General features: G+C 45.5%; 62 protein-coding genes and 1 riboswitch (1 of these 63 running past the window's edge). Of the genes, 50 read left to right on the forward strand and 12 right to left on the reverse strand.

Annotated features, from left to right (window positions below; genetic code table 11):
• From HMPREF0083_RS29255 to HMPREF0083_RS03430, 16 genes are all read left to right on the forward strand, one after another.
• On the forward strand, positions 1–549 hold a 549-nt coding region (locus HMPREF0083_RS29255), incomplete at its 5' end, for a hypothetical protein (RefSeq protein WP_021619622.1).
• On the forward strand, positions 546–743 hold the full coding sequence (locus tag HMPREF0083_RS03370; protein ID WP_021619623.1) for a hypothetical protein: 198 nt from the start codon (positions 546–548) through the stop codon (positions 741–743). The genes HMPREF0083_RS29255 and HMPREF0083_RS03370, both read left to right, overlap by 4 nt.
• 2 nt (positions 744–745) lie before the next feature.
• Positions 746–898: an XkdX family protein gene (locus tag HMPREF0083_RS03375; protein WP_021619624.1), complete on the forward strand. Its 153-nt coding sequence runs from the start codon at positions 746–748 to the stop codon at positions 896–898.
• Between the two features lie 355 nt (positions 899–1,253).
• Positions 1,254–1,700, forward strand: coding sequence for a DUF2634 domain-containing protein (locus tag HMPREF0083_RS03380; protein WP_021619626.1), 447 nt, complete (start codon positions 1,254–1,256; stop codon positions 1,698–1,700).
• Complete coding sequence (locus HMPREF0083_RS03385) at positions 1,697–2,515, forward strand: baseplate J/gp47 family protein (RefSeq protein ID WP_021619627.1); 819 nt, start codon at positions 1,697–1,699, stop codon at positions 2,513–2,515. Before HMPREF0083_RS03380 ends, HMPREF0083_RS03385 begins: the two co-directional genes overlap by 4 nt.
• Positions 2,512–3,156: a DUF2313 domain-containing protein gene (locus HMPREF0083_RS03390; protein WP_021619628.1), complete on the forward strand. Its 645-nt coding sequence runs from the start codon at positions 2,512–2,514 to the stop codon at positions 3,154–3,156. The genes HMPREF0083_RS03385 and HMPREF0083_RS03390 overlap by 4 nt, the downstream gene beginning before the upstream one ends.
• Before the next feature lie 3 nt (positions 3,157–3,159).
• A complete protein-coding gene (locus HMPREF0083_RS03395) occupies positions 3,160–3,468 on the forward strand; it encodes a hypothetical protein (protein WP_021619629.1) in 309 nt (102 codons plus the stop codon).
• The gene (locus HMPREF0083_RS03400; RefSeq protein ID WP_021619630.1) at positions 3,469–4,035 is read left to right on the forward strand and encodes a hypothetical protein; all 567 of its coding nucleotides are present in this window, start codon (positions 3,469–3,471) and stop codon (positions 4,033–4,035) included.
• Positions 4,010–6,208: a S24/S26 family peptidase gene (locus HMPREF0083_RS03405; protein WP_021619631.1), complete on the forward strand. Its 2,199-nt coding sequence runs from the start codon at positions 4,010–4,012 to the stop codon at positions 6,206–6,208. Before HMPREF0083_RS03400 ends, HMPREF0083_RS03405 begins: the two co-directional genes overlap by 26 nt.
• Positions 6,208–6,414: a hypothetical protein gene (locus tag HMPREF0083_RS03410; protein ID WP_021619632.1), complete on the forward strand. Its 207-nt coding sequence runs from the start codon at positions 6,208–6,210 to the stop codon at positions 6,412–6,414. Before HMPREF0083_RS03405 ends, HMPREF0083_RS03410 begins: the two co-directional genes overlap by 1 nt.
• Complete coding sequence (locus HMPREF0083_RS29670; protein ID WP_262360593.1) at positions 6,414–6,530, forward strand: CD1375 family protein; 117 nt, start codon at positions 6,414–6,416, stop codon at positions 6,528–6,530. The genes HMPREF0083_RS03410 and HMPREF0083_RS29670 overlap by 1 nt, the downstream gene beginning before the upstream one ends.
• Before the next feature lie 67 nt (positions 6,531–6,597).
• Positions 6,598–6,726, forward strand: coding sequence for a hypothetical protein (locus tag HMPREF0083_RS29675; RefSeq protein WP_021619633.1), 129 nt, complete (start codon positions 6,598–6,600; stop codon positions 6,724–6,726).
• Positions 6,727–6,873: 147 nt separating this feature from the next.
• Positions 6,874–7,302: a cell wall hydrolase gene (locus tag HMPREF0083_RS03415; RefSeq protein ID WP_021619634.1), complete on the forward strand. Its 429-nt coding sequence runs from the start codon at positions 6,874–6,876 to the stop codon at positions 7,300–7,302.
• 117 nt (positions 7,303–7,419) lie between these two features.
• Positions 7,420–7,770, forward strand: coding sequence for a hypothetical protein (locus HMPREF0083_RS26110; RefSeq protein WP_021619635.1), 351 nt, complete (start codon positions 7,420–7,422; stop codon positions 7,768–7,770).
• Positions 7,767–8,540: an N-acetylmuramoyl-L-alanine amidase family protein gene (locus HMPREF0083_RS03425; RefSeq protein ID WP_021619636.1), complete on the forward strand. Its 774-nt coding sequence runs from the start codon at positions 7,767–7,769 to the stop codon at positions 8,538–8,540. The genes HMPREF0083_RS26110 and HMPREF0083_RS03425 overlap by 4 nt, the downstream gene beginning before the upstream one ends.
• Complete coding sequence (locus tag HMPREF0083_RS03430) at positions 8,540–8,725, forward strand: hypothetical protein (RefSeq protein WP_021619637.1); 186 nt, start codon at positions 8,540–8,542, stop codon at positions 8,723–8,725. The genes HMPREF0083_RS03425 and HMPREF0083_RS03430 overlap by 1 nt, the downstream gene beginning before the upstream one ends.
• A 55-nt stretch (positions 8,726–8,780) precedes the next feature.
• Here the strand turns inward: HMPREF0083_RS03430 and HMPREF0083_RS03435 are convergent, their stop codons facing one another.
• Positions 8,781–10,133 carry a glycosyltransferase family 2 protein gene (locus HMPREF0083_RS03435; protein ID WP_040301364.1) on the reverse strand — a complete coding sequence of 451 codons (1,353 nt, stop codon included), beginning with the start codon at positions 10,131–10,133 and terminating at the stop codon, positions 8,781–8,783.
• Positions 10,134–10,359: 226 nt separating this feature from the next.
• Between HMPREF0083_RS03435 and HMPREF0083_RS03440 the strand changes: the two genes are divergently transcribed.
• From HMPREF0083_RS03440 to HMPREF0083_RS03455, 4 genes are all read left to right on the forward strand, one after another.
• Positions 10,360–11,031 carry a response regulator transcription factor gene (locus tag HMPREF0083_RS03440; RefSeq protein WP_148315847.1) on the forward strand — a complete coding sequence of 224 codons (672 nt, stop codon included), beginning with the start codon at positions 10,360–10,362 and terminating at the stop codon, positions 11,029–11,031.
• Complete coding sequence (locus HMPREF0083_RS03445; protein WP_021619640.1) at positions 11,028–12,056, forward strand: sensor histidine kinase; 1,029 nt, start codon at positions 11,028–11,030, stop codon at positions 12,054–12,056. The genes HMPREF0083_RS03440 and HMPREF0083_RS03445 overlap by 4 nt, the downstream gene beginning before the upstream one ends.
• A 178-nt stretch (positions 12,057–12,234) precedes the next feature.
• Positions 12,235–13,002 carry an ABC transporter ATP-binding protein gene (locus HMPREF0083_RS03450; protein ID WP_021619641.1) on the forward strand — a complete coding sequence of 256 codons (768 nt, stop codon included), beginning with the start codon at positions 12,235–12,237 and terminating at the stop codon, positions 13,000–13,002.
• The gene (locus tag HMPREF0083_RS03455; RefSeq protein WP_021619642.1) at positions 12,989–14,929 is read left to right on the forward strand and encodes an FtsX-like permease family protein; all 1,941 of its coding nucleotides are present in this window, start codon (positions 12,989–12,991) and stop codon (positions 14,927–14,929) included. Before HMPREF0083_RS03450 ends, HMPREF0083_RS03455 begins: the two co-directional genes overlap by 14 nt.
• 66 nt (positions 14,930–14,995) lie before the next feature.
• Here the strand turns inward: HMPREF0083_RS03455 and HMPREF0083_RS03460 are convergent, their stop codons facing one another.
• Together HMPREF0083_RS03460 and HMPREF0083_RS03465 are read right to left on the reverse strand one after the other, a co-directional pair.
• Positions 14,996–16,057, reverse strand: a complete 1,062-nt coding sequence (locus HMPREF0083_RS03460) for a DUF418 domain-containing protein (protein WP_021619643.1) — start codon at positions 16,055–16,057, stop codon at positions 14,996–14,998.
• Between the two features lie 192 nt (positions 16,058–16,249).
• On the reverse strand, positions 16,250–17,305 hold the full coding sequence (locus HMPREF0083_RS03465) for a 2,3-butanediol dehydrogenase (protein WP_021619644.1): 1,056 nt from the start codon (positions 17,303–17,305) through the stop codon (positions 16,250–16,252).
• Between the two features lie 250 nt (positions 17,306–17,555).
• Between HMPREF0083_RS03465 and HMPREF0083_RS29680 the strand changes: the two genes are divergently transcribed.
• Positions 17,556–18,392 carry a methyl-accepting chemotaxis protein gene (locus tag HMPREF0083_RS29680; RefSeq protein ID WP_277355688.1) on the forward strand — a complete coding sequence of 279 codons (837 nt, stop codon included), beginning with the start codon at positions 17,556–17,558 and terminating at the stop codon, positions 18,390–18,392.
• Between the two features lie 110 nt (positions 18,393–18,502).
• On the opposite strand, the gene HMPREF0083_RS03475 is transcribed toward HMPREF0083_RS29680, so the two are convergent.
• The 5 genes from HMPREF0083_RS03475 to HMPREF0083_RS03495 all read right to left on the reverse strand — a co-directional run bounded on the left by HMPREF0083_RS03475 (position 18,503) and on the right by HMPREF0083_RS03495 (position 26,538).
• A complete protein-coding gene (locus HMPREF0083_RS03475) occupies positions 18,503–19,273 on the reverse strand; it encodes a M15 family metallopeptidase (RefSeq protein ID WP_021619646.1) in 771 nt (256 codons plus the stop codon).
• 184 nt (positions 19,274–19,457) lie between these two features.
• Positions 19,458–21,194 (reverse strand): right-handed parallel beta-helix repeat-containing protein, encoded by a 1,737-nt coding sequence (locus HMPREF0083_RS03480; protein ID WP_021619647.1) that lies wholly within the window; start codon positions 21,192–21,194, stop codon positions 19,458–19,460.
• 375 nt (positions 21,195–21,569) lie between these two features.
• The gene (locus HMPREF0083_RS03485) at positions 21,570–23,540 is read right to left on the reverse strand and encodes a methyl-accepting chemotaxis protein (RefSeq protein WP_021619648.1); all 1,971 of its coding nucleotides are present in this window, start codon (positions 23,538–23,540) and stop codon (positions 21,570–21,572) included.
• A gap of 327 nt (positions 23,541–23,867) precedes the next feature.
• Positions 23,868–25,829 (reverse strand): sensor histidine kinase, encoded by a 1,962-nt coding sequence (locus HMPREF0083_RS03490; RefSeq protein WP_021619649.1) that lies wholly within the window; start codon positions 25,827–25,829, stop codon positions 23,868–23,870.
• A 37-nt stretch (positions 25,830–25,866) separates the two neighbouring features.
• The gene (locus HMPREF0083_RS03495; protein ID WP_021619650.1) at positions 25,867–26,538 is read right to left on the reverse strand and encodes a response regulator transcription factor; all 672 of its coding nucleotides are present in this window, start codon (positions 26,536–26,538) and stop codon (positions 25,867–25,869) included.
• 237 nt (positions 26,539–26,775) lie between these two features.
• A riboswitch (cobalamin riboswitch) is annotated at positions 26,776–26,994 on the forward strand.
• A 268-nt stretch (positions 26,995–27,262) separates the two neighbouring features.
• Here HMPREF0083_RS03495 and HMPREF0083_RS03500 point away from each other — a divergent pair.
• Genes HMPREF0083_RS03500 through cobA form a run of 15 tightly spaced genes read left to right on the forward strand, consistent with a single transcriptional unit; the run spans position 27,263 to position 41,806 of the window.
• Entirely contained in the window at positions 27,263–28,018 is a 756-nt protein-coding gene (locus HMPREF0083_RS03500) for an energy-coupling factor ABC transporter permease (protein ID WP_021619651.1), read from the forward strand.
• Positions 28,019–28,020: 2 nt separating this feature from the next.
• Positions 28,021–28,332, forward strand: coding sequence for an energy-coupling factor ABC transporter substrate-binding protein (locus HMPREF0083_RS03505; protein ID WP_021619652.1), 312 nt, complete (start codon positions 28,021–28,023; stop codon positions 28,330–28,332).
• Positions 28,316–29,098, forward strand: a complete 783-nt coding sequence (gene cbiQ / locus HMPREF0083_RS03510; RefSeq protein ID WP_021619653.1) for a cobalt ECF transporter T component CbiQ — start codon at positions 28,316–28,318, stop codon at positions 29,096–29,098. Before HMPREF0083_RS03505 ends, cbiQ begins: the two co-directional genes overlap by 17 nt.
• A gap of 22 nt (positions 29,099–29,120) precedes the next feature.
• Complete coding sequence (locus tag HMPREF0083_RS03515; RefSeq protein WP_040301378.1) at positions 29,121–29,966, forward strand: energy-coupling factor ABC transporter ATP-binding protein; 846 nt, start codon at positions 29,121–29,123, stop codon at positions 29,964–29,966.
• A 5-nt stretch (positions 29,967–29,971) separates the two neighbouring features.
• Entirely contained in the window at positions 29,972–31,579 is a 1,608-nt protein-coding gene (gene cobJ, locus HMPREF0083_RS03520; protein ID WP_040301365.1) for a precorrin-3B C(17)-methyltransferase, read from the forward strand.
• Between the two features lie 36 nt (positions 31,580–31,615).
• On the forward strand, positions 31,616–32,542 hold the full coding sequence (locus HMPREF0083_RS03525; protein ID WP_021619656.1) for a sirohydrochlorin chelatase: 927 nt from the start codon (positions 31,616–31,618) through the stop codon (positions 32,540–32,542).
• Positions 32,543–32,544: 2 nt separating this feature from the next.
• Positions 32,545–33,339, forward strand: a complete 795-nt coding sequence (cobK, locus tag HMPREF0083_RS03530) for a precorrin-6A reductase (RefSeq protein ID WP_021619657.1) — start codon at positions 32,545–32,547, stop codon at positions 33,337–33,339.
• Positions 33,323–33,973: a precorrin-8X methylmutase gene (locus HMPREF0083_RS03535; RefSeq protein ID WP_021619658.1), complete on the forward strand. Its 651-nt coding sequence runs from the start codon at positions 33,323–33,325 to the stop codon at positions 33,971–33,973. The genes cobK and HMPREF0083_RS03535 overlap by 17 nt, the downstream gene beginning before the upstream one ends.
• A gap of 5 nt (positions 33,974–33,978) precedes the next feature.
• Entirely contained in the window at positions 33,979–35,085 is a 1,107-nt protein-coding gene (locus tag HMPREF0083_RS03540; RefSeq protein WP_021619659.1) for a cobalt-precorrin-5B (C(1))-methyltransferase, read from the forward strand.
• Positions 35,064–36,272, forward strand: coding sequence for a bifunctional cobalt-precorrin-7 (C(5))-methyltransferase/cobalt-precorrin-6B (C(15))-methyltransferase (locus tag HMPREF0083_RS03545; protein WP_021619660.1), 1,209 nt, complete (start codon positions 35,064–35,066; stop codon positions 36,270–36,272). Before HMPREF0083_RS03540 ends, HMPREF0083_RS03545 begins: the two co-directional genes overlap by 22 nt.
• Positions 36,273–36,980 carry a precorrin-2 C(20)-methyltransferase gene (gene cobI, locus HMPREF0083_RS03550; protein ID WP_021619661.1) on the forward strand — a complete coding sequence of 236 codons (708 nt, stop codon included), beginning with the start codon at positions 36,273–36,275 and terminating at the stop codon, positions 36,978–36,980. It abuts the gene before it with no gap.
• Positions 36,980–37,756 carry a precorrin-4 C(11)-methyltransferase gene (gene cobM / locus HMPREF0083_RS03555; RefSeq protein WP_021619662.1) on the forward strand — a complete coding sequence of 259 codons (777 nt, stop codon included), beginning with the start codon at positions 36,980–36,982 and terminating at the stop codon, positions 37,754–37,756. Before cobI ends, cobM begins: the two co-directional genes overlap by 1 nt.
• Positions 37,753–38,898 (forward strand): cobalt-precorrin 5A hydrolase, encoded by a 1,146-nt coding sequence (locus HMPREF0083_RS03560; RefSeq protein ID WP_021619663.1) that lies wholly within the window; start codon positions 37,753–37,755, stop codon positions 38,896–38,898. The genes cobM and HMPREF0083_RS03560 overlap by 4 nt, the downstream gene beginning before the upstream one ends.
• A gap of 20 nt (positions 38,899–38,918) precedes the next feature.
• Complete coding sequence (locus HMPREF0083_RS03565; protein WP_021619664.1) at positions 38,919–40,337, forward strand: cobyrinic acid a,c-diamide synthase CobB; 1,419 nt, start codon at positions 38,919–38,921, stop codon at positions 40,335–40,337.
• A complete protein-coding gene (gene cobA, locus HMPREF0083_RS03570) occupies positions 40,334–41,806 on the forward strand; it encodes a uroporphyrinogen-III C-methyltransferase (protein ID WP_021619665.1) in 1,473 nt (490 codons plus the stop codon). Before HMPREF0083_RS03565 ends, cobA begins: the two co-directional genes overlap by 4 nt.
• A gap of 66 nt (positions 41,807–41,872) precedes the next feature.
• Here cobA and HMPREF0083_RS03575 read toward each other — a convergent pair whose 3' ends face one another.
• Positions 41,873–42,106 carry a hypothetical protein gene (locus HMPREF0083_RS03575; protein WP_040301366.1) on the reverse strand — a complete coding sequence of 78 codons (234 nt, stop codon included), beginning with the start codon at positions 42,104–42,106 and terminating at the stop codon, positions 41,873–41,875.
• Between the two features lie 168 nt (positions 42,107–42,274).
• On the opposite strand from HMPREF0083_RS03575, the gene HMPREF0083_RS03580 reads away from it, so the two are divergent.
• The 3 genes from HMPREF0083_RS03580 to HMPREF0083_RS03590 all read left to right on the forward strand — a co-directional run bounded on the left by HMPREF0083_RS03580 (position 42,275) and on the right by HMPREF0083_RS03590 (position 43,667).
• Positions 42,275–42,811 (forward strand): helix-turn-helix domain-containing protein, encoded by a 537-nt coding sequence (locus HMPREF0083_RS03580; RefSeq protein WP_040301367.1) that lies wholly within the window; start codon positions 42,275–42,277, stop codon positions 42,809–42,811.
• A 96-nt stretch (positions 42,812–42,907) separates the two neighbouring features.
• Positions 42,908–43,285, forward strand: a complete 378-nt coding sequence (locus HMPREF0083_RS03585; RefSeq protein ID WP_021619668.1) for an STAS domain-containing protein — start codon at positions 42,908–42,910, stop codon at positions 43,283–43,285.
• 103 nt (positions 43,286–43,388) lie between these two features.
• Positions 43,389–43,667: an HU family DNA-binding protein gene (locus HMPREF0083_RS03590; RefSeq protein WP_021619670.1), complete on the forward strand. Its 279-nt coding sequence runs from the start codon at positions 43,389–43,391 to the stop codon at positions 43,665–43,667.
• A 104-nt stretch (positions 43,668–43,771) separates the two neighbouring features.
• Here the strand turns inward: HMPREF0083_RS03590 and HMPREF0083_RS03595 are convergent, their stop codons facing one another.
• A complete protein-coding gene (locus tag HMPREF0083_RS03595; protein WP_021619671.1) occupies positions 43,772–44,434 on the reverse strand; it encodes a PspA/IM30 family protein in 663 nt (220 codons plus the stop codon).
• Positions 44,431–44,724 (reverse strand): hypothetical protein, encoded by a 294-nt coding sequence (locus HMPREF0083_RS03600; protein ID WP_040301368.1) that lies wholly within the window; start codon positions 44,722–44,724, stop codon positions 44,431–44,433. The genes HMPREF0083_RS03595 and HMPREF0083_RS03600 overlap by 4 nt, the downstream gene beginning before the upstream one ends.
• Before the next feature lie 419 nt (positions 44,725–45,143).
• On the opposite strand from HMPREF0083_RS03600, the gene HMPREF0083_RS03605 reads away from it, so the two are divergent.
• The 11 genes from HMPREF0083_RS03605 (at position 45,144) to tadA (ending at position 56,140) form a co-directional block, all read left to right on the forward strand.
• Entirely contained in the window at positions 45,144–45,833 is a 690-nt protein-coding gene (locus tag HMPREF0083_RS03605; RefSeq protein WP_021619674.1) for a serine/threonine-protein kinase, read from the forward strand.
• 27 nt (positions 45,834–45,860) lie between these two features.
• Positions 45,861–46,694 (forward strand): EcsC family protein, encoded by an 834-nt coding sequence (locus HMPREF0083_RS03610; protein ID WP_021619675.1) that lies wholly within the window; start codon positions 45,861–45,863, stop codon positions 46,692–46,694.
• 354 nt (positions 46,695–47,048) lie between these two features.
• On the forward strand, positions 47,049–48,065 hold the full coding sequence (locus tag HMPREF0083_RS03615; RefSeq protein ID WP_021619676.1) for a glycine-rich domain-containing protein: 1,017 nt from the start codon (positions 47,049–47,051) through the stop codon (positions 48,063–48,065).
• Positions 48,066–48,115: 50 nt separating this feature from the next.
• Positions 48,116–49,486: a sigma-54 interaction domain-containing protein gene (locus HMPREF0083_RS03620; protein ID WP_245191309.1), complete on the forward strand. Its 1,371-nt coding sequence runs from the start codon at positions 48,116–48,118 to the stop codon at positions 49,484–49,486.
• Positions 49,487–49,793: 307 nt separating this feature from the next.
• On the forward strand, positions 49,794–50,555 hold the full coding sequence (locus tag HMPREF0083_RS03625) for an enoyl-CoA hydratase/isomerase family protein (RefSeq protein WP_021619678.1): 762 nt from the start codon (positions 49,794–49,796) through the stop codon (positions 50,553–50,555).
• A gap of 25 nt (positions 50,556–50,580) precedes the next feature.
• On the forward strand, positions 50,581–51,441 hold the full coding sequence (locus HMPREF0083_RS03630; protein WP_021619679.1) for a 3-hydroxybutyryl-CoA dehydrogenase: 861 nt from the start codon (positions 50,581–50,583) through the stop codon (positions 51,439–51,441).
• 1 nt (position 51,442) lies between these two features.
• Complete coding sequence (locus HMPREF0083_RS03635; RefSeq protein ID WP_040301369.1) at positions 51,443–52,579, forward strand: acyl-CoA dehydrogenase family protein; 1,137 nt, start codon at positions 51,443–51,445, stop codon at positions 52,577–52,579.
• 10 nt (positions 52,580–52,589) lie between these two features.
• A complete protein-coding gene (locus tag HMPREF0083_RS03640) occupies positions 52,590–53,297 on the forward strand; it encodes an alpha/beta fold hydrolase (RefSeq protein WP_021619681.1) in 708 nt (235 codons plus the stop codon).
• Positions 53,298–53,457: 160 nt separating this feature from the next.
• Positions 53,458–54,999: a glucose-6-phosphate dehydrogenase gene (gene zwf, locus HMPREF0083_RS03645; RefSeq protein ID WP_245191310.1), complete on the forward strand. Its 1,542-nt coding sequence runs from the start codon at positions 53,458–53,460 to the stop codon at positions 54,997–54,999.
• A gap of 17 nt (positions 55,000–55,016) precedes the next feature.
• Complete coding sequence (locus tag HMPREF0083_RS03650) at positions 55,017–55,661, forward strand: cyclase family protein (protein WP_021619683.1); 645 nt, start codon at positions 55,017–55,019, stop codon at positions 55,659–55,661.
• A gap of 5 nt (positions 55,662–55,666) precedes the next feature.
• On the forward strand, positions 55,667–56,140 hold the full coding sequence (gene tadA, locus HMPREF0083_RS03655; protein ID WP_240961384.1) for a tRNA adenosine(34) deaminase TadA: 474 nt from the start codon (positions 55,667–55,669) through the stop codon (positions 56,138–56,140).
• Positions 56,141–56,228: 88 nt separating this feature from the next.
• On the opposite strand, the gene HMPREF0083_RS03660 is transcribed toward tadA, so the two are convergent.
• Positions 56,229–56,573 carry the 3' portion of an ABC transporter permease gene (locus HMPREF0083_RS03660; RefSeq protein WP_040301370.1) on the reverse strand. 846 nt of this gene lie beyond the right edge of the window, so only the last 345 of its 1,191 coding nucleotides appear in the window; the start codon falls outside the window, past its right edge — the gene reads right to left on this strand; its stop codon occupies positions 56,229–56,231.

Raw genomic sequence — 56,573 nt, forward strand, 5'->3', positions numbered from 1 at the left:
GCAATGCCGTCCAAAGCATATACCGTGACCGAACCAGAGAAAGATGCTTTTACTGTTACAGAGAAAATCAACGGAAAGGTCATTCGATCCTTCGCGGGCGTAGACGGACAGGAGAACACCATTGCGATTCCACATGATATCTGGATACGATTGCAGCCCGGAATTCAGCATAAGCTAGTTATCGAAGCGACTGACAGTAAAGGTATGGCAGCGACACGTACCTATACGTTTGTCCGGCAGGAAACCAAGCTTGAATTTGAGCTGAAACAACCGTTCATCACCGATGTTGCCGCCAAACGAATTCTTGTCACTCTTGATGCGGTAGTACCGAACGGGGCAACAATGAAAATCGAAGCGTGTAACAATGCCTTCGATGCTTCTCCTGCCTGGGAGGACATAACGAATCATGTCCGTTTTAATCGCGGCTTTCTCTTTACGAATACGGAGAAGACCGCCGAACGATGGGGCGTAAACATACGATTTATATTTGAAAAAGGCACAGCAAACAGTCAGGTTATTGTCAACGGATTCGGGGGTGCATTCGATTGATTATCATTAATGAAAAGCCGCTTTCACAAATTGAAAAAGAACGGGAAGAGGCTGAAGCGCCAATGCTTACAATGGGACAAGAGATGGCATTGCTGAAACTTGGTAGCATGCAGAAGGATACGATTATCCAAACGTTAGGGCAGGAATTGGCCAGGGTTAAGCTGGAGCTGATTCGATTGAAGGAGGGTGAATAGCCATGGATTTTTGGAGCTTAGCATACAAATTGAAATGGATTACGAAGGATCAACTACGGCTTGCTGTAAAAACGGAGCAAAATCCGTTTGGTGAGATTACGGTAACACAATTCAAAGCAATCACAGGCGATGATTTTGTGAGCGCCGCACAATAAGGTGAAGCTTTGAGCAGTGAAGACACTATTGATTACTATATAAAGTACATTTGATATTTTGACAGGGGAGCGTGGTTGGAAGCAGGAGATTTGGAAAAAGGAAGAGGTTTGATGCGCCCTGTGCTACGGCAAAAGAAAGGCCAGCGTGTCTTTTTTCGACCCCTCCTGCCCTTCCTTCTTTTCTTACCTCCCACCACAAACATGTGTCGGTTTATCAAATCAGATGTATAAAGTTAAATGTAGGATAAACATGTTCGGTCATGTTGCTGCCAGAAATACCAGGCGGTTGACTGATTAGACGTCTTTTGGCTGGCTGGACAACAGTATTATGTGCAGGGAAAGGATGTGAGGATAGGTGACAGATGAGCCGATTTCTTTGTTTCCTGAGATGAACCTTATCGATATGGAGGAAACGGAAATATACGAAGGGGCTGCTTCAAATGAAAAATGGACGTACATGCTTGATTTTCGCAATCGATGCGCGGTTGTAGATGAGGATGGCCGCGCGCGCAAGACCAAGACGTATGCGGAATTCCTGATACAGACGGCGATGAAAATCCTCAACACCGAGCGTTTCCAGTATGTCGTATATAGCGAGGATATTGGCGTTGAGAAATCAGAATGGCCGGGATGGGAAGACGTTGAAATTAAGCGGGATATGGAAGAAGCGTTGACCGCCCATCCCGAAATTCAGCGAGCCGAGGTGCTTTCCATAGAGCGAGACGCCCATGAAGTGTATGTGAGAATTCATTTGGTTGGGCTTGCCGGGACGGCAGAGGTAGAGGAGGCGATTAGACTATGAAACTTACAGACTTACCCAAGCTTCCTTATGTGCCTATTTTGGAAGAAACGCCAGATGACATTTATCAACGCTGGGTAAATCGGGCGATTGAAATCGCAAAGGAGCGTGGCTTACCCCCGCCGCCGACAGGCGAAGGGGAATATTTTTATGATTTGTGGTATCCGATTGCCCAGGAATACGCAGAACAGCAGGAATTATGGACGTATGGCTTTATTCAGGCGTTTCCCATATGGGCTGATGGCGAATTCCTGGAAGCGCATGGCTGGGCGGATGGACTGGTTAAAAAGGAAGGCGAGGACGATGATACATTCAGGCTTCGTCTTTTGGACCGCGCCTTTATCGAAGAAGGAAGCGGGCGGCGCAAGGATTATGAGCTATGGGTCAAAGAGGTTCCCGGCGTAGGCGGAGCGATTGCGATTGAAAAGGAGCGGCATGACAATTCTATCGATCTTTACCTCACAAATATGGATGGTCAGCCGATAACGCTGGAATTTGCTGAACACGTAAAAGACTTGATGTGGGAGGATAAACGGATCGCCGGACATGACCTGGCCATCCATCCAGCACCTGTCTTTACGCTGCGAATTGAGGCAGCGCTTGAAACAACCGGAGATCGCACAGTTCTGGCGGAACAGATTAAAAAACGTATTCTTTCGTATGCGGAAGGACGAACCAGGCTTGTTTATAATTATGTTGCCGCGCTTCTTGTGGTAGATATGGGAGAGAATTATTCCGGCTTTACGATGAATGGAAAGACAGAAGATATGATTGTACCGACGAAATCAATCTTGCAGGTTGAGGTGGTATTATCATGATTCCTCTCCGCTATCGAAAAGCATTGCCGCCATACTGGTACGAAATCGACATGGCGGAGCGTCACTTTTCCGTCATGGAAAAAGAGATGGATGACCGCGAGAAAATCACGAACGAGCTGCGGGACCAATTCATTCTCCAGCGGGCGACCTATGCGCTGGAAGTATGGGAATGGATTTACTTTCGTAAGGTGCAAACTGGTAGTTTTGCGGAGCGAAGAGAAGCCATACGAAAAAAGCGGTGGGCCAAGCGCCCGTTTAAGCTTCCTGTTCTTCGGCTTATGGGTTCACAGTCTGGAAAACTACTTGATGTTACGGAAGATTTTCTAAAGAAAGAAGTTTTGTTTGAATATGCAGCGGATGAAGCCATCAATCTTGTTCATCTTTATAGGGATTTTGAATATATACGACCGGTTCATGTAAATCAAGCGGTAGCGGTAGCAAAAACGATGACAACTCCTATTATCGTTGGCGGGGATGCACGAAACTTTGATGTAACCTACCGACGCTGCGGTGAAACTATTACCGAAGGGGTACAAGACGGACAACTGGCACAAGCTGGCGTAAACGTCTTAGGTGATGCTTATAGCTTTGACGTTCCATATCAACGTTGTGGAGAAGCCTATACAGGAGAGGGGGCGTAAATCTTGGCTGAAGGAACGGTTATACAACCGAGATACTTAGATGTTATTCGCGATGCCGCAGATGCTGCCGTCGCAAAATCACTGGTCACTATCAATGGGGAACAAAAAGAATTTCCGATTTATCGTACCTTGGTAGATGGTTATAAAATTCGAAAGTACATCTACATTCAAAATGACACTGGACATATCACCAATGCCGTGCTGTTGGACCATACCGGAAACCAATTAGCCATTAAGACTCACAACGTACAAAAGGGTACCGATGGCTTTGTGATTTGTTTTGAACTTGAGATTAAACTGGAGGTGAAATAAATGGCCGGATACGTACCCATTCGTTTTAAAGATACGATTAGAGACCCTATCACAGGGGATATCATCGAGCGAGGAACACCATTAAATCAGGTAAACCTAGATCATGTGGAAGATGGAATCCTTTTAGCTCATGAGAAACTAGAGTTAATGGAGTTAGAAATGGCCCGTATGAAAGTCTATATGGAAATTGATGGACGGGTTACAGGAGGAAAAGGGACATTTTTTGAAACAATGGACGGTGTGGAGCCACACCTAATGCGAAGGGAGACAGCAGAGGCCATGCTTCCCGCTCCTGTCAACGCAAGCCAAGAACCAATTACTCTTTCTGTCTTTATGATAGACGATTCTTTTACAAGTGGAGAGGAAGCAACCATATATGATGATGAGTACTGGGAGGAAGTCGTCATACAGGCTGTTGAAGGAGATAAGCTTACTCTGAATCACCTGCAGAACAGCTACAAAAAAGGAGCCATCATTTCTCGTAGCCCTTCCAAGCCTGATCCAGTAACCAAAACGATGAAACCGGGGGTGTTCAAGACGTATGATTTGTCTTTCCGAGAAGTATAAAACAGGTACGTTGCTCGAAGTGTCCGGGTGTTCGATGGAGCCGACGTTGTGGGATGGGCAGATTGTTGAAGTGATGGAAGGCTGCCATGATGGCGATATCGTTGTTGCTGAGTATGAAGGACGGTTGATAGTGAAACGATTAGTCGGAGATAAGTTGCTGGGAGATAACCGGGCATTATCTACCGACTTTTTTGTTGCCGATGTATGTATCCTTGGACGGGCAGAAGTTCGGACAAAAGAGGAACTGGAAGAAAGAGGGGTACAGATTGATAATCTCCAGTCACCGGCAAGAGCTTATGCTGCTTCCCCCATCATTATAACTAATGCTATTGCCTATTGTAGAGATAACTACGATAGAACAGGAGACGGCTCGGTTTACAATATAACGCTTAATCCAGATACCAAAAATATAACCGTTAATTTTACGGTTGAATCTAATGGGATTTATCAGTATGCCTTTTTTGATGAACCTAAGCCCATCAATATATATGTAGATGGAAAAAATAAAGGTAGTAATGGAACTGCTAGAGTCGTTACCATGGATAAAGTTCAAGGCTCGTCTTCGTATCAGCTTTCACCGAATGACAGGGGCAAAGATATAACCTTTGAAGCACAGGGCAAAGACGTGAGGGTAGGTATTCGAATTCCTGCATCTTCTATCCCACAAAGCATTTTTAACTCAGTACCAACAGCCGCCCTGGATTCGGTTATGAATATAATCTTATCCGAAGGTATTTGCAGCCTATCTGGAACCGTAAATGACCCGGATGGAGATACTGTAACTATTCGTGCAACCATAGCAGGTATCACTAAACAAACAACTGTAAAGGGATCTGGAGGATGGACACTCTCATGGCCTGTATCAGACTTGTCACAAGGACAGTATTCAAATGTCGTAATCACCGCAACAGACGGGAATGGCGGTACTGCCACGGTGACATACACCGGGACCATTACCATCGATAAAACGAAGCCTACTATCTCTGTATCAGGCGTTGCAGAAGGACAAACCTATACATCGGTTACGCCGACCTTCTCCGCAACAGATACAGGCGGCTCAGGCTTGCAGAGCTGCACCGCAACATTGAATGGAAACGCCTTTACATCCGGCACACCAATTACGGTAGGCGGAAGTTATACACTGATAGTGACAGCTAAGGACAATGCCGGGAACGTTAGTACGCAGACGATTAACTTTAAAATCAACAGTGCGCCAACGGTTGAAGTCACGACTGCAAACAATCAAACGCTGTATGAAGGGGATTCTCTTATCATCTCTGGTAGCGCGAACGATGTGAATGCAGGAAATGCGCTTATTGTAAAGTTGAAGTTTGATGAAGAATCGGAAAAGAATATCCTGGTTACCACATCGACTGGAACGCCACAACCGATCAGTTACACCGTCACATTTAAGAATGGTCGATTGTACGATGCAGCAGGCAACCCAATTACACCAGAGCTGAACAAAGATGTGGTCCATAGTTTCACGGTGTATGCCAAGGACGACAGCGGCGCAGAATCACCCCGCATTACACGTCAATTTATGGTTGTACCTAACCGAAACCCACTTATTAGTATCAACCCATTGGAACCGTTAACCAATATTGTTCCGACCGATACGGTTACTATTAGTGGAACGGTAAATGATCCAGACGAAGGCGACACCGTAACAATGGAATACAAGCTAAATCAAGGACCATTCCAACCTGTTGCCATGCAAGGGGAAACATGGTCTTTTTCTATTTCAGCAGGTCGTTTACGAGATGGAGAAAACATCGTCGAACTAAAAGCGCTTGATAACAAGGGCGGTGTGACTGTAAAACGAATGGCGATTGACCAAACGCCCCGGATAGTACCGGTAAAGGTTTCACAGTCCCGGTATATGATTCTACCACCAAAAGGAGAAATGAAAGGTTTGGTGGCCTGGATTCAGCGGAAGAAGGGGGACCTGCAGATCAAAGGCGATTTGTCTATTGTAGCAGTTGGACAGCCAGAGTCCTTTATCACGATGGAGAAAACGTCAGCGGAATTATCACACGCCCTTGATGAGGACCAGTTCATAGGCAGTGTAGAAACATCTGGACAAAACGTGACCATCAAACTGACAGAGACGCGCACTGATGCCTTAAATTCATCGGCTGCCATTACAAAAATTGCAGGGGTGATTAACTAATGGGAGAGTTGAAGATCCGCCCACGTAATGAAGATGGTTCTTTAGGAGAATTTGAGACCGTGTTCCCAAAAGAAGGAATGTCACCAGAGGAAGAAATCACGGTTCTCAAAAAGGAATTAGCCAAGGAAAAACAGCGCAACAAGGACAACAGCTTCGCTATTATGGAGTTGTACGAGGCGCTTGAGGCTATAAAGGGAGGACAATAATGTCGGTTGCAAAGGTCTATGTAAATGCCATAAGGGACGGTGACATTCAAATCACTGATGTTCCAGAAAGCATTCAAGGCAAAGTAAAGGAGCTACTGAAAGAAGATGAGGAATAAACTCGCTCGTCTTTTCTTGTCAGTCGCTCTTTTTCGGGAGGTAATATAATGTTTCCACTGTATTACAGTGATTTATGTAACGTTCATTATCGACGAGGAAATCAGTTACAATGATGTTCTGGCTACATTGAAGGCAGAAGTCAAAAGACAATTAGAATTGCTCGGTTGTGGTCATCTGGCTACAGAGACTGCATAAATGCTTCTCAATAGGAGGTTTTTTTCCAAAACTCTTCAGACTAAAGTAAAACGGCCTAAGCAAATCTAAAAACCATGCTCCCTCTATCGTCACCAACCCAGCGGAAAGGCCATAGTATACAGTTAAAAAGATGACAGAGGTGAAGTCATGGCAGTTGTAAAAGCCACTAACTCGGATATTAACCTTTTGGCAAGATTGCTTAGGGCAGAGGCTGAAGGGGAAGGGAACTTGGGCATGCTGCTTGTCGGAAACGTAGGAATCAACCGCGTACGTTCGAATTGTTCAGATTTTAAGGGACTTCGTACCATTCCGCAAATGATTTATCAACCGCATGCATTCGAGGCTGTTACACACGGTTACTTTTATCAAAGGGCAAGGGAAAACGAAAGGCGCTTGGCTCGTCGGGTGATTAATGGAGAAAGCTTTTGGCCTGGAAAATATAGCTTATGGTATTTTAGACCGCCGGGCGAGTGTCCTGAGGAGTGGTATAATCAACCCTTCGTGGGACGTTTTAAAGCTCACTGCTTTTATGAGCCAACAGCTGAAACGTGTCAAAACGTGTATAACGTATTTTAAACGAGGAATCCAACGTGAGCCGAAAAATCATATATTCCAAGCTTTTTATATTTGTCTGGAGTCGCATTTGCGGCTCCTTTTTTATGTTCACGCCGAAAAGGCGGTAAGGAGGATGTTATGCCAGATGTAAAAACAGCGCAGCAAATTGCAGAATCACAATACGCCTTTGGCATTCTTTTCGTCGTTCTTTTTCTTGTCTCCATTACTGCCGTAGCCTTTATTTTTAAGGATTTAAAACGGGAGAATAAGGAAAGGGAACAGGAGCTGAAGGACCTTATTGCCGAGCAAAAGCAGGAAAGCAAAGAGCGTGAGGCTAAGCTGATGGCCCATCTTGAGAGAACAAATGAAAGCTACGAACGAACATCAGAAACTTTGGAGAAGATTCAGCATGGACTGGCTACATTGGAGGCCAATGTGAAGGATGTCTGGGTTGAAATCAAATATTTGAAACGGGGGACGGAGCAGTGAGTAAAGTGGTAGTTATCGATCCCGGACATGGGCTTCCCGACCCGGGAGCCTGCGGAAACGGTTTACAGGAGCATGAGCGCGCCTTTTGCCTGGCGCAGTTAGTACAGAATGTGCTGACCCGCCATGGAGTAGCCGTTTTTCTCACCCGGAACAGTGAACGCTCATTATCGAATGCGACGAATCTGAAAACAAATAAAAACGAAGACCTGGCAGCGCGCCAGCGATTCAGCAACAGCAAAACTACAGATTTCTTCCTTTCCTTGCATATGAATGCTAGCAACGATCCGACAGCAAACGGGTATGAAACGCTTTGTTATTCGCAGAATGGTCAGATTGAGGTGCTGCATACCGCAGTGAAGGCATTCCTGCAGCAGCATGGATTAAAGGATCGGGGCATTAAAATACGAACCAATCTGGCAGTCCTGAAGGTCAGGGCCAAGGCAGCCTTGCTTGAGTGCTTTTTCATAACGAATCCGAAGGAAGCAGCATTGATGAGCGATGCTGCTTTTTTGCTTGATTTGGCGGAAGCCATTGGTAAGGGTGTATTAGCAGCGATCGGTATTGCCTACGTACCAGTAAAAAAGCCAGCAGCGCCACAGCCTATTCAACCGAAGGAGGAGCAGTTGATGAAAACGGAAGATGCCAACAAAATTATCCGTATCCTACAGGATAGATGGAACATGGCAACATGTCAGGACGAAAAGAAGGAAATAGGTCGGCTTGCAGATGAGGTGCGCGTGGCGGCCGGGATGAAGAAGGTGAACAGCTAATGAAAGAACGATTGAAAGACCCGTTCCTGTGGGCCGGTTTTAGCGGATTGCTGTATCAGGTTTTGAGTATAAAAGGGATCGTTGTCCCACAAGGCCTGTGGGATGTCGGACTGGATCTTGTTAGTTATACCGTTATCGGCGTTGGCATAGTATCGGGGTATACCGGGAATGCGAAGAAGGAATAAATGATGAAGCCCCGCAGTCCAATTGGATGGCGGGGCTTTACTATGCGTCTGATAACTACTTCCATACCCTTTGTAACTTAAACATTTCCTGTATATATCCATATGTTGAAACAGGTGACATAATCATTTGATAAAAAAGAACGAACAGAAGAAAACCAAGGAAGTTTTTGCGGACCCGTAAATTCAACGGCTTAAAAACATATTTCTTTTGAAAGAAATAAAGTAGGCTATAGCTAATTAAGGTAAGCGGCAAAACAAGCAAGGTCATGGGTCCAACAACCCAATAATGACCAAAACATGCGAGAATAAGTCCGGGAATCCAGAAGAATGTGTAGGTGAAATCCAGATAAGGCATAAGCAAATTAATAAAGGTTAAGTATTTTGTGTATACCTGGGATTGTTCCCACGGTTTAATCTCCCTGAGTCCCTCAATCATTCCCCTGGCCCAGCGGGAGCGCTGACGAACAAAGTGTTTGAAGCGAACAGGCACTTCTGTAAAAGCGACTGCCAAAGGCTCAAAATAAACCTTCCATCCCTTTTGTAACAGCCTCCAGGTTAGAACAATATCTTCGCCAATGGCATCAGGCCATCCCCCTATTTCCTTGATGCACGAGGTTTTGTATAAGCTATACGCTCCCTGTGCTACAAGTGTTCCCTGATATAAGCCTTGCAGCCTTTTAATAGAAGCGATGCCCAGGAAATAGTCCCATTCCTGTATTTTAGCCCATATATTTTCCCGACTGTTCTTGGTAAGAATAGAGCCTGCTACTGCACATATATTCTCAGGGCTGCTTTTAATCCGGGCTACAAGATAACGAATTGCTGAGGGATGCAACAATGTGTCTGCGTCCAGTGTAATTACATACGGAGTAGTGACATGCTGTAGTCCTTTATTTAAAGCATGGAACTTTCCGGGATTATCTTCATAAATAATGTCAATATTCAGGTCTAACTCTTGTTTTGCCTTGAGAACTTCCGAAACTGTATTATCAGTTGAACGGTTATTAATAATAATTGTATTGATTTTACCTTGATAGTCTTGAACCGAAAGGTATTTTAGCGTGTTAAATATTCTTTCCTCTTCATTGTAAGCGGCTATGAGAACCGTTATCGGATCGTTCGGAAATTCATTTTTGAACGGTGGCTGTCGGTCAAGGGCCAGACTCGCAACCAGAAAAGCGCTCATATATCCTGGAACATATGCAATTCCCATAATAATTAACAGGGCTGCAGGAAACGAAATAATGTGTGATAAATCCTTGAGCCAGGGTGTCGACATATAAATGGAAAAACCCATCCATAAAAAGGCGATAGAATGACTAAGCCAAAATTTCGTTATTACAGGAATGTACATTTTCCTTTTCTTTGTTTTAGTATTTGTATTAAGCGGATTAAGATTTGGAAACACTGTACCACTCCTCATGTTCCAGGTAAATTCTTTCTTTAATTTTTATATTATATATAGAAATAAGTAAACAGTATTACAATTAACAATTAATTATGCATTTGTGGCAGTAGCCAGTCAGGCTTAGCTGATTGACGAATTGTACCTCTTCTTTCTGTTCGATTTTGGCGAAAATAAAAGAAAGATATACTCATAATAACTTACTTTAGCAGAAAAGGAGCCTTATATGCTGAAAATATTAATTGTTGAAGATGATAAAACGATTAGGGATGTGCTAAAGGAAAACGTAGAAAAATGGGGTTTCGACGGCTTTTGTGAAGAAGATTTCAGCGACGTCTTCGCTACGTTTGTGCAGTATAAACCAGATTTAGTTTTACTCGATATCAATCTGCCTTTTTATGACGGGTTTTATTGGTGTAATAAAATAAGGGAAGTATCGAAAGTTCCGATCGTATTTATTTCCTCACGGGACACAAGAATGGACATTGTGATGGCGATGAACATGGGAGGCGACGACTTTATTCAAAAGCCTTTTTATATTGATGTTGTCATGGCAAAAATCAATGCTCTTCTGCGCAGAACCTACTCGTATACGAATATGGAATCGAATGTGATTGAGCATGATGGGATCGTGTTAAATTTGCAGGAGGGCAATTTTCGGTGTGGAGAGGAAAAAATCGAATTAACCAAGAACGAATTCAAAATTCTTTATCTTCTACTGAAGAACAACGGAAACATTGTGAGCAGGGATAAAATCATGAGAAATCTTTGGGAAGACGAGAGTTTTGTGGACGATAATACGCTAACCGTAAATATCGCTAGGCTGCGCAAGAAGCTAAAGGATGTAGGCAAGGATGACTTCATCAAAACAAAAAAAGGACAAGGATATATTATTATATGAAACCATCCACTTACATAAAGGACAGAAAATATCTCATCATATTTTATTTTATTCTTATGGCCTTTATCTCTTCTGTGATGTATTTGGACGGAACGGTGAACATTAGTGCAGATAATATTATATACATAAACGCCGTGTCCGTTGTTTTCTTTTGCCTGTATTTGACCTGGGATTTTTTATATCAGCGGAATTTCTACACGATTATTCATGAAATAATCACAAGCCGGCAGGAAGATTTTATTTCGGCTCTACCGGAAGCGAACACGAATGAACAGCAGGTTTTTATCCTGTTGTTGAAGCAAGTATACGAACAGCAGAATGCCCGGATTGAAGCGTTGCATGAGAGGAAGAGAGAGGATCGGGATTTCTTTATTACATGGATACACGAGATAAAGACGCCGATTGCGGCAAGCAGGTTAATCATTGATAACAGCATTGGCAAGCCGATGGATGAAGTGCTGGATAAGCTTGAAGATGAATTGGACAAAATCGACGGATTTGTCGAGCAGGTATTGTACTATTCAAGAACGGATTCGTTTATGAAAGATTACGTGATTAGCGAATGCAACCTGGAAAAAGTAGTAAAAGAAAGCGTGAAAAAGCAAGCGAAAATGTTTATTGGTAAAAGAATAAAGTGTGAAATGGCCGATTTGGATATGGAAATACTTAGCGATAAGAAATGGCTGGGCTTCATTATCGATCAAATTCTGTCCAATTCCTTAAAGTATACAGATCAAGGGGGAGCCATAACGATTACAGGCTATGAAAATGAGAAAGAGAAAATGCTTGTTATCGAAGACAATGGGGTGGGAATCAAAGCTGAAGACATTGCTCGCGTATTCGAAAAAGGATTCACGGGATACAGCGGACGTGTATATGCGAAATCCACCGGATTTGGTCTATATTTGGCGAGAACATTAGCTATAAAGCTGGGCCATACGATAAGCGTCGAATCGGAAGAAGGGCAATATACGAAGCTGATGATTCATTTTCCGAAACCGTTGAGTTATTTTGATGTGACATAAATGTAAGAATGGGGCTGGGCTTTGTAAGGTTGAACAATGGAATGGTATATGGGCTTTTCTTACAATAGAATGTGTAATCGGCGTGGTTGGAGATTTTCTTGTAGGCAGCAGACCGTTGTGTTCCTGATGCCTAAAGCAGACCCGCGTAACGAATACTAATCATGTGGAGGGAAGCCGAATGAAAAACGTATTATATGCAAAGAAAATAAAGAAAATATATGGCTCAAGAGGCAATGTGTATACCGCACTTCAGGAGATTGATTTGCAAATAAAGGAAGGCGAATTTGTCGGTATTATGGGACCTTCCGGTGCGGGGAAGACCACACTCTTAAATATTTTATCGACGATTGATCAGCCGTCCTCGGGAGAAATTATGATTGATGGCAGCGATGTCGTGAAAATGAGCGAGGACGAGCTATCTTCCTTTAGAAGGGAACGGCTCGGTTTTATTTTTCAGGATTATAACCTATTAGACACGCTTACGGTAAAGGAAAACATAGCGCTTCCGCTTGCACTGGCAAAGGTGAGTGCCAGAGACATCGAGCAAAGAGTAGAGGAAATCGCTAATAAATTCGGCATCAAGGAAATCCTGTCGAAATTTCCGTATCAGATTTCCGGCGGGCAAAAACAAAGAACAGCGGCATCAAGAGCTATTATTAGCAAGCCGAGTCTTATTTTTGCGGATGAGCCCACAGGTGCGCTTGATTCAAAATCCGCAACTGAGCTTCTGCAAAGCTTAAGCGGCTTGAACGAACAGGAGCGGGCTACCATCATGATGGTTACGCATGATGCTTTTGCGGCAAGCTATTGTAAGAGAGTTCTTTTCATAAAGGATGGGGCGATTTTTACTGAATTAGCAAAAGGTAATCAGTCGCGCAAGGAGTTCTTCGAGAAAATACTGAATGTGCTGTCCGTTCTCGGAGGTGGGAAAAATGACATTATTTAGTCTTGCCCGAAGAAATGTAAGAAGAAATTTTTATAATTACTTCTTATATTTTGCCTCCATGATTTTCAGTATTGTCATTTACTTTACGTTTGTGTCGCTCCAGTATAATGAACAGGTGCTGGCTATGGCGGAAAGTTCGATGAAAATCGGGACCGTTTTTAACGGGGCATCGGTCGTTCTCATGATTTTTGTCACCATTTTTATTTGGTATTCCAATTCCTTTTTTACACGTAAAAGAAAGAAGGAAGTTGGTCTTTACTCATTGCTTGGCGTACGCAAAAAACAAATCGGCAGAATGCTATTTTATGAAAACTTTGTGATGGGCTTACTTGCGCTCATGGTAGGGATTTTCATCGGTACGCTGCTCTCCAAGCTATTCGTTATGCTTCTGATGAAGCTGATGGGATTTCACATTGCGATAGCATTCGCTATTGCACCAAAGGCTATTATTAATACCGTTCTTGTTTTCGCGGTTATTATTTTGTTCACCTCGTTGCAAGGATATAGGCTCATTTACCGCTTTAAGCTGATTGAGCTCTTCCAGGCGGAGAAAAAAGGGGAAGCCACGCCCAAAGCATCATTTTTTGTGGCTCTGCTGGCGATTATTTTTATCGGAACCGGGTACTGGATTGCATTGCAAGACATTTCTTCAAACGTTTGGCTTGGTCATTTTACAAGGAATGTTGTGCTTATTTTCTCCGGCGTTATTATCGGTACGTATTTCTTATTCAATTCGCTCGCTGTATATTTGTTAAAGCTATCAAAGAAAAACAAAAAACGTTACTACAACGGAATGAACATGGTAGGTACGTCGCAACTGTTATACAGGATCAGAGGGCATGCCCGTACACTATCCATTATTGCTTTGTTGAGTGCTGTTACGCTATGTGCCATCGGAACAAGCTACAGCTTTTATTATAAAAATGAAGGGGAAGCCAAGCATACTCAGCCTTTCAGCTATGCTTATATCTCACAGGATAAACAGGTAGATAAGAAGGTAAAAGAAACGATTTTACATGCGCCCGGTCATTCCATTATTTCCGATGTTGCTGTTGATGTTGTGAAGGTAAAAGGAAATTTGGACGATTTGGATCGCATGATACCGTCCGCATTTTTCTCTGATGAGGACAGGTTGACCTTGCTATCCGAGAGCTCATTCAATCGATTAGCAAAAGAAATGGGAACATCGGATACGGTTCATGTAGCAGGCATGAATGAAGCTATTGCGATAGACGGAGAATACAGTAAAAGCCTTTCCTCACATTATAAAGGGAAAACGGCCCTATTCGAGACAAAGCAGGGAACTAAAAAGCTGACATTCACCGACTATAAAACATACTTCATAATAAACGCAAAACTGGCTGGTTTTACCGTAGTCGTAAGTGATGAACTGTTCAATGAGGTAAGCAAGACGGAAAATGTTCAAACAATACAAGCATATAATGTGCAGGATGAACAACATACTGAACAACTGACGGAAAAAATCCAGCAGCTTGTTCCGGAGAAGGCGCAGCTTACTTCATTCTATGCGGCATATAAAGGCGGAATGGAAGCTACAGGTATGCTCATCTTTATGGGCGGATTTCTTGGACTGGTCTTTCTGCTGGCAACTGGCAGCGTGATTTATTTTAAACAGTTGACTGAGGCGACAGCAGATCGGGAACGTTATATTATTTTACGCAAGATAGGCGTGAAGAAGAAAGAAATCAAAGCCTCCATCGCCAAGCAAATTTTCTTTGTATTTGCGATGCCTTTGGTGGTAGGAGTTGCCCATAGTTCAGTAGCGCTGTTAGCTTTATCGAATCTTGGCGGTTTAGATTTAATGATGCCGGTGTTCATTAGCATGTGTGTTTATACTGTAATTTACATCGTTTATTATTTCTTAACAGTAAGCGCCTATAGCAAAATTGTCATGGAACAATCTTAAGTCGGATTGTAACAATAATATAAGAATAACACCGGGTAAGAGAGCCCGGTGTTATTTTTATTTGTTTTATACGGTTGGTTTTCCATACGTCATACGGCGCCAGAGCCATTCCAGTGGACCTTGCTTGTAATTCCGTAACCATATGGTGCTAATTACTACTTCGATTGCGTAAATGACTACCGAGATAATTAGTGCAGGCAGTGGGGAGATGACTTCCAGTGCCATGAAACTGATGATTACTTTCCCTAACAAGGCTTGACCGATATAGTTTGTGAAAGCCATTTGTCCGACATGTCCAATTGGACGCAAGATGTTTTGTAAGGCTTTATTTTCAAGCAAAGTGAAGAGAGTGGATAAATAAAACAGTGTCATCGGGATTGTGCCCAAGCTAATGAATGATTTTTTGTAAAATATAGTTGTATCCGTTTCAGGTTTTGCTGCTATCCACAAAATAACCCCGGAAAAAGCAATAAATAAAACAAACGTGATGCCCCGTGTGATTTTAAAAGCGCGCAGATACTGAGATACATTCCGGATGATGCCGGATTTGGCTGCATACAATCCAAGCAGGAACATGATAATAATAGTAAGGGAATCAGAGGCCATAAAATCAAGCCACGCATATGGTTTGGCTGTAGCTGAAAATAATGTCATGCATACAATCCGTGCCACCCAATGAGCCAAAGCGATAAGGCCGGTAGACAATAAAATGGTTTTCGGCTTTAGTTTATAAAAGGGAATCAATATGAAGCCAAAAAGTGCATATACGTGCAGAATATCGCCCCAAAAGATAAACAAAGCATTAATGATGCCGAACAGCAGCAGGGCTAACAAGCGTCGTACGTATCTCAGGTAATAACGGTCACCCCGTTCCTCGGCACGCGATACGAAGATATAGAATCCGACGCCGAATAAAAAGGAAAAAATTGAGAAGAATTTTTTCTCAATTAAAGTTTCAATCAGTACATGTATGATTCCGTTTATTCCGCTCATATCCGGTTGAGGAGAATTCTCCATCATAATGATGAATGCCGGGACATTGATGAGCAATATGCCAAACAGAGCAATGCCACGGATGATATCAAGCGAAACAATCCGTTCTTTTCTGGTAATGGGTTGTGATTTCATTTTTGCCCTTCCTTTCAATGGTTTGATGTGTGTCCCCAAACAAATTATAGGGAGGAGGGCGTATATGAACCATTGAACTATCTTACAAACCGTATACCATAACTAACAAAATTGTAAGGTACCGCACCAAGAAATAAAGAAAGCCTGACACAGCATCATAGGAACAGCAGATGAGTATCAGGCTTATTTCGATTATATACCCGGTTTAACAAGGATTTTGACGTGATTTTTTTCCTTAACTAAAGAGGTGAACCCTTCTTCCACAATATCTGTCAGATCGATTTTTTTTGTAATCAATTCTTCTGCTTTAATGCTTCCATTCGCAATAAGTTGAATAACGGCAGGGAAGATGTCACGGTAGGCGATAATGCCTTTCACATCCCGTTCTTTTAATACGAGACTGTTTGGAGGAATTGTTGCTGTTTTCTCCCAAACACTCACGATAACAATCTGTCCATCCGCTTTTGTACTTTCAATTGCCTGATTCAGTACAATTTCGATTCCGGCAACTTCAAAGCTTACATCTACGCCACCGTTGGTAAGCTGTTTAATTTCTGACACAACATCTACTTGGCTAGGGTCCAAAATGATATCAGCCCCGACCTTTTGGGCGAACTTCTTTCTTTCCTCCGAAAGCTCGATAGCGATGATTTGACTTGCACCCGCCGCCTTTGCAGCTTGGATGGTTAAGAGGCCGATAGGCCCGGCTCCGAAGACTGCCACCACATCTCCGACCTTTAATTTGCTTTGCCGTACGGCATGAACGGCGACAGCTGCCGGTTCCACAAGCGCACCCTGTTCAAAGCTCATCTCGTCAGGAATTTTATGCACCATATTTTCTTTTACTACCGTGTATTCCGAAAAACCGCCGCCACCACCGGCCAAGCCGTGGAATCCGAGAAACTCGCACAAATTATATTTTCCCGTTCTGCATTCGGCGCACTCTCCGCAGGCGAGAATCGGTTCAACTACAACCCGATCTCCGACTTTTACATTGGATACACCTTGTCCAATCTCGACAACCTCTCCGGAGAACTCGTGTCCAAGGACGACGGGAGCCTTTTCGTTAGTTAACGGATGGGGAGTGTCCCCTGGAATGAAAATAGGTCCGGCTAAATACTCATGGAGATCAGTGCCGCAAATCCCGCACCATTTAACTTTAATTTTTACTGTACCGGGTTTTACCTTTGGTTCCTCAATGGATTGAACTTGAACCTCTTTTACTCCGTACCATACAGCCGCTTTCATATTTTTCACCTCATTAGCGTGATCTGGAACTTATCCTTTTAAGTATATCATAGCTCCAGTAGGTAGGTGTTTATTATACAGAATAGGAAGATAAATGTTGTGCTTTATGGTTCGGTGATTTGTAGGAAGACAATAACAAAAGCATAAAGGATATGTAAGCAGTCTTTTCATTCATCTGGACGATACCATATAATCAACTCATACTACGCTATTTGGCGTGCGTACATACTTCAGAAATAAGGTGATGATCGTGTCAGTATCCGTATTAGAAGCTCTTGTAGTAGCCGCTCCCTATATAAAGCAGGCAATAAAAGAGGATGCAATGATAGGCGTAGTAGACAGGGAGAAGTTCCTTGCTTACATACCGTCCGAAAAAGTAGATTTCGGTTTAAAGCCCGGCGATCTTATTCCACCGGAAGATGTAAATATTCATGGGGCTTTAGCCGGGAAGGTTTCAAACGTCAGGATTCCTGAAGAAGTATACGGGGTTCCGATTATCGCAACGTCGCTGCCGATTAGAGATGAATCAGGAAAAGTAATAGGGGCTCTTGCCTTTGGGTACACTTTGGAAAATTATATACTGCTGGAAAAATTCATGACTGACATGCAGGAAATTACCGGGAAATTACAGGATAGCATACAGGTTGTAGCGGCGCATGCACAAGAGCTTTCAGCAACAAGCGAGGAGATTGCAGGCCATTCACAGATAGCGTTTGAAAACTCTTCGAAAACGAATGATGTGCTACAGTTTATCAGAAAAATCTCAAAGCAAACGAATTTGTTAGGATTGAACGCTTCGATTGAAGCAGCAAGGGCCGGTCAATTCGGAGCCGGATTCAATGTGGTTGCCCAGGAGGTTCGCAAGCTATCGAATGAATCGGCGGAAGCGACCAATCGGATCGAGGGCTCGCTTTCAGAGATTGCTGTGACGATGAGAAGTCTGAAAGACGGTATGACACAAATTAGCGCTTCTTCACAGGAACAAGCCCAACTGGTCGTTAATTTCATGGAAATTATAGAACAGCTGGATCAGACGAGTAAAGCAATGAAAGAGCTTATAGAAAGACTTATGACAAATACGGATTAAGCCACTCGAAAATCTGAAGAGCTTGCATTGCAAAAAAGCCTGACAATGTACCTACCATTAAAAAGGACACATGTCAGGCTTTTCATACGCATGAAAGTATCAGATTCGGACTATTTGGACACAGGAACTGCGTTGAAGTATTCTTCGAGCGTAATGTTTCTTTCGGCAATGTTTTTGGCGATGTCAATTCCTACATAGCGAATGTGCCATGGCTCATATTTGTACCCAGTGATAGCTTCCTTTCCTTCCGGGTAGCGGATGATGAATCCGTATTCGGGGGCATGTTTGGCTAGCCATTCCGCTTCCTTCGTACCGGCAAAACAGTCTGTTGCTGCACATTTTCCGTCGCTTCCCGAAACATCGATGGCAAGTCCGGTTTCATGCTCGCTATGACCTGGAACGGCGCTGTATGTTTTTGCCTTTTCTTCGCCATCTTTTTTGACATAGCGGTTGAACACAGCTGTTTGTGTTTTATGGGAGCGATATGCGGAAACACCGGCGAGGTACACCCCGTCCTTTTCCGCTCCAGCGAACATCTTTTCCAGTGCTTCCGCCGCTTCTTTTCGCATCTTGCGTTTTTCGATTTTTTCTTTAAAAGTAAACCGTACATTTGGATCAACTAAATCAGTAGGCTCATAGTTTTCAGGCAATGAGAATTGCTTGTTTACCATTACAGCAATACTGTGCGGATCGGTAATCGCTTGGGCAGCGCCGTCCTTTTTATCCGCGTTGCCGGAGCTGTCCGATGGAGCAGGTGAAGCTGCAGGAGGGTTGGAAGAACCTGATGTATTCTCAGGCGAATTGGTTTTTTCATTGCTACAGCCGGCAAATAAAACAAGCGCTGCTGTAAGCAGTAAAGCATGAATGGATATTTTGCGCATACGTGTTACATCCTCCTATAGTTTCTAGTGACTTATACTATAGACGATTATAATATAAAATGTTTTATAGAAAAGGTTATATTGAAAAATGATGATAGAACAAGAGTGTTTAGGTGCAAAGTAAAATAGGAGAAGGCATCACATTTGTTATAGCGATGCCAACGTTTGTATGAGATAGCTGTCGTTATGATGGGGTGTTCGTGTACGTATTATTGCCCAACTGTATGTTGGAAACATTAAGCATTTTAACACCGTTTTTGTATTTCCATCCGCTAAGTCTGCTATTCGTAATGGCGACATTATTTGCGTACTGGAAGTAATTTGCGTATCCTCGCTTTGCCGGCCCTTGAAGGCTGGAACGGTCGATGGCGATTCGGTTAAAGTTGATTAGTAGCATTCCATACTCGCCTTCTTTCTCTGTACCGATGGTGGCATTCGATACAGTAAAGTTTCCGGCAGCAGGGGGGATTTGGGCGAAGATGCCTTTATTATTGATGGAATTGTATGTGCCGCCTTCAATCTTTACATTTTCGACTGTAATGGGTGTTTGCCTGTAATTCCGAATGGAAATCGCGCTATCTGTTGTGGAGACGATATGATTGTTTTTGATGGTTATGTTTTTGATTTTTGTTCCTGTTGCTGTTTCCGTTCGTGGTTTTATACCGATTCCTGCTGACTTGGAACGAATGGTGTTTCCTTCTACGACCATATCCCGTAGCTCAAGAGAAGGAAGATATGTTTCAAGTAGAATACCGTAGTTAGGTGCTGTAATCTTGTTGTTACGAATAATGAGTTTGTCACTATACCGATTTTGTTTGATGCTAATCCCCGGATAGTCTACCCTTGATATGATCGTATTTCCATCGAACGTAAGGTGGTCGCCGGCCACGGAGACTCCATTCAGGATTTGATTCTTGGAAATCGTGATGTATTCTACATTCTCATGAGTATTAAAGGCACCTACCCGGGAATCCTCGTAGTTGTCGATTACGTTTTGTGTAAGCAAAATATCACGCACAGGCTCCTGGCCCCCGAGAGAGATTCCATGTCTCCCTCCATGTATCCAGTTGTTTTTAACAGTGAGATGCTGTGAGGAGGCGATGCTAAGTCCATAACTCGTCCCGCTTCCCTCATACCAGCAATCGCTTGCCTCGTTGTTTTCAATTTTTCCGCCGTATACATAAGATAAGCCAATTCCGCGTTCCCGGGCGCCTGATACCTCTACATGAGCCAGACGTACATCCCTTGCGTAATTTATCGTAAGACCGGCGTGATTCGAATCACGTAAGATGGTAAGATTTGAAACTCCTATATTTGGCATGTTGGGCTTGTACAGTATGGTAGAAGTCGAATGATACGTATCGAATAGTGCGTTTTTTAATGTAATGGTATTGCCGGATACAGAAGCGACCTCCGCCATTTCTCCGCGATAATAATAGTTGCGTGCCGAATTAAATAACTCTTTGGAGCGAATAAGCAAGATATCTCCAGGTACGACCGGAAGATTTGTTATTACCGTATTGTTTCCTTTCGCAGTATCGGCGAGAAGCGGTGCAGAGTCCCCCTTTGCCCCCCCGATATTCAGTATCGCTTGCTGGGTGGATCGTCTTCCGTCAAGTATAGCTCCCTGTTCTCCAACGATGGAAATAGGATGAGATACCACGGCATTTACAGTTGTTATATGATACGTACCGGCAGGAATATATACAGTTCCGCCACCTGCGTTATCTGCTGCCCGGATCGCATCAATAACCGCCTGCGAATCATCTGTATTATCATTCGCTTTTGCACCGAAATCCGTTATATTGAAAGAACGGTCTTGTGTGTTCATCATATGCAATATTTCGGCTTTGGTCTGGTTTGGCAACGGTAATCCAATAAAAATGAAAAGAGCGACAAGAAATAAAAAATAGTGTCGCATGATACTTTCCCTCCTTGGCTCTTACACAACATAATTGTGCGGTTTCTAATCAATGGAATGTACAGAAGACTGGGTTCATGGTAAATGCAGATATATATCAAAACGGAGAGAAAGTTCACGGACGACGAATAAAGACAAGGATGATAGCAGTATTGCCGTTTCATACGTTAGATATAAAGTACAGAGCTGGTTAATAGGTATATAGGCATGTAAATGGTGATTGATTCCTCTTGATTAGTATTTTTAAGTGTCATATAAGGTTATTTTTTACTACATTATAATAATATAGTGGATTTTATTACCTATATCAAGATAGTACAAATAAAATATTTTTACAAAAAAAGGCTGCCGATGCATTGGCAGCCTTTTTGTTTGCTATAATGTGAACTTTTTAATTATCTCTTCCAGTTCTTCCGCCATATGTGCGAGTGATTTTGCTGAAGCGGAAATTTCCTCCATGGCTGCAAGCTGCTCTTCGGTTGTGGCAGATGTGCCTTGCATGCCTGTAGCCGTGTTCTCGGCGATTTCCGTCACAAGGCGGATCGAGTGGGATATCGACTCTGCACCTGCGGACATTTCCTGAACAGAAGCGGAAACTTCATGAACCTGTCCGGCGACCTCCCCGATAGAATCATGAATAGAATGAAAAGAAGAGCCAGCCAGATTGACTGCCTGAATTCCCTTTTCAACTTCAGCTACGCCTTCTTCCATAGAGATAACCGCCTTTTTCATTTCATGCTGAATGGTTTGGATGAGTGTTGCAATGTTTCCGGCAGACCGGGAAGATTGTTCCGCCAGCTTTCGGACTTCGTCTGCGACGACTGCAAACCCTTTTCCATGCTCGCCGGCCCGTGCTGCTTCAATCGCTGCATTCAATGAGAGCAGGTTGGTCTGTTCAGCGATATCTGTAATGACTTCGACGAAATTCTCAATCTGCTTAGAACGTTCATTCAATGCTATTACTGTGTCGAATAGGCTGGTTATTTTTTCACTGATACAGTCTATCTGTTGTACAGCCTGAGAAACAGCTTCATTGCCCTGGGAAGTGATCGTAGAAGTATGGGCGACAGAGACGGACGTTTGTTGTGCGCTCTGGGCAATTTTTCGCATGGTTTCTGACATTTCTGCGATGGTTGTGGATGTCTCTTCTATACTCCTGGCCTGTTTCTCGGAGTCTGCAGCGATTTCTTGAACGGAAACGGATACATGTTCTACCGCATGACTTGTTTCCTTGGCTCCCTGCATTAGTTCTTCTGAAGAGGCAGCCAGATGCTCGGCCTTATCCATAATATGATGCAGAACGCTTTGCAGTGAGTCGCTCATCTGATTGAAGCGGGTTGCCAAACGGGCAAATTCATCATTCGATTCAATAGGAATACGCTCGGTAAGATTACCCTGACTAATCGCTTCCGATGCATGCATTAGCTTGTGAAGCGGGCGTGTGATGGAAGAGATAACCGTATATACCATGACTCCCCCTAGTATCAGTGCGGCGATGATGACTGTAATTGTTGTATAAAAGATGGGGGATGCTTGAGCTTTTAGCTCGGATATATTAATGGTCCCGCCGATTTTCCAACCTGTTTGTTCATTTGTAACGAAGAAGGTTTTGTACTGTTCCTCGCTTTCAGTCGTATCAAAATTGCCGGAGCGTTGATTGAACAATGGGGTAACGATGGATTCTGGCGCGTCCGCTCCCTTCTTAAAAGCAGGATGGGCAAGGATTTTTTTCGTTTGATCTACAATAAATACATAGCCCTTTGTACCGGTTTTCATCGATTGCGCCATTTCATTAAGCTTTTTCAGATTAAGATCAACTCCTACGACCCCGGACCCGTCCTTCGTTTTCTTAACAATGCCAACAACGATCTCTCCCGTGACCATATCGAGATATGGAGCGGTAAGGACGGTCTTTCCATTTGCTTGCCATCCTTGCTGATACCATGGACGTTTTCGCGTATCATAGTCGGCTGGAAGTTTTTCGGAGCCGTCCATAATGAGAAAACCGGCTTCAGTACCTACATAGGCTGAGCTGATCTCTGGATGGATTCGCTGGAATTGATGGATAATATCCATTACCTGTGGACTGGTCCTGCTTTGATACATGCTTTCATGAATGTTTTCTGACAGCAGTTCTACATTTTGAAGCTGCGGTTCGATTAGCTTAGTGACAAGTTGGTTGAGGAGTGTGATATCGCCCTTCGCTTTTTCAAGTACCTGCTCCTGAACCCTTTGTTTAGCCGTATAGTAGGAAGTAATACCAATAGACAAGCTTGGGATTAATAACAGAACGAGAAATGCTATGTGTAATCGCCTTTTGACGCTAAGTTTTATCCAATTTTTCATACCGGACCCCTTTATTGCTTTTTATCTTAAACCAATAGGCAGTAGGCCTTATGTTTCATGTGTGCGATGCGGGAAAAGAGGAAAGCCTTCGCTGATGAAAGTTTTACTTCATCAGGTCTTTTAACCTAGCAACGAATATGCCAAATAGAGTGTATAGAAAAACATAAGGTTTATAGTGTTAATTTAGATGCGATTATGCATTATAAAATAATATATTTAGCGGGATGATCCAATTGGCCCGATAGAAAATCTATGTGTACTAAGGAAGGAAATGCACGATGCTATACAGCATTAAAAAATGTAATCATGCATCAGGATGATGCTGTCTTATTCCTGTTGTGTATCCAGCGGAAGGGTGATGGTAAGTCGGCAGCCTTTCCCGGGTTGTGTAGCGATGACCATTCTTCCATTTATCTCCCGTGTGCGTTCCTCCATTGTTTGTAATCCGAAGCCGTGTAACAGGTTTGTGCATCCAGTTCCGTTATCTTGCAGAATAAAAGATAGGGAAGCATCTTTTTTCTGTAATACAAAATGAAACTGTGTACTCTTTCCATGTCTGATACCGTTTGTTAATCCTTCCTGTAGCGCATGATAAAGCAGCTTTTTCTGAGCCAGGCTCAATTCGGGGAGAGTAGGGATATCGTATTCAATCCGTATGCCTGTATGTTTTTCTGTCATATGGATTAATTTTTTAAGCCCGGTTGTCAGGTCGAAGTTCATTGTGTCTTCTTTGATCATATGGACGGTCCGACGTATTTCGTTTAATCCGTTGCGTACAAGCTCCTGGGATAAATCCAGCTTGTTAAGTGCAAGCGGTAGGTTCTTGTCGACAAGACGCTTTCCAGCCTCAATTTGTACGATAATTGTTGTGAGGGTATGTCCGACAATATCATGAATCTCTCCGGCAATCCTGTTTCGCTCGGCAAGTGCAGATACTTCGAATCGGGCTTGCGCCATTTCCCTGAGAGAATATTCTAACTTCTGGGTTCGTTCTCTTACTTTCTCTTCTAGTGTATTATTCAATTCTTTCAACTGATCTGACATCTGCTCCGCTTCTGTAAATGTGCGGGAGAATTTGACTGAGATGATAAAGGACTGAACAGATACAAACAGAAACAGGCCAAGTGGTGTCAGATTTCCTATCATAATGATTTGGTTGTAATACAGAATATCATTGATGCTTGTAAGCAGAAAAAATATAGCAACTGATGCATTTAAAAAAGAAAACTCTCTTTTCCGCAGAAAAATACGGATAAGCAGAAACAACATGTAGGCAATGCTAGTAAGCATGATGACATAATATAATTGAATTGCTTCTGTATAGATGGGGGCAGGCGTTACCAGCGTAATCAGGCTGAAAATCAGTGCCAGTATCTGTAGCACGCGAACAAAGCTTCTGGGTACGTCTGCCGGATACATGGAGTGAAGAAACATAGCAAAAACCAGGGGAGCATTATAAAATGCTAAGTATTCTATCTGCAAAGCCAGATTCCAGTTAAAATCAGGCCAAAGTTTGGCTAAGAGAGAATCTCTGCCGCTAATAACGGAACGGGCACCGATTAGGATGCAGAAAAGGCCAAAATACAAGGGATACGTACTCTTTCGGCGTAATGCATACAAAAGAAGATGAGAGCTTCCGGCGATGAATAAACAGGAGGCAAGTGCCGTATCAAGAATTAATTTGCGTTCCTGCAGGGCGGTAATCTGGTGGTCGTTTCCAAGGAGAATGACTTTCCATATGCCGCCTTTTTTGTGCATAAAGTTGGATACATGAAAAGTAAGCGTTGCCTTATTATTTCTTGGATAAAAATATACGACTTGAGGTAAGCTTTGCGGTATCATTTCTTGTGAGTTCTTCCCGGGAGTTCCCGCAGAAGCGATTGCTTCTCCGTTAATATAGAGGCGATAGGCGGTAAATATTGTAGGAATATAAAGAGCCTTTAGCTTATTTTTCTCTGTCGGGTTAAAATGGACGGTCACTGTATACGTTGCGTATCTTTTCCCCGAAAGAGTTACGCCATTCACCTTTTTGCCGTTCCATATGGAAGGAACCATGATGGTGCTTGTCTGGTCTGTAGCAGGCGAAGAATAGCTTTCATTGCTGTTGCTAAATTGTTTCCAGCGAAAGTTCCACTCTCCATTTAGCTCAATGGGTCCGTTTGCCGGGAAGTTCCAATCTGTAGCATCAATGTGGCCATTTATGGCAGCGGGGAAGGAAATGGAACGAATCGTACAGCCGGAAAGGAGCAAGGTAAGCAACGCAAGGAGAGGAAAAGCCCATGCTCTCATACAGAATTGACTCCTTTATCTGGGATGGATCGTACAATTATTGTACATTTTCTATCCCCAGTTCTTTTAGATAGAGAATGGCCTTAGATCGTTCATTTGTTCCAATTTTAGTGTATATAACGCTGATGTAATTTTTAACGGTTCCTTCGCTGATGAACAGGGACTTGGCAATTTGGCGATTGCTCATGCCCAGCAGCATCAGGCTAGCAATTTCCTTTTCACGTTCTGATAGTTCAATTCCCTGTTCCTTTAATCGTTCCGTATGAATGGCGCTTTGCGCCTGGGAGGAGAAGTGGGAAAGCCGGGCTGCAAGCTTTGCGGCGATAACTGCCGGAAGCATCATCTGACCACGAGCGGCATCACGGATGGTAGCAATGAGCTTATCTCCCTGCATATCCTTTAGTAAGAAGCCGCTAGCTCCATTCGCCAGTCCTTCTATAATGTATTCATCTTCAGCAAATGTAGTTAGAATAAGGACAATTGTTTGCGGGAATTTTTTCTTAATTTTCTTGGTGCTTTCGATGCCATCCATAACAGGCATTTTAATATCCATCAATACAATATCAGGCATAAGCTCATGCACCATTTCATATGTTTCCTGACCATTCCCGGCCGTCCCGACAACGTGCATATCATCTTCAAGATCAAGTATCGTTCTTAGACCTTCACGCATGAGTGTTTGGTCATCTGCGATAAGTATTTTAATCATGTCAGGTATCTGCTCTCCCTACAGAATTTTTCTATATGTAATTATAATACTGTTTTACCAAGTAAGCGAGATGGGAAGGAATTTAGAACATAGATTTTTATTACTACAGATGGAGTATGTATATAGTCTATTATAAGGAAATGCAAGTCGTGGCTATATTGGGAAGCGCTTTCTGAAAAATACCCTTGCGGTATAGCATTATTTTGTATTTCATGTTATGATTGGCTCAATTTCAATTGCATAATTAAGCTTTGCGGTGCCTGAATTTTCGACATTTTGCAGTATGTTGAACTGGAAGGCATAATAGGGAAGTCGGTGCAAGTCCGACGCGGTCCCGCCACTGTAATGAGAGGAACTTTGCCAGTGCTATACCCACTGTTTCGCCTGTGAAATGGGAAGGGTGGACAAGGTTTGCTTACTCTAAGCCAGGAGACCTGCCGTGAAGAGCAACACTGTCAGACCACGCGGATGGGTAGGTGTTCGAAGGGGCATATACAGGCTATATACATTAACCATTGTGCACTTTTGTCTACCTGAGCATCTTTTCCGTGGGAAGAGATGCTTTTTTAATTGGGCAAGAAACGATATGCCGCTGTATAGCTATAAAGTGATATATCGTTTCTTCCAATCGTATCATTTGAAAAATTCGCAAGGCGTGTGCCAAACGGCAACGTCGGCGAGGCTTTCCTGTTTGCAAATCAATATAGAAAGATGGGGGAGAAGGATGAAGAAGAAGCGCATGCTTTCGGGAATTGGCGTGATTTTGCTGTTCGCTTTGTATTTCGTATGGAATGAACCGCAGACCGCCTACGCGATGCATATTATGGAGGGATTCCTGCCGGTGAAGTGGGCCGTTTTTTGGTGGATTGTGTTCCTGCCTTTTTTCCTGCTAGGCCTTCGTTCATTGACGAAGCTGACAAAGGAAAAACCGGAAACAAAATTGCTGCTGGGGCTGGCCGGTGCATTCACGTTCGTGCTGTCCGCCCTTAAGATTCCATCGGTGACAGGAAGCAGCTCACACCCGACAGGAACCGGATTGGGTGCTGTTTTGTTCGGGCCATTGGTTATGACGGTGCTTGGCACGCTTGTATTGTTGTTTCAGGCGTTACTATTGGCACATGGAGGATTAACAACACTGGGTGCGAATGCCTTTTCAATGGCAATCGTAGGTCCGTTTGTGGCATATGGGGTGTATCGAGCAATCATTCCTACAGGCAGGCAGCGGCTGGCTATTTTTCTGGCGGCGGCTCTGGCTGATATGGCTACATATGTTGTAACCTCCCTTCAGCTTGCGCTGGCTTTTCCTGCGGCAAGCGGCGGTATAGCAGCGTCCTTTATAAAATTTGCTGGGATTTTTGCGGTAACACAGGTTCCGCTTGCGATTAGCGAAGGATTGCTGACAGTATTAGTGTGGAACTGGCTGGTCGCCTATAATGGACAGGAAATGGCGCAGCTTCAATCTATAAAACGGGGAGCATAGCGATGAATAAACCAAAGGGTTGGCTGAATGTTTTGATTGTGCTGGCAGTGGTTGCGCTTGTCGTATTTCCGCTGATTATCGTGAAGGACTCGGAATTTGGCGGTGCGGATGGAGCAGCGGAAGAAGCGATTACGGAGGTGGCGCCGGGTTATGAGCCATGGTTTCAGCCGCTGATGGAGCCGCCGGGCGGCGAGACGGAGAGCCTGCTGTTTGCGCTTCAGGCGGCGCTTGGTGCCGGAGTTATTGGCTACGCTATCGGCTACTATAAGGCGCGGTCCACGAAACGGGAACGTTCGGATGAGCATTCAGCTTGACACGATTGCGTACACGAACCGCCTTCGTCACATTTCCCCGGGACAGAAGCTATTGTTTGGCCTGGGGATGCTTGCATTTGTGCTGCTGGCGCACACGCCTGCACATGTTGCTGTATTCGTATGGATGAGCATCTGGATTGTTGGCTATGCGAATGTTCCGGTTCGTACGTATATGAGTTTAATCGGGGCGATAGGTGTATTTTTGGCGCTTAGTCTTCCCCCGATTATGCTGGAGATCTCTCATCATCCGCCTGCAGAGCCTGCAATCTTTCATTTTGTTGCAGGCACTTGGTATTTATATGTGAGTATGAATGGCGTAAAGGCAGCAGGTATCCTGCTGCTTCGTTCGCTTTCTTCGGTATCTTGCTTATACTTTATTCTGCTGACCGTACCGTTTACCGAGATGCTGGCTGTTTTGCGGCGAATCGGCATTCCAGAGATTTTGACGGATTTGTTGCTTGTGATGTACCGGTTTGTATTCGTATTTTTGGAGACGGTAGGGCAGCTCTGGACAGCCCAGCAGGCACGGGGTGGCGGTCGAGGCTTTACAGGGAAAATGCGGGACGCCGGTAGGCTGGTAACCCGGCTCTTTACCCGCACGCTGCAGCGCTACCAGCAACTGTCCATCGGGCTTGCGGCACGAGGCTTTGAAGGAGAGTTGCGTGTCATCTCGCAGGTACCGGTATCTATATCGAAACGGTATGCAACAGAAGCCATTGTCGGATCTGTGTTGCTGGTGACTTTTGAATGGTGGACAGGAAGGTGATAGATTCGTGTGGTTGGTAGAGATGGAGGAGGTATCGTATACGTATCCCGGAAGCACCAAATCGGCATTAGACGGAATTACCATGCGGATTCCGAAGGGAAAGCGCTGTGCACTGCTTGGCCATAATGGATGTGGTAAGTCGACGTTGTTCCTGCATATGAATGGGATTTACCGTCCACATAGCGGAACGCTTAATTGGAATGGGGAGCCGTATACGTACAATCGTGCATCCCTGGCTGAATTGCGACGGCGTGTCGGATTAGTATTTCAGGACCCGGAGCAGCAATTGATTGCAAGTACGGTAGAGGAAGACGTATCATACGGTTTGTGCAATGCCGGAATGCTGGAAGCAGAGGCGGTACGTAAGGTACAGAGTACATTGGCGCGGTTTGGTCTCGATGATTTGCGGGAGAGGCCCGTGCACCATTTAAGCCTGGGTCAGAAAAAACGGGTAGCACTTGCAGGTGTGATGGTATTAAGGCCGGAGTTGCTGTTGCTGGATGAACCGACCGCGTATCTTGATCGTCTGCATACGCACCGATTGTTAGAAGAATTGGAAGCGATTCATCAGGAAGAAGGTACAACGATGCTGATGGCGACACATGATATTGACCTGGCTTATGAGTGGTCGGACTGGGTGTTTGTGATGCACGAGGGACGATTAGTGCTGGAAGGCACACCGGATGAAGTATTTGCGAAGCGTGAAATGCTGGCAGAGATGCGCCTAGGTGTACCGTTGTTGTTCGATGTATGGGACGCGTTAGGACCTTCCTTGTTGCCTGATGTAACGGAGCGGCCCCGTACAGCGCTGGAATTGAAAAGTCGGCTGGAGCGCTATGTGATAGAGAACAAACGAAAAATGAGGTGAATCTCATGAATGAAAAAATCGGAAAAGTGTTAATTATTGGATTCGGACCAGGAAGCTTCGACCATATTACGCAACGGGCCCGCGAGGCAATTGAGGAGTGCGAGGTTATCCTTGGATATACCACTTATGTTGATTTGATACGCGGTCTTTTACGGGAAGAGCAGACGGTTATTCAGGCAGGGATGACAGAGGAGGTCGGACGGGCACAGGAAGCGGTCCGTCAGGCGAAAAAAGGCAAGACGGTCGGCGTGATCTCCAGCGGTGATGCAGGCGTATACGGCATGGCCGGACTTGTATATGAAGTGCTGATGGAACAAGGATGGACGGAGAAGGAAGGCATTGGCGTAGAAGTTATTCCCGGCATTTCAGCGATTAATTCATGTGCATCTTTGCTGGGAGCACCGATTATGCATGATTCCTGTACGATTAGCCTGAGTGACCATTTGACCCCGTGGGAGTTGATTGCCAAGCGGGTAGAGGCAGCGGGCCAGGCTGATTTTGTTATTGCGCTGTACAATCCGAAGAGCGGTCGCCGAACGCGACAAATTGAAGAAACACAGCGGATTCTATTGAAGTACCGCTCACCAGACACACCGGTCGGATTGGTAAAAAGCGCATATCGTGATCGCCAAACGGTGATTATTACAGATCTTGCTCATATGCTGGATCATGAAATCGGGATGCTGACAACCGTCATTATCGGTAATAATTCGACCCGGCTGTATGATGGCAAAATGATTACCCCGCGTGGTTACCAACGCAAATATACGCTGAATGCGGAAAAACAAAAGCTGGCTCCTCATCAGCGTTTGCGGGAAGAAAATGAGCCGTGGGCGCTGCATAGCGTTGTGCCGGAACAAAAGCCGTCTTCGGTATCATCATGGGATTTGGCGGAAGAAGCGTTAAGCCGCTTGCATGGTACTTCACCAGATCCGTCTCCGCTGGCTGATGCGGGATTTGTACAAGAAGCGATTTTTGAATTTGCCGTCTCGCCAGGGGTTGCTAACAAGAAGCTGAGTGCGCAGCAAATGCTCGTACTGGCAGAGATTGTTGGTGAGGAAGGTTCCATGGAGTATACGCCGCATCATCAGATACTTGTCAGCGTACCGACGACAAACCCTGAACAGATCACGCAAAAGCTCACAGAGGCAGGCCTGCTGGTGCAACCAATCGGAGACGTCGTTACGATCAAAGCTTGTGATTTTTGTGATGGGGAGAAAACGGATTCGATTCCGTATGCAGAGCGTATACAAGAACTGTTAGGTGGATTGAATGTGCCGAAAGAGATGAAAATCGGCTTTAATGGCTGTGGTATGGCATGTTACGGTGCTGTAACGGAAGATATCGGGATCGTATTCAGGAAAGGCAAATTTGATTTATTCCTTGGAGCGAAGTCGATCGGCCGCAACGCCCATGTAGGTCAGCCGGTAGCGGAAGGAATTGAACCAGCAGAGATTGTCGGCCTGCTGGAGCGAATTGTTCAAAAGTATAAGGAAGAAGGACATCCGAACGAGCGCTTCCATAAATTTTTCAAGCGTATAAAAGAGATTGAAGGATTTGAACACCGGGATGCACCGGTTCAAGTTCTAGTCGATGCAGTCTGCGGAGATTAGAAATATACGAATACATAAAAGGAGGCGTTGTATCGCATGCAAGCAGTGCTGTTTGTGGGGCATGGAAGCCGGGACCCGCAAGGAAACGAAGAAATCGTGCGGTTTGTGGATGGAATAAAGGAAATGATGACAGTTCCTATTATTGAGACGTGCTTCCTAGAATTCGAAGCACCGGATATGATTCAAGGGCTTACGGCATGTGTAGAGCGAGGAGCCACGCAGGTTGCTGTCATTCCGATGATGCTGTTCGCAGCCGGACATTCGAAAATACACATCCCTGCGGCAATTGATGAAGCGCGGACAAGATACCCGCATGTCCAGTTTATTTATGGGCGTCCGATAGGAATCCATGATGAAATGTTTCGTATCCTTAGCTTCCGTTTGACAGAAGCGGGATTGGATATAGAAGAAGAAGCAGAAGATACAGCCATCCTGGTGGTCGGACGCGGCAGCAGCGATCCGGATGCTAACAGTGATGTATGCAAGCTTTCCAGAATGCTGTGGGAGCGTCTTCATGTGAAATGGGTAGAGACCTGTTTCATCGGGGTAACCCAGCCTTCTGTAGAGGAAGGGATTGCACGTTGCCTGTCACTAGGGGCCAAAAAGGTTGTGCTCATCCCGTATTTGCTATTTACTGGAATCTTAATGAAACGGATGGATGACAAGCTAGAGCAATTCCGTACCGAGTACCCTGAGCGTGAATTCATGATGACAGATTATATCGGTTTTCATCCTGGATTAAGAACGATTTTCCTTGATCGTGTGGAGGAAGCGCTGCAGGATGAAGTGAAGATGAACTGTGATACGTGTCAATACAGACTGTTCGCGGTCGAACATATGGATTTGCATCATGATCACGATCATCACCATGATCACCATCACCATCACGGACATTCGCACCATCACGAGTATGATCATACACATCATGATCACCACCATCATGAAGAAAAGGAAAGGGTGTAAACATGATTCTAATTCTTGCAGGCACGAGTGATGCGAGAGAACTGGCAATGCTGGTGCAGCAGGAGGGCTATCCGCTGCTGACGACCGTCGTTACCGAGAGTGCGGCAAAAAGCATGGAGGAAGCGGGACTGCCTGTACGCGTCGGGCGAATGGATGCAGAAGAGATCCGCAAACTCATCAAGGAGCAGCATTTTCAAGCGGTTATCGATGCAAGTCATCCATTTGCAGAAGAAGCTTCCCGCAATGCACTTTCGGGCGCGAGATTGGCCGAAGTTCCGTATATTCGTTATGAACGTGCATCGATGGAAGAAAAGCCGCATCCGCTTATTACGATGGTAGACGATTATGCGGAAGCGGCCGCGGTGGCAGCAGAGCACAAAGGCGTGGTCATGCTGACGACCGGCAGTAAGACATTGCAGGTTTTTACCGAGAAGTTAATCAACCTTCCTGATATACGATTGATTGCGCGTATGCTGCCCCGTAAAGATAACATGGAAAAATGCGAGCAGTTGGGCGTTGAGCAAAAAAACATTGTTGCCATTCAGGGACCTTTCTCAAAAGAGTTGAATGCCGCATTGTACAAGCAATACGGCGTCACGCTGATGATTACGAAGGAAAGCGGAAAAGTCGGATCGGTGGATGAAAAGCTGGAAGCTGCGTTGGAGCTTGGTATTCCAACGGTTATGATCGCGCGTCCTAAAATCGAATATGGTACTGTGTTTTCCGAATTTGATCAAGTAATACAAGCGTTAAAAGAAAAACTGGAGGAGGAACAAACCGATGGAATTCCACACTGAATTTAAGCCGTTAACTGTACAGCCACAGGAAATTGAAGGAAAAAGCTTTGAAATAATTACGGAAGAGATAGGGGAACATCCATTTACTGAGGATCAATACCCTGTTGTTCAACGGGTCATTCACGCATCTGCTGACTTTGAGCTTGGTCGCAGTATGCTTTTTCATCCAAACGCGATCGAGGCAGGTATTCAAGCTATCCGTGAAGGACGGAAGCTTGTGGCGGATGTACAGATGGTACAGGTCGGCATTAGCAAGCCGCGCCTTGAGAAATTCGGAGGCAGCGTTCATGTTTACATCTCTGACCCGGATGTAATGGAAGAAGCGAAACGCTTGAATACGACCCGTGCTATCGTGGCGACCCGCAAAGCGATTCGGGAAGCAGATGGTGGTATTTTTGCAATCGGGAATGCGCCCACAGCGTTGCTTGAATTAATTCGTTTGGTAAAAGAAGGAATAGCTAAACCTGGACTTATCATCGGTATGCCTGTCGGATTTGTATCGGCGGCTGAATCGAAAGAAGAGCTTGCGAAGCTTGACATTCCTTTCATTACGAATGTAGGACGTAAAGGAGGAAGCACGGTCGTAGTAGCGGCGGTGAATGCGTTGTCGATTATGGCCGAGAATCGGGGGTAATCGGCATGGTGGGCGAAGAAAAACCGATGCGTCATGGTTATACAACAGGATCGAATGCAACGGCGGCTACAAAGGCCGCCTTGCTTTCGCTTATCCGTCAAGAATCGGTAGTGGCTGCGGAAATCCTCCTTCCAATCGGGGATAGGGTCACCTTTCATATGGATAGTGTGGCCTACAGCGAGACAAGCGCTGAGGCGCAAGTCATTAAAGATGCAGGGGATGACCCGGATGCGACCCACAAGGCACGCATCATCTCGACAGTATGCTGGAAGGAAGAGCCCGGCATTACGTTGGATGGCGGTACAGGCGTCGGGCGCGTTACGAAGCCTGGTCTGCCTGTACCCGTTGGCGAAGCGGCGATTAACCCCGTGCCGCGTCGCATGATTATGGAGACAGTACAGGAAGTGATGAATCAATATGGAGTACGGCAAGGTGTCCATGTCGTCATTTCCGTTCCCGACGGCGAGGAGATCGCCAAGAAGACGCTGAATGCCCGGCTGGGTATTATCGGCGGTATTTCTATACTTGGCACGCGTGGCACGGTTGTCCCTTTTTCGACTGCGGCGTTTAAAGCGAGTATCGCTCAGGCAATTAGCGTAGCAGTAGAAAGCGGATGCGACCACCTTATTGCCACGACAGGAGGACGTAGTGAAAAATTCGCCATGAAATTGTATGAAGGCTACCCGGAAGAAGCATTTATCGAGATGGGCGACTTCGTCGGATTCACATTGAAAATGTGCAAGAAATACGGAATTAAACGTGTCGGCCTCGTCGGCATGATGGGCAAGTTTTCCAAAGTGGCGCAAGGCGTCATGATGGTGCACTCCAAAAGCGCTCCTGTAGATTTTGGTTTTCTGGCTACAGTCGCAGAAGAAGCAGGCGTACCTGAAGACATTATCGCACAGGTTCGGGAGGCGAATACGGCTTCCCAGGTCGGTGATTTGATGCATGAGCATGGGTATGGCGCGTTTTTTACGGTACTGTGCCGTCACGTATGCGAGTCAGGTCTGAAAGAAATGGGCGGCGATGCAGAAATAGATACAACAATTATTACAATGAAAAGCGAGATTCTGGGAAGGGAGAGAGTGGATTGCAGAATGCTGTCAAAGTAATCGGCATCGGAGATAACGGAGCGGAAAGCCTGCTCCCCCTCTATCAGCAGTGGGTGGAAGAGAGCGAATTGCTCGTCGGCGGCGAGCGGCATCTTGGCTTTTTCCCTGAATATCAAGGAGAAACATTGCAGATCAAAGGCGGACTTGGAGCCCTTGTGACCAAAATTGCCGAATCCGGCAAAAAAACAGTCGTACTGGCGTCAGGAGATCCTTTATTTTACGGGATTGGTTCGTATCTTGCCAAAAAGCTGCCCGTTGAAATCTATCCTGGTATCAGCTCTATTCAACAGGCGTTTGCCAAAATGGGAGAGAGCTGGCAGGATGCTGCATTCCTGAGCGTTCATGGACGCAGCATGAAAGGATTGGCACAAAAAATTGACGGACGCTCAAAAGTATGTCTGTTGACGGACGCAGAGAACGATCCGGCGGCAATTGCCCGCTATCTTCTCTCTTTCGGCATGACCGAATATGAAGCGTTTGTAGCGGAGAATCTCGGCGGAACCGAAGAAAGAACTCGTTGGATGACGCTTGAGGAGATGGCGGATACGGAGTGTTCGTCTTTAAATTTGGTCATACTGAAACAGCAGCAGGTAGGGCCTGTCTGGCCGCTGGGCATTGCGGATGGTGAATTTTCCCAGCGCAAGCCGGATAAAGGCCTGATTACGAAACGGGAAGTTCGCGTATTGAGCTTGGCGGCGCTTGAATTAAAACCTGACAGCATTGTATGGGACATTGGTACATGTACCGGATCGATGGCGATTGAAGCTGCCCGCATTTGCCGGGAAGGCGAAGTGTATGCTATTGAGAAGAACGAGGGCGATCTTGCCAACTGCCAGGAGAACATGAAGAAATTCCGCACCGATTTCACTGTTGTGCATGGACGTGCACCTGCTGGGCTAGAAGAATTTGCAGACCCTAACGCCGTATTTATTGGCGGCAGCGGCGGGGAGATGAAGGATTTACTGCATATTTGTTGTACACGGCTGAAGCCGGGCGGACGCATCGTGCTGAATGCGGCAACGATTGAGACGCTGTATGAAGCCATGCAGGCGTTTGCAGCAGAAGGCTTTGATACGTCCGTAACGCTGGCTCAAATTTCGCGCAGCAAACCTATCTTACATATGAACCGGTTCGAAGGATTGAACCCTATCTATATCATTACAGCGAAGCATAAGGAGGAGAGCTAGATGACAACAGGGACCTTGTATGGCGTAGGGGTGGGACCGGGCGACCCGGAACTTGTAACTGTGAAAGCCTACCGGATTATGAAAGAATCTCCGGTTATTGCCTATCCGCGTAAACGAAAGGGAAGCAAAAGCTACGCGTATGCGATTGCCGAGCAGTATATCGATCAACGGGATAAGGAGATGCTAGGGCTCGTATTTCCGATGACAAAGGATAAAGCGATTCTGGAGCGGGAGTGGAACCAGACTGTGAGTGAGGTGTACGAACGGCTGGCACAGGGACGGGATGTTGCGTTCATTACTGAAGGTGATCCGATGCTGTATAGTACGTTCATTCATATGATGCGTCTCATGCAGGAAAAGCATCCTGACATTCAAATCGTATCCATCCCGGGTATCTCTTCTGTAAACGGTGTTGCTTCACGTCTGGGCCTGCCATTGGCAGACGGGGACGAGCATGTCGCCGTCATTCCAGCAACAGACGATCGGGAGCAGATGCGACAGGCATTATTAAATCACGATTGTGTTGTATTTTTGAAGGTTGCTAAAGTGATTGATTTGATGATCGATGTGCTTGCTGAGCTTGATTTGCTCAACAAGGCGTCCGTTGTGACCAAGGTTACGTCGGGTGAGGAGGTCGTTTGGCCGAATGTTGCAGATTTAAAAGGGCTGGATCTTGAATACTTAACACTCATGGTGGTGAGAAAATAATGAAGGTATACATTATCGGAGCCGGACCGGGCGACCCGGACTTAATTACAGTAAAAGGGCTCAAGCTTCTTCAGGAGGCGGAAGTCGTATTATGGACCGATTCTCTTGTAAATGAAGAATTGGTTGCCAAGGCAAAGCCGGGGGCAGAAGTATTGAAAACAGCTGGCATGAACCTTGAAGAAATGGTCGATATCATGGTTGACCGGGTGAAACAGGGCAAGCGTGTCGTCCGTGTTCATACGGGTGATCCGGCGGTATATGGGGCCATTCTGGAGCAGATGGTTCTTTTGAAGAAGAACGGAGTCGAATATGAGATTGTGCCGGGCGTTAGTTCCGTTTTTGCAGCGGCAGCAGCAGTTGGTGCAGAACTAACTGTGCCGGACTTGACACAGACGCTGATTCTTACGCGTGCGGAAGGAAGGACGCCGGTACCGGAGCGGGAAAAGCTGCATGATCTTGCTTCGCACCATTGTACTGTCGCTTTGTTTTTGAGTGCTACACTTGTTAAGAAAGTAGTGGACGAATTCTTATCGGCGGGATGGAGGCCGGATACACCGGTAGCGGTCGTATATCGAGCTAGCTGGCCGGATCAGAAGATTGTGCGTTCTACGTTGGAGACATTGGGAGAAGATATGCGTGCACACAATATTCGTTCACATGCGATGATTCTTGCTGGCTGGGCATTGGACCCGGACATTACGAATCGGGACGAATTCCGCTCCAAGCTATATGATAAGGAATTTACCCATCGCTTCCGGAGAGGTATTACATCATGAACCGCACAGAGACGACTGTAATCGAACTGACGGAGGGTATCGTCCCAGACATTCGTCAGACGGGACGGTATGCGATTGTTGCGATTACAAAACACGGTGTGGAGATGGTGCGTTCGCTTATGAAGAAATTTCCCGACGCGGATGTATATTATATGAACAAATTCGCCCGTGGCGATGAAGAGGAGCTGGGAATTCAACTGTTTACCGGTTCGGTACGGCTATTGTTTCCCGCATTGTTTCCTGCGTATGACGGTCTCATCCTATTTATTTCCCTTGGCGCAGTCGTACGTATGATTGCTCCCGTATTGAAAGATAAGAAGACCGATCCGGGCGTCGTCGTCGTTGATGACAGGGGACATCATGCTATCAGCGTACTATCAGGGCACTTGGGCGGAGCCAATGAATTGACGAGAGAAGTAGCTGCTTTGCTGGGTGCACAACCGATCATTACGACTGCATCTGATGTACAGAAGACGATCCCGGTAGACTTATTCGGCCGCAGATTCGGCTGGACTTGGGACCCGATGTCCGAAAAGAAGCTGACACCGGTCAGCGCCTCCGTGGTCAACGAAGAGCACGTGGCAATTGTACAGGAATCAGGCGAAAAAGATTGGTGGATGCATGACACGCCGATGCCTTCAACGTTAAGGATTTACGATTCTATTGAAGCGGCAATGACTGCGTCTCCGAATGCGGCACTCGTGGTGACACACCGGCAGTTGCGAGCAGAGGAAATGCCGATTTTGGACAATGGCGTCCTTTATCGGCCTAAAGTCATTGCACTTGGTATTGGATGCAATCGAGGAACATCCGCGGAAGAAATTGAGAATGTCATTCGGGAGACGCTTGATGGACTTGGATTTTCTTTTCAGAGCGTAAAAGCAGTTGGGACGATTGATATAAAGAAGGACGAAGAAGGCTTGCTTGCAGTATGCAGAAAGTACGGATGGGAATTCGTTTGTTATACACCGCAAGAATTGAACGAGATGAACATAGAAGAGCCGTCGGACACGGTATTTAAGTTCACAGGTGCATACGGCGTAAGTGAACCGGCCTGCAAACGTTATAGCGGGCTTAAGAAGCTTGCCCTAACGAAGCGCAAGTCAGGCAACGTGACCATTTCAGTTGGCGTACTCGCATAGCGTGTGAAGGAGGAGTGGATATGGGCAGCAAACGAATCATCGTTGCCGGAACGGGAAGCGGTGCGGGAAAAACGACGGTTACTATCGGCCTTATGGCGGCATTCAGAAAAAAAGGCTTGGTCGTACAAGGATTTAAGTGCGGACCAGATTATATTGACCCAGCATATCACACAGCCATTACCGGCCGTCCCTCGCGCAATTTGGATAGCTGGATGCTTACGGAGGATGTTGTACGTGGCGTGCTGTCCCGCGCAAGTGCCGATGCGGATATTTCTATAATAGAGGGTGTTATGGGTCTATATGATGGAAAAAGCCCGGTAGAAGATAACGGAAGTACGGCTGAAATCAGTTTGCTAACACAAACACCGGTTGTGCTTGTTGTAAACGTGCATAGTATGGCGCGCAGTGCGGCGGCGGTCGTAAAGGGATTTCAGGTATTGAATCCGAACGTGCCTATTGTGGGTGTGATTGCCAACCATGCGGGAAGCGAAGGGCATGGTGAGCTGATTCGGCAGGCGGTAGAGAAGGAGTGCGGCATTCCATTGTTAGGTACGCTTGTACGTACACAGGAGATTCGAATTCCAGAGCGTCACCTAGGCCTTCTGCCAGCTGTAGAGCGAGGAGAACTGGAGCCGTTATTCGAGCAATTAGGTGAGATGGTGGCGCAGCGCATTGACATAGACCGATTGCTTGCCTTAGCTGAAGCTCCACCGCTCCGATTGGATGAGAGTGCGTCTCACTTATTTCCTGCGGCGAAAAAACGTAAGCCAACCGTACGTATCGCAGTAGCAAAGGATGCGGCATTTAATTTCTACTACCCGGAGAATCTCGAAATGCTTGCGGAAGCAGGCGCAGAATGTGTATTCTTTAGTCCGCTGGCTGGAGAATCCGTGCCTGACGGGATAGACGGGCTATATATTGGCGGAGGATTCCCGGAAGAATTCGCAGCGGAGCTGGCAGAGGCAGAGGAAAGCCGCGCCTCGGTGCGCAGGGCAATTGAGAATGGAGTGCCTACGTTCGCAGAATGCGGGGGCTTTATGTTCCTGACGGATGAAATTATTACGACTGATGGCCAGCGTTACCCGATGGTCGGCATCATATCTGGACGCACACGTATGCAGACGAAACGGGCGGCGCTTGGATATCGAGAGGCGTATGGGATGGAAGGGAACTTTCTGCTACATGAAGGCGAGACGGCACGCGGTCATGAATTTCATTATTCGACGTTTGAGCCGGATGAAGAGCTACCGCACGCTTATGAGGTACAGAGTCGATTTGGCAAGAAGCAGGAAGGTGTGCTATGTGAGAATGTAGTAGCGGGTTATACACATCTTCATTTCGCTTCTGCCCCTTTAGTTGTGGAACATTGGATAGATGCCTGTCTTGCCTATCAGGAGAAGCGTACGGCATCATCCGCAAGTAAAGGAGGAGGCCAATGAGCACAGGTAAAGTATATCTGGTCGGAGCAGGACCAGGTGATGAAAAATTAATTACAGTACGTGGTCTGGAGTGTCTCCGCAGGGCTGATACAATTGTCTATGATCGTCTCGCCAATCCCCGTCTGCTGCGGTTTGCCAAGCCGGATGCAGAATTCATTTTCTGCGGCAAATTTCCTAAGCATCATACGCTGCGTCAGGAGGCCATCAATGAACTTCTTGTACGCAAGGCGCGGGAAGGAAGGCAAGTGGTACGTCTGAAAGGCGGCGATCCTTCCGTATTCGGTCGTGTAGGAGAAGAAGCAGCGGAATTGGTCAGCCACGGGATTGAATATGAGATTGTTCCAGGCATTACAGCGGGCATTGCTGCCCCGGCGTATGCCGGTATACCAGTAACACACAGAGAGTACGGCACAAGCTTTGCCGTAGTGACCGGACATGCCAAAACATCGGATGGAAAGCCTTCTGTAGATTGGATGTCGCTCGGCGGGATTGACACGCTTGCGTTTTATATGGGCGTCAAGAACTTACGGTATATATGTGATAGCCTTATTCAGCATGGCCGTCATCCGCAAACTCCGGTTGCATTAGTGCGATGGGGAACGATGGGTGGACAACAGACCGTGCAGGGAACGCTTGAGACGATTGTACACAAGGTTGAGGAAATAGGCCTGGAGAACCCTGCTATTACGCTTGTGGGCGATATTGTCGCCTTACGGGATCAAATCCGTTGGTTCGAGAATAAGCCACTATTCGGCCGCCGTATTCTAGTAGCACGTACCGGAGGAGAGCAGGGGAATCTGGCAGATGCGCTTTCTGATAGAGGGGCAGATGTTATTGAATATCCGTACTTTTCTGTATGTGAACGAAGTGATGAATCAACAGCAGAAATGATGGTCCGAAGCGTCGAATACGAAAGAATTTTGTTTACTTCCCCGGAGAGCGCCGCTTTCTTTTTTGCGGTATATCGGCGAAACGGCAGGGATATTCGGGAGCTTAAGGCTACATTTTATACACTCTCTCGGCGGACGGGACGAAAGCTGCAGGAAATGGGCTTTGCTTCGAAAACTGTGGAACCCTTCTCCGCTTCGAATAAGTGGTTGATCATCGGAGAATCCAGTATCCTGGAGAACCGGAAGCAATATGAGAGGGAATGGGGCGCCTGTGACTTGCTGGCGTTATACGATAAGAAAGAATGTCGGGAATACAATGCTAATATGGTGCGACTGCTTCGTGGAGCATCAATCGATACGATAGTCTTTCCAAGTGCAGCTTCTGTAGATATACTGATTCGGTACTTAGAACGCGCAGAAATAGAGCCTCATGATATACTTTCTACAGCCTCGCTTGTTTGTATGGGCGACAGGACAGCCGAAGCTATCCAGGCAGCCGGTTATTTAGCAGAACAGGCAGCATCCCCGACACTTGAATCGCTGATTGCCTGTCTTGTCACAGAAAAGGTGAGTGAATAGGCCACTTCTTCGGGGAGAATCCGGTACAAAAATATGGGGGCCTTCATTTTTGTACCGTTGTTTTCCCTATTTGTACGCTTTTCCTTTGGTTAGAATACAAGGTACGCCGAATCCGACTGCTCCGGGTTCGGCCATTTTCTTAATATAGGCCAGACCGCGTTCACATTGTTGTTTGCATACGATACATTTATCAACGGTCACTACTTTCATATTGAAACGATTGCGTTCATCGGGTGATATTTGATATTTGCCCCTGTTGGTTGGTTTTTTGTTCCCCGGTTTTTTGTTCGCCTTTGCCATGACTTTCTCCCTCTCTTCTTCAAGGTTCCTTTGTTCCCTGATAGTGTATGAAAAAAGGGCCTGTCCCGACATTCCATTGAAGCGGATTCAGTAAAATGTCATTGACAAAAACAAAAAATATAAATACGATTGTTATCGAAAATGATAATAAATGGAGAATGAATGGTTATGAAAGAATCTAAAGCTGATTTGCTGCTGCACCCGGTGCGTATGAGAATCATTCAGACAATGGCTTCCCATGGCTCCCAGACGGTACAGAAGATTGCTGAAAGGCTGCCTGACATTCCGCAGGCTACCCTTTACCGCCATCTTAATAAATTATTAAAAGGCGGGATTCTCACCATTGTCGAACAGCGTCAGATTCGAGGTGCGATAGAGAAAGTATATGCATTGGAAGCGCAGGGGGCCAACCTGACTCCAGAGGATATGGCCAACGCGTCGCGCGATGATCATATGAAATATTTCACCACATTTCTTGCTGTATTAATGGGCGATTACGGCAGGTACCTTGCTCAAAATCAATTAGACATGATAAAAGATGGAGTGATGTATCGGCAGGCAAATATGCATCTGACCGATGAGGAATTTCAGGAATTTCTTCAGGATTTAGTTGCTGTATATAAAAAAGCAATGGATAAAAAGCCGGGTGAAGGGCGCAGAGCGAGAAACGTAAGCACCATTATTATTCCAGCCCCGGATAAATAATATATTGCATGAGCTTGTGGAGCAGGGAAGGAAAGCTGGAGGCGTTTCTTCCCTATTAGTATCCAGTATAATTATCGATAAAAAATAACGGGGGCATTGAATCCTATTATTCCTGTTTTGGAAAATATTATTGTTATTCTGCTCATTGGCAAGTATGATGATAGAAGGGCAGAAGAATTAATTATTAGGACACTTGAAATAGCAAAGCAGTATCAGGCCAAATTTATGGTTTTGGGTGTTGCGGTCTTGACAGAATGGAATGACTATTATATTCATATGTTAGACCGTTTAACAAATGCGGTTCGGCTAATTGGAGCCTCGGTGATTTTGGTGGGAATTTCTCCGTCACTTGGCGTACAGCTCGTGCATTTTGCTTTTGATCCAGAAGGGATAGCATGCTTTTCTACATTGAAGCATGGCATCTATTATTGGCTTTTGATGGAAGGCTTTAGCATCATAAAGAACGAAAAATAAAGAAAAAAAGTTCTTTCTCTTTTATAATAATGTTTAAAATGGCTAGCATTTTGGAAGAATGGGTATTAGAATAAGAGATTCCACTGCTTAAAGGAGGATACATATGAATAAAACAGAACTAGTTGAAAAAGTAGCCGAAAATGCGGAAATGACAAAGAAGCAAGCATCTCAAGCTGTTGATGCGATTCTGAGTTCTATTTCGGAAGCGCTCAAGTCAGGTGAGAAAGTTCAGCTTATCGGGTTTGGTAACTTTGAAAGCCGTGAGCGTGCGGCTCGTAAAGGACGTAATCCGCAAACAGGAGAAGAAATTGAAATCGCAGCTACGAAAGTGCCTGCATTCTCACCAGGTAAAGCATTAAAAGATGCTGTAAACGGCCGATAGGCAGACAGATAGAAAAACTGTCGCGGAGATTTCTTCGCGACAGTTTTTTCATGCGAGGGGAATTGAGAGATTGCGAGGCAGAAGATTTAGTATAGGCGTAAAAGCTATTGCCGCTCTGCCTTTAATTGCTGTAGGGCTTCTTCTACCTTTACATTTCGTTCCTCGTTCCGCATTTGCTCTTCTAGGGAACGATATGTAGGACGCATATAGCGGGTTGCTTCCGCCTCTGTTTCCATCATCATTACCCGTTCTTCGATGCGAGAAAAGCCTTTGGCGGCGTTCTCCGTATCGATAGAATACAAAGCGTAATTCATCTGTTTGCTTGCACGCGCTGCATTGGCACGGGCCAGCAGGGTTGCTTTTTTATTTCGCATTTCATAGAATTTATCTTTTAGCTCTTGCAGCTGTTCACGTAACAGAATGGTTTGCTGACGTGCGCTCTCATATTGCTGCTGGTACTCTTCTTTTTTGCTATCGCAGATGAGCTTGTCTTCCAATGCGCGCCGGGCAATTGATTCATCCCCGGATTCTACTGCTAGACGTGCCTGGCGTTCCCGTTTTTCGCTACGGGCTTCGGTTTCCTCAAGCATCATCTTCCATTTCTTTTCGACCGCAATTTGACGGGCGATAGCAAGCTCTGCTTTTGAAATTTCACTTTCCATATCTCTCATATACTGATTAAGCATCGCTACCGGATCTTCCACATGATCAAGTACTTGGTGCATTGTCGCTGTTGTAATATCACGTACGCGTTTGAACAGGCTCATCGGCTTGTCCCTCCTTGATTCATTTCTTTTTCCCATAAATCAATTTCATCGGCATGATGTGTCGTCTTGGTTTCGAATGGATGGTGTGGCATCATATCATGAAATGGGTTCGATGGCGGTTGCGTCGGTCTCTCTCCTTGTGCTCTCTTAATGATATTCCAGCCTACATAGATGAAGAGCCCGGCGATAAACAGTGGGATGAGAAATCCGAGGTTTAAAATGCCTAACATCATAACTGAACCTATGCCCACCATCCCCATTCCGAAGAGGTAGGAGCCTTTCTTCCTCATGTACATGCCTCCTTTTTCTTTTTGTTTTGCGTGTTCTGCTCTTGTCTATATAATATCCTGGCTAGAATCTTCGCATAACGGGCGGTCGTTTGATTTTCACTACGTCCCAAGACGGAGAAGGAAGTCGGCCTTAAGTCAAATGCAACAAATTTCACTTTTCATTTTTCCGACAGGTATAATATAATGAGTATAGGTACAATATGAGGACATGGATGCCTCGCATATAAGGGGAGTAGCTACCGGACATGCGCCGGTCAGCATATCGTCAATACAGCGGCATGTTCCCGCTCGGTATGCTGAGCCCATATTTTTACGTAGGGTAAGCAAGACCTTCACATTCTTTCAGATTTTTCTGGAGGTGTGTGAAGGTCTTTTTTTGTTAATTATATTACAAAATGTGGAAAGAAAGGTTGTGAACGATGACCTGGAAGCAGATTGTTCCGCTCATGGAACAGGTGAAGATTACAGCGGTCGGCGACAATGAATTGGTACATGTCGTATATGTACCGGAGGGGATAACATGTGTAGGAATCGGTACGGATGCGGCAGTTTTCGTGCATATGGAATATCCGCTTTATGCGTACAAGGTGTACGCTCCGGGAAGGGAAAAGAAATTGGAGAATGAAGAGAAAGCCTACCGGACGTTGGGTGAGAATCCATACTTCCCTCATTTTTATGGTAAAGGAACCAACTTTATTGTACTGAGCTATGAACAGGGAACGAATCTGTATGATTGCCTTATTCAAGGGATATATATTCCGAGAAGCGCTGTCAAACAGGTGGATAAGGCGATCCAATACGCACGTCAACGAGGACTGAATCCGAGGGATATTCACTTGAAAAATATTATTCTTCAGGATACCGGTATACGGCTTATCGATGTGTCGGAATATGTAAGGGAGGGAAATGACAGACGTTGGGAGCACCTGAAAGAAGGATACCGGCTGTTCTACCGCTTTATTTCTCGCAAGAAAATTCCGCGTCCGGTAATTGAGTTTGTGAAGAAGCGGTATGTAAAACAGCAAGGTCCTGGCTTTTCGGTTAAGGCGTTTGGCGCTTCGTTATTCCGAAAACTGTTTCGTGGTAAGGAAAGGAACTTCTCGCTGTAAAAACATAAATGAAGAGGAGTAGAGCGTATGGACACATGTGGTTATTTGCAGGAAGAACTGGAAAAGGTGAAAAAGTGGGAAAATGAACAGAAAGATTTATGGTTTTGGGAAAAGCTGGGCCGTATTCCGTTTACGCTGCTCGATCGTATTACTCCAGCCTTCATACATGAGAAAATCGGTCAGGCGCTGGATGAAGTAGGAAGCTATATTCAGACAGGCGGAAGATATCTCATTAGTGAGCGGGAAGTATTGGCGCGCTTTCCGATGCAATCTTCGAACGGTAGCGTGTTGCGGGAAGTGCTTCAGATAGGAGATGTTGCGGAACGCCCGCTGCAGGATATGGATAAAGTAGCTGAAGAACTGCAAAACTCGCGTAAAAAGATTGCAATTTTTCAGGGAGCAACAACCGGAATCGGGGGGATTTTCACACTCGCAGTCGATATTCCGGCATTGCTCGGACTGTCACTGAAGGTATTGCAGGAGATTGCTATTGCATACGGATATGATCCGAAAGAGCGGGAGGAGAGGCTGTTTATTGTTAAATGCATGCAGTTCGCCTCCTCTGATGTAGTCGGTAAGCAAGCGATTATTGATGAATTGTCTGCGTATGAGGAGGGACAGAAAAATACGCATACGCTGTCCCAGTTGCAGGGTTGGCGCGAGGTCGTGCTGGCATATCGGGATAACTTCGGCTGGAAAAAGTTATTTCAAATTGTGCCTATAGCTGGTATTGTATTTGGGGCTTACCTGAACAAGTCTACAATCGAAAATGTGGCTGAAACAGGCATGATGCTTTATCGTAAACGCCGCATCATGGAAAAGCTTACGCATGCATCCCCTGAATCTGGACAAGAGGTATAGGGAAAACTCATGGTTGCCTAAAAAAGGTGGTTCCATCAAATGGAACCACCTTGGCTTGTGTATGGGGTTTAAATTCGGGAAATTCCCAGGCAAATAAGAACATATACCGACGCAATTAGTGACATGGTCATAAAAAGCGTAAATATTGATTTTAACCGATTCATTCTATTCCCCGCCTTATTCAATCATTTGCACTATATTATTATAGGGGGAACATAAAAGATGATCTAGCGCAACTTTCAAGAAATTAATGGAACTTTAATTCTGAATTTTACACATTTGTTACTTTGTTTGTATTTTTGCGTATAGTTAAATATAAAGGTACTACATTATGTACATGAGGAGGCGAACCTAATGGAATGGAGCCTGGCAATTATTATATGTTTGTTAGTAGCATTTTTTATATTACTTAAGCGAAGTCGCAATTCCAAAAGGGCAACAAGAAAATCAGAAACAATAAAAGTTCCGCGTCGCAGCGTTCCAGAAAGTTTTAAAAAGCCGATTCCGAAACAATTGGGCTTGCTTCCCCATGCTCCGTTGTATGAAATGGCGGGGCGGTTGGATGGCGTGATGGATGGCGAATTTGGCCGGTTGGTTAAGACGAGAGTGATGGCCAAGCACCCGGATTGGACGGAAAAAATGTACAGTTGGATTTTATTTGAGTGGAAACGGTATTTTTTGATGGCGTCGTTGTATAAATCCGTGCCGATGTACAGCGAGGATGTGGATGAAATCTGGCATGAAATGCTGATGTTTACACGTGAATATGAAAAGCTTTGTGTATCTGTAGCAGGTGAGATGATTCACCATGAGCCGAATATCGAACGTAAACCAGATTCTGAGGAACGCGCGCTTTTCGATGTAATGTACAGTTTGTTATTTGAAGTGCAGTCTGCTAGCTGGGATATATGGGGGAACTTCTTCCGCTCGCCGCTGAGCCGGGAGACAGCTCGCAGGTTAAGCGAGAGAGGGGAGGCTGATATTCATGCCATGCTATTTCGTAACCATCCAGTCGTAGCGGAAGCAACCCGTCATTTGGCTGATCGTTTGCATGAAATGCTGAAGGAAGCTGCTTCTAATTCATCAGACTTTGCCAGGAAAGCGAAGAGCAAAACCCATTATGGTAATCTGGAGAAAGTAGCGGTGGTAGTCATTCTGTATTCGCTGTTGAGCACAACGGATTTCGAAAGAGAAATACAATTTATGCTGGGCATGGAAATACAGAGTAAAGCCGCGGCTTCCGGCGCTGCAAGCTCCGGCTGCTCAGCGTATACGTCCGGTGGAGGTAACAGTTGCAGCTCAAATAACGATTGTAACGATAGCGGAGGAAGTAGTTGCGGAAGTAGTTGTGGTGGCGGTTGCAGCAGCTAGGTAAGTAGGGCGCGGAAGCACTCTCTTTGCAATAGATGAGAAGGGGAGGGATGAACAAGGTGAAGCTAGAGAAGCATCTGCTATCTATATTGGAATCACTGCATGATGCGGTATTGGTCATTAGTAAAGACAGTACTATCGTTTATGTCAATACGGCATACTCCGTACAGTTTGGTGTACCCACCCATAAAATCATTAATCGAAAACTGAGCCAGGTTGAGCCTGAAGCCCGTATTCTTGAGGTTATAAAAACGGGCCAGCCGCTAATCAACGATTATAGCTACTTGCACTCCCTCAATGTCCATATTTTTGCCAATATTACACCGCTGCTCGAAAAGGGAGAGCTGATCGGAGCAGTTGCTATTATGAAGGATATTAGCGAGTTTTATGGACTACAGGAAGAGCTAAACAAGTATAAAACATATTCAACCAAGTTAGAGGAGCAACTGCATGAAAAAATCTTTTCTCTCTTGGAAAGCCATGCGCCCGGCATGCGGCAGGCGGTAAACGTTGCCAAAAAGGTAAGTGATTCAGAAGCGACGTTGCTATTGTACGGGGAGACAGGGGTCGGAAAAGAAGTATTTGCCCGCGCCATACACGAGGCCAGCCCGCGAGGAGAGGCACCGTTTGTTGCTATTAATATGGCATCCTTGCCAGAATCGTTATTCGAAAGTGAGCTATTCGGTTTTGAGGAAGGAGCGTTTACCGGTTCGCGAAAAGGCGGCAAGAAGGGGCTCTTTGAGCTGGCTGATGGCGGCACTTTGTTTTTGGATGAAATCGGAGAGCTTTCCCTCTTCCTGCAAGCGAAAATTCTTCGTGTGCTACAGGAGAAAGCATTCATGAAAGTAGGGGGAACGGCTACTCATCCTCTCGATGTGCGCATTATTGCTGCTACGAATAAAAATCTACAGGAATTGATTCGGGAGGGGAAGTTTCGGGAAGATTTGTATTACCGATTGAATATTGTGCCTATCCATATTCCTCCTGTACGTGAACGAAAGCAGGATTTGCCCATTCTAATTAACAACATACTGGGAAAGCTTCGTATTACCTATAAAAAGCAGGTAACTGTGACGCAGGAAGTATACGAGATATTCGAACGGTATGATTGGCCCGGTAATGTGCGGGAGTTGAATAATGTACTTGAGAGAATGATTGCGATCTGTTCAAAATCATATTTTGTTCCGGAGGATATTCCTTCCTTTGTGCGCGAAGGGGCCGAACGGGAAGAAAGCATCGCAGATGGTACAATGCAGAATAGGACAAATAAGATGAATCTTCCTGGCATTATTGAGAGAACGGAGAGAGAAATGCTGGAGGAAGTATTGAAAACAAGTCGAACGCGTACGGAAGCTATTCAAAAGCTTGGCATTAGTCGTAAAGCTTTCTATCAAAAATTGAAAAAGTATAATATCAAATAAAGTGTTTTTTCTAGGGCTTTTATTTCACTAGATTCTTGTAGAGTGGGCATTTGGTAAATTTCTGATTTAAAGATAAAATGTGTATCCTTAAGAAATGGTTATATCTTAAAGAAACAAAAATATATCCTAAAGAAACGTTTTTTTGTCTCCTTAAGATATAAAAAGAAACCGATAAAAGAAAAATCCCTATATATCTCATCGTTTTTCGGAGATATAACAAAAAGAATTATCCGAATTGGCATTATTGTTGCTACAATAATTTATAGAGAAGGAAATAATCGAATATGCAATACGGAGGTGCGAAGCGATGAAGGTAACATGGAAACTGGAGAACAGGTTAGGCACAATTACGGTTGATGCTCCACCAGTCAATGCGTTAAACAAAGAGTTCTTTGCACAAATGGATGAGATTCTACATAGCATCGGTGAGGATTGTGATGTTGTCATCATTACAGGGGCAGGAGAGAAGGCTTTTGTTGCCGGTGCAGATATTAAGGAGTTTCCTGAACTTAAACGGGAAGCGGGTATTGAACTTTGCAAACGGGGACAGGGAATCTTCCAACGCATCGCTGAATTGAAGCAGCCCGTTATCGCCGCGATTGACGGGTTTGCGTTGGGTGGAGGGCTGGAGCTGGCACTGGCATGCGACTTCCGTGTTGCCAGTCGCAAATCACAGCTTGGGCTCCCGGAAGTAAAGCTGGGCATTATTCCTGGATACGGTGGCACACAGCGCCTTGCCCGCCTGGTAGGCCCAGGCAAAGCGAAGCAGCTTATTTTCTCCGGTGAATTCGTCTCCGCGGAAGAAGCATATCGTATCGGACTGGTAGAACAACTCGTAGATGAGAATGCCCTGGCAGAAGCAAGAAAATGGGCGCAAACAATGATGAAGCGAGGCCCTATTGCAGTGAAGGCAGCAAAACGGGTTATCGATCAAGGGCTTGCGCTGTCGCTTGAAGAAGGATTGGATCTGGAAGCGGAAGCTTTCGGCGAAATTTGCCTGACAGAGGATAAGAATGAAGGGGTAGCTGCCTTTTTTGAGCGCAGAGAGCCCCACTTCCAAAATAAATAAGTGAGAAAGTAGAGGGAGATATGAGATGGCAAAAAAAATTGGTGTAATCGGATTTGGCACGATGGGTTCAGGAATTGCGCAGGCGGCTGTAGAAGCAGGATATACGGTTGTAGCGGTAGAGCAAAAGCAGGAGTTTTTTGATCGCGGATTGTCTGGCATTCAGAAGAACTGGAACCGCAGCATTGAGAAAGGCCGTTTGACGGAGGAGAAGAAACAGGAATTAGAAGGTGCACTTACAACGACGGTTGAATGGGAACGTTTAAAGGATGTAGATTTCATCATCGAAGCAGTCAGTGAAAACATGGATCTGAAAAAAGAATTGTTTAAGAAACTTGATGAAATTGCTGGTGAAGATATCATCATCGCAACGAATACATCAGGCTTGAGTGTAACGGAAATTGCCAGTGTAACGAAGCGCCCGGAGAAAATTATTGGTGTTCACTTCTTCAATCCGGTACCGGTAATGAAACTAGTGGAATTGATTCGTGGCCAGAGCACGGCTGAAGAAACATACCAGGAAGCGAAAACGCTCGTAGAAGCAATGGGCAAAGAGACGATCGATGTGAAAGAGGCGCCATTGTTTGCGGTGAACCGCATTCTTGTGCCGATGATAAATGAAGCAATTTTCGTATTGATGGAAGGTACGGCAAGCGCGGAGGACATTGACAAAGGAATGAAGCTCGGTGCAAATCATCCGATCGGACCACTGGCACTGGCTGATTTGATAGGCCTTGACACACTCTTGTATGTACAGGATTCTTTGTATGAAGAAACACAGGATTCCAAGTATCGTAGTGCTCCGCTGTTACGTAAGCTCGTACGCGCTGGACATTTGGGCCGCAAGACGGGTAAAGGATTCTACGATTATACGAAAGGTGCAAAATAAGATGAGTTTTGCATTAACAGAAGAGCAGAGAGAGATTCAACAGGGTATTTATAAGCTTGCGCAAGAGAGAATCAAACCCCGTGCAGCGGAAATCGATGAGAAGGGCGAGTACCCTTTTGATATTAAGGACTTGCTAAGTGAATATGGCTATATCGGGGCTAATCTTCCGGAAGAATATGGTGGAGCGGGTCTGGATTTGCTGACATATTGCCTGATTGTCGAAGAGGTAGCACGGGTATGTGCATCTTCGTCTCAAATTATTACTGTACAGGAACTTGGTTCGCTGCCAGTGCTTCTTAGCGGCAATGAGGAGCAGAAGCAGCGCTTTATGCCTGATCTCGCTACAGGTAGGAAACTGGCTTGCTTTGGCCTGACCGAGCCGAGCGCTGGTTCTGATGTGAAAAGCATGAAAACCCGGGCGGAAAAGGACGGTGCATATTACCGTCTAAATGGGCAGAAATGCTTCATTACCAATGGTAATATCGCAGATGTGTACACCGTTTTCGCCAAAACGGACAAGGGCATCACCGCTTTTCTAATCGAGAAGGGAACACCGGGGCTTTCTGTTGGCAAAATTGAAAAAAAGATGGGGATTAAAGGATCGCCGACCGCAGAACTTTTCTTTGAAGATTGCCGCGTTCCGGAAGAGAACGTAATTGCTGAAGAAGGCCAGGGTTTTCTTGTCGCGATGAAGACGCTGGATAAAACACGGCCAGGAATCGGGGCGCAAGCGCTTGGCATTGCCCAGGGAGCGCTTGATGTTTGCCTGGAGTATGTGCAAGAGCGTGAGCAATTTGGTCGACCTATCGGTTCATTCCAAGGTATCCAGTTCATGCTGGCAGATATGGCAACGCAAATCGAGGCGGCACGTGGACTTGTATATCGGGCTGCCAGTGCACTCGATAATTTGGGCAATACGGGCAAGGACCCAGCCATGATGCGATTGGCTTCTATGGCTAAAGTGTTTGCTTCAGACGTCGCGATGAAAGTAACGACGGATGCGGTACAAATACTGGGTGGTTATGGATATATCCAGGAGTTCCCTGTGGAGCGCATGATGCGTGATGCGAAAATCACCCAGATATACGAAGGCACGAACCAGATTCAACGTGTAGTTATCTCAAAATCCATCATGTAGGAGGAGAGCGATGAACGTATCCGGACAGCTTCCGTTTGTATTGATTCATGGTGCGGGCGGGACCAAAGCTAAATTTCGCGGCTTGGAAGAAAGAATAGGCCGTGCACACTGCCTAACGTTCGATTTGCCAGGCCATGGTGAGAATGCGGGAAGCCGCTGCAACACGATTGAAGAATATGCGGAGTGGGCCAATGAACAAATCGCGGGTCAGGATGTGATTGTAGTAGGGCATTCGATGGGCGGTATGGTAGGTATTGAGATGGCTGCCCGCAACTCAGATGTTAAGGGATTGGTGCTGGATGCCAGTCATTATGAGATGCCGGTGCATCCGAAAATTCTCGAGGATTTGGCGGGCGGGACGTTCCCCGATTTTCTTTTTAAAGCTTCCTACGGTAAAGAGGCGACGCCTGAACTTCTTGAAGAAGAGCAAAAACAGCTATCCTGGGTCGAGACGATCGTCGTGCATGATGATTTCCGCGCATGCGGCGAATATAAAGGTGCGGAAATTTTCGCGAGGCTGAACATTCCAATTCTTGCTCTCTACGGTTCAGAAGATAAACTGTTGCCAAAAGGTGCCTCTGAAAAGGCGAAAGAATTGAATGACAGCATACAGACAAGAACGGTCGCAGGTGCCGGCCATTATATTATGCTGGAAAAACCGGAAGAGTTCGCGCAAGCGTTACTAGAATTCCGCGAATCATTACTTGCCGGAGTATAAGCGGCAAGTTACCTATCCCTCCGTCCTATGATATGACGGAGGGATTTCTATTTTTTTATGGAGTGCTGCATCTACATCATCGGGCAGAGGACGGGATAAGATAAGGTATAATAGAGGTGAGTGGTTAATGGAGAAATCTTTCAGGTGAGGAGTGCCGCGATTGTTTACCCAACAAGATTCTATTCAGCCTTTTGTTTTGCTTATTTTCGGTGCGACAGGGGATTTGGCTAAGCGCAAGCTATTTCCTGCTCTATATAATTTGTACCGGGACAATTTTTTGAACAAAGAGTTTGCTGTTATCGGGGTTGGGAGAACAGAGATGGAGATTTCTCAATTTCGCTTGTTTATCAAAGAATCGATTTCAGAGTTTGGGCGTTTGCCTTTGCAGGAAGGGGCAGAGTGGGAGCGATTTGCTGCACGATTTGATTACATAGCATTTGATATTACGGAGCCGGACGCATACACATCTTTACTGGCTGTAGTGGAAGAGAGGGAACGGAAAACGAACCTTATGGGAAACCGGATGTTTTATCTCGCTATTTCGCCCCAGCTATTCGGGACTGTATCGAACAGCTTAGAACGTAGTGGGCTTACGAATACCGCAGGGTGGAAACGGCTGGTTGTCGAAAAACCATTTGGTCATGACTATGCTTCCGCAAAAATGTTGAATGAAGAGATTAAGTGTTCATTTACGGAAGAGGAAATCTACCGTATTGATCATTATTTAGGCAAGGAGATGGTACAGAATATACAGGTTATCCGTTTTGCCAATTTTATGTTCGAGCCGCTTTGGAACAATCGGTATATCGACAATATTCAGATTACCGCCAGCGAGACGGTAGGGGTGGAAGACCGTGCTTCTTATTATGATTGTACGGGTGCCCTGCTTGATATGGTACAGAATCATATGCTACAGATGGTCATGATGGTATGCATGGAGCCGCCGGGCAGATTAAATACTGAGGCGATCCGTGACGAAAAAGTGAAGGTTATGCACGCGCTTCGCCGCTACAATGAAGAAGAGGTAGATAGGCATATTGTACGCGGCCAGTATACGGCAGGAGAGGGTGGGCAAGGCGTAGTCTGCGCATATCGGGAAGAGCCAAATGTTAATCCAGCATCTATAACGGAGACATTCGTAGCGGCCAGATTGTTCATCGATAACTTTCGATGGGCAGGCGTACCTATCTATATTCGTACCGGCAAACGAATGCAGAAGAAGGTTACGGAAATTGTCATTCAATTTAAGGCATTACCGAACCGCTTATATTTTAATAAAAATGATGATGTAGCCCCGAATTTACTTATTTTCCGTATTAATCCAAGAGAGGGTATTACACTGCTGTTGAACGCCAAGAAGCAAGGGACGGACAGCCAGGTTGTACCGATTGGTATGGAGTATTGCAACGATTGCGGAGACGCATCGCCGGAAGCGTACGAAAGCCTGCTTCATGACGCTATACTTGGCGACCCAGCTTTCTTTACGCGTTGGGATGAAGTGTCCCTAGCCTGGAAGTTTATCGATCCGATTCGGCGCACATGGGACAAAAATTCGCGTGCCCCTGAAGAATATCCTGCAGGCACATGGGGTCCTGCCGAATCGAACGAGATGATCCTAAATGATGGAAGAAGATGGTGGACGGGTGAAGATATCATCAAGAACAGAAAAACAATCAAAGCGGTGGAGCGGCCGAAATACTGAAAAGGGGAAAACTAACAATGTATGAAGTATACGACATATCAATGCCCATTCATCACGGCATGGTAACCTACAAAAACAAACCGGAAAAGCAGCCTGCTATCCGTGTTATACAGGATTTTAATGAGGCTTCTGCATACGAATCAAGGATTGATATGGATATGCACACAGGAACACATGTTGATTCTCCGCTACATATGTTGCCTGATGGTGGAACGATGCAGACAATTTCGATAGAAAGGCTTGTCGGCCCTTGCCGGGTGCTGGATGTCACAGACGCCCAAGACAAAATTACAAGGAACGATTTGGAAAGATTCGCACCTAAGGAAGATGAATTTCTTCTGTTGAAAACTCAAAATTCCTTAACAGATGATTTCGGTTCCGAATTTGTTTTCCTGGCTGCGGATGGAGCAGAGTATTTGGCGGCAGCCGGTGTGCGTGGCGTGGGCATCGATGCACCAGGCATTGAGCGTGATCAACCCGGCCATCCGACCCATAAAGCATTGTTCGAGGCGGACAGTATCATTGTAGAAGGGCTTCGTCTGGGTGATGTACCTGAAGGTCCCTACTTTATGGTTATTGCCCCTATTAAAGTGTTGGAAACGGAAGCTGCTCCGGCTCGTGCGCTATTATTCTCCGGTTTAGAAATAAAAAAGCTATGGTGAAAAATATGAACGATGAATATTATATGGGCCTTGCAATTGAAGAAGCGCGAAAAGCAGAGGCATTAGGAGAAGTTCCCATTGGTGCCGTCATTGTAAGAGATGGACAGGTAGTAGGCAGAGGGTATAATCTGCGCGAGACGACGAAGGACCCGCTGGCCCATGCGGAACTTCTCGCTATAAAGGAAGCAAGCAAGACGATGGGAGGATGGCGTCTTATTGGGGCTACACTATATGTTACGCTTGAACCATGTCCAATGTGCGCAGGGGCGATTGTTCAGGCACGGCTGCCCAGAATCGTATATGGAGCAATGGATCCGAAAGCCGGATGTGCAGGAAGCCTGATGAATTTGTTACAGGAAGAGAGGTTTAACCATCAAGTAGAGATGATGCAGGGCGTGCGTGAAGAAGAATGCAGTGAGCTACTAAAAAACTTCTTCCGTTCGCTGCGGGAACGGCGAAAAAAGAAAGCGGCCGAGTAATGGGAGCTAGGTTTCTTGACTATGAAAAAGCGCGAATGTCGTAGTTTTACAAACGATTCGCGCTTTTTCTGTATGACTGGCTTATGGCTTAAGCGGAAAAGGAAGGATCTGCTTCAGCTTTTTTGTCTGCTTTAATGAATAGGGGGGTAAGCAGAAACGCGATGAAATACGTGACTGCTCCCATTAAGCCCATAGCTACGCAATCTTGCCAGACCGTCTCAAACCCATGCCCTTTAATAAAAATTTCACGTACTCCATCCAGAAAATATGTGAGCGGCAGCAGATGACCTGCTACATTGAGCGCATGGGGCATCGCCTCAAACGGCCATGTAAAGCCGGATAATAGAAAGGATGGAACGGCAATAAGCATAGTAGTTTGCGTAGAACCTACCTGATTGCTTGAGAATAAACTTGCCAGATAACCGATGCCGAG

The organism is Aneurinibacillus aneurinilyticus ATCC 12856, from assembly GCF_000466385.1.
Classification (GTDB): domain Bacteria; phylum Bacillota; class Bacilli; order Aneurinibacillales; family Aneurinibacillaceae; genus Aneurinibacillus; species Aneurinibacillus aneurinilyticus.

Bases quoted from the DNA above. Each gene is read 5' to 3' on its own strand.
- HMPREF0083_RS03375 (WP_021619624.1), top strand. From the start codon at position 746: ATGGATTTTTGGAGCTTAGCATACAAATTGAAATGGATTACGAAGGAT.
- HMPREF0083_RS03385 (WP_021619627.1), top strand. From the start codon at position 1,697: ATGAAACTTACAGACTTACCCAAGCTTCCTTATGTGCCTATTTTGGAA.
- HMPREF0083_RS03390 (WP_021619628.1), top strand. From the start codon at position 2,512: ATGATTCCTCTCCGCTATCGAAAAGCATTGCCGCCATACTGGTACGAA.
- HMPREF0083_RS03400 (WP_021619630.1), top strand. From the start codon at position 3,469: ATGGCCGGATACGTACCCATTCGTTTTAAAGATACGATTAGAGACCCT.
- HMPREF0083_RS03405 (WP_021619631.1), top strand. From the start codon at position 4,010: ATGATTTGTCTTTCCGAGAAGTATAAAACAGGTACGTTGCTCGAAGTG.
- HMPREF0083_RS03410 (WP_021619632.1), top strand. From the start codon at position 6,208: ATGGGAGAGTTGAAGATCCGCCCACGTAATGAAGATGGTTCTTTAGGA.
- HMPREF0083_RS29670 (WP_262360593.1), top strand. From the start codon at position 6,414: ATGTCGGTTGCAAAGGTCTATGTAAATGCCATAAGGGACGGTGACATT.
- HMPREF0083_RS03415 (WP_021619634.1), top strand. From the start codon at position 6,874: ATGGCAGTTGTAAAAGCCACTAACTCGGATATTAACCTTTTGGCAAGA.
- HMPREF0083_RS26110 (WP_021619635.1), top strand. From the start codon at position 7,420: ATGCCAGATGTAAAAACAGCGCAGCAAATTGCAGAATCACAATACGCC.
- HMPREF0083_RS03430 (WP_021619637.1), top strand. From the start codon at position 8,540: ATGAAAGAACGATTGAAAGACCCGTTCCTGTGGGCCGGTTTTAGCGGA.
- HMPREF0083_RS03445 (WP_021619640.1), top strand. From the start codon at position 11,028: ATGAAACCATCCACTTACATAAAGGACAGAAAATATCTCATCATATTT.
- HMPREF0083_RS03450 (WP_021619641.1), top strand. From the start codon at position 12,235: ATGAAAAACGTATTATATGCAAAGAAAATAAAGAAAATATATGGCTCA.
- HMPREF0083_RS03455 (WP_021619642.1), top strand. From the start codon at position 12,989: ATGACATTATTTAGTCTTGCCCGAAGAAATGTAAGAAGAAATTTTTAT.
- HMPREF0083_RS03460 (WP_021619643.1), bottom strand. From the start codon at position 16,057: ATGAAATCACAACCCATTACCAGAAAAGAACGGATTGTTTCGCTTGAT.
- HMPREF0083_RS03465 (WP_021619644.1), bottom strand. From the start codon at position 17,305: ATGAAAGCGGCTGTATGGTACGGAGTAAAAGAGGTTCAAGTTCAATCC.
- HMPREF0083_RS03475 (WP_021619646.1), bottom strand. From the start codon at position 19,273: ATGCGCAAAATATCCATTCATGCTTTACTGCTTACAGCAGCGCTTGTT.
- HMPREF0083_RS03480 (WP_021619647.1), bottom strand. From the start codon at position 21,194: ATGCGACACTATTTTTTATTTCTTGTCGCTCTTTTCATTTTTATTGGA.
- HMPREF0083_RS03485 (WP_021619648.1), bottom strand. From the start codon at position 23,540: ATGAAAAATTGGATAAAACTTAGCGTCAAAAGGCGATTACACATAGCA.
- HMPREF0083_RS03490 (WP_021619649.1), bottom strand. From the start codon at position 25,829: ATGAGAGCATGGGCTTTTCCTCTCCTTGCGTTGCTTACCTTGCTCCTT.
- HMPREF0083_RS03495 (WP_021619650.1), bottom strand. From the start codon at position 26,538: ATGATTAAAATACTTATCGCAGATGACCAAACACTCATGCGTGAAGGT.
- HMPREF0083_RS03500 (WP_021619651.1), top strand. From the start codon at position 27,263: ATGAAGAAGAAGCGCATGCTTTCGGGAATTGGCGTGATTTTGCTGTTC.
- HMPREF0083_RS03505 (WP_021619652.1), top strand. From the start codon at position 28,021: ATGAATAAACCAAAGGGTTGGCTGAATGTTTTGATTGTGCTGGCAGTG.
- cbiQ (WP_021619653.1), top strand. From the start codon at position 28,316: ATGAGCATTCAGCTTGACACGATTGCGTACACGAACCGCCTTCGTCAC.
- HMPREF0083_RS03515 (WP_040301378.1), top strand. From the start codon at position 29,121: ATGGAGGAGGTATCGTATACGTATCCCGGAAGCACCAAATCGGCATTA.
- cobJ (WP_040301365.1), top strand. From the start codon at position 29,972: ATGAATGAAAAAATCGGAAAAGTGTTAATTATTGGATTCGGACCAGGA.
- HMPREF0083_RS03525 (WP_021619656.1), top strand. From the start codon at position 31,616: ATGCAAGCAGTGCTGTTTGTGGGGCATGGAAGCCGGGACCCGCAAGGA.
- cobK (WP_021619657.1), top strand. From the start codon at position 32,545: ATGATTCTAATTCTTGCAGGCACGAGTGATGCGAGAGAACTGGCAATG.
- HMPREF0083_RS03535 (WP_021619658.1), top strand. From the start codon at position 33,323: ATGGAATTCCACACTGAATTTAAGCCGTTAACTGTACAGCCACAGGAA.
- HMPREF0083_RS03540 (WP_021619659.1), top strand. From the start codon at position 33,979: ATGGTGGGCGAAGAAAAACCGATGCGTCATGGTTATACAACAGGATCG.
- cobI (WP_021619661.1), top strand. From the start codon at position 36,273: ATGACAACAGGGACCTTGTATGGCGTAGGGGTGGGACCGGGCGACCCG.
- cobM (WP_021619662.1), top strand. From the start codon at position 36,980: ATGAAGGTATACATTATCGGAGCCGGACCGGGCGACCCGGACTTAATT.
- HMPREF0083_RS03560 (WP_021619663.1), top strand. From the start codon at position 37,753: ATGAACCGCACAGAGACGACTGTAATCGAACTGACGGAGGGTATCGTC.
- HMPREF0083_RS03565 (WP_021619664.1), top strand. From the start codon at position 38,919: ATGGGCAGCAAACGAATCATCGTTGCCGGAACGGGAAGCGGTGCGGGA.
- cobA (WP_021619665.1), top strand. From the start codon at position 40,334: ATGAGCACAGGTAAAGTATATCTGGTCGGAGCAGGACCAGGTGATGAA.
- HMPREF0083_RS03575 (WP_040301366.1), bottom strand. From the start codon at position 42,106: ATGGCAAAGGCGAACAAAAAACCGGGGAACAAAAAACCAACCAACAGG.
- HMPREF0083_RS03580 (WP_040301367.1), top strand. From the start codon at position 42,275: ATGAAAGAATCTAAAGCTGATTTGCTGCTGCACCCGGTGCGTATGAGA.
- HMPREF0083_RS03590 (WP_021619670.1), top strand. From the start codon at position 43,389: ATGAATAAAACAGAACTAGTTGAAAAAGTAGCCGAAAATGCGGAAATG.
- HMPREF0083_RS03595 (WP_021619671.1), bottom strand. From the start codon at position 44,434: ATGAGCCTGTTCAAACGCGTACGTGATATTACAACAGCGACAATGCAC.
- HMPREF0083_RS03600 (WP_040301368.1), bottom strand. From the start codon at position 44,724: ATGAGGAAGAAAGGCTCCTACCTCTTCGGAATGGGGATGGTGGGCATA.
- HMPREF0083_RS03605 (WP_021619674.1), top strand. From the start codon at position 45,144: ATGACCTGGAAGCAGATTGTTCCGCTCATGGAACAGGTGAAGATTACA.
- HMPREF0083_RS03610 (WP_021619675.1), top strand. From the start codon at position 45,861: ATGGACACATGTGGTTATTTGCAGGAAGAACTGGAAAAGGTGAAAAAG.
- HMPREF0083_RS03615 (WP_021619676.1), top strand. From the start codon at position 47,049: ATGGAATGGAGCCTGGCAATTATTATATGTTTGTTAGTAGCATTTTTT.
- HMPREF0083_RS03620 (WP_245191309.1), top strand. From the start codon at position 48,116: ATGAACAAGGTGAAGCTAGAGAAGCATCTGCTATCTATATTGGAATCA.
- HMPREF0083_RS03625 (WP_021619678.1), top strand. From the start codon at position 49,794: ATGAAGGTAACATGGAAACTGGAGAACAGGTTAGGCACAATTACGGTT.
- HMPREF0083_RS03630 (WP_021619679.1), top strand. From the start codon at position 50,581: ATGGCAAAAAAAATTGGTGTAATCGGATTTGGCACGATGGGTTCAGGA.
- HMPREF0083_RS03635 (WP_040301369.1), top strand. From the start codon at position 51,443: ATGAGTTTTGCATTAACAGAAGAGCAGAGAGAGATTCAACAGGGTATT.
- HMPREF0083_RS03640 (WP_021619681.1), top strand. From the start codon at position 52,590: ATGAACGTATCCGGACAGCTTCCGTTTGTATTGATTCATGGTGCGGGC.
- HMPREF0083_RS03650 (WP_021619683.1), top strand. From the start codon at position 55,017: ATGTATGAAGTATACGACATATCAATGCCCATTCATCACGGCATGGTA.
- tadA (WP_240961384.1), top strand. From the start codon at position 55,667: ATGAACGATGAATATTATATGGGCCTTGCAATTGAAGAAGCGCGAAAA.